Origin of the sequence: Microbacterium sp. 18062, assembly GCF_902706225.1 — a bacterium.
In the GTDB taxonomy this organism is placed as follows: Bacteria; Actinomycetota; Actinomycetes; order Actinomycetales; family Microbacteriaceae; genus Microbacterium.
Map to the genome: position 1 here is coordinate 1 of NZ_CACSKB010000031.1, position 49,980 is coordinate 49,980.

A 49,980-nucleotide genomic window follows, 5' to 3' on the forward strand; every position below is an offset into this window, starting at 1 on the left:
GGTCAGGGGGCGGGGTGCTCGCCGCGGGCGAGGACGGTCAGCAGGCGCACGGCCCGTCGCGTCGTCTCCGCGACGACCTCCTCGGGCGAGCCCTCGAGGCGCAGCAGATGGTCGCCGTGGTCGTCCGCGGTCGCCCACCCGAGGTAGACCGTGCCGGGGGCGTGTCCACCATCCGCATCCGGGCCGCCGACTCCCGAGGTCGAGACCGCGATGTCGGCGCCGAGCAGCTCCCGTACGCCGTCGGCCAGCTGCATCGCGCACTGCGGCGAACACGGATCGACGTCGGGCTCGACCCCGAGCACGCGCTGCTTGGTCGCCACGGTGTAGGCGACGACGCCGCCCGCGAACCACTCCGCGGCGCGTTCCGCGGTTCCCACCGCGCTGCAGACCAGGCCGCTGGTCAGCGACTCCGCGACCGCCACGCGAAGGCCCCGGTGCAGCGCCTGCTGGGCAAGTTCAGCGGCATCGGGCACGATCGTCCTCTCCCTCGGGCCTCCGACGATACCCGGCCGTGTGGCGCTCGGGGAACGCTCCTCACCCGCGAGACTGCGGCGCCCACGTGCAGTCTCGCGGCCTGCGCCGGCCCCCGCGGCCCGCGCCGGCCGATGTCAAGACCATGTCGCAGGACGCAGCCGTCTCCTAACGTCGTCTGACGGAGGACACCATGGCACGAGGGTCACGGACCCGCATCCGGTTCGCGGTCGCCGCCGTGGCCGCCGTGGCGGCGCTGGCGCTCTCGGGGTGCGGGCTGCAGATCCCGGCCGACCCCGACGGCACCCTCGACCGCATCACCGGCGGCGTGCTGCGGGTCGGGGCGTCGCCGGCGGACGAGCTCGTGCGGGTGTCCGAGCGGGACGTGTCCGGTCCGCTGCCCGATCTGATCGAGGGGTTCGCCGACGAGCGCGACGCCCGCGTCGAGTGGACGGTCGGCAGCGAGGAGGACCTGGTCGACGACCTCGTCGCCGGCGCGCTCGACCTCGCCATCGGCGGCATGACGGATGCCACGCCCTGGGTCGACGCGGTGTCGGTGTCACGCGGGTACTCCGGCGTCGAGGGCAGCGGCGGAGCATCCGTCGTCGTGCTGATGCCGATGGGTGAGAACGCGCTGCAGGCCGCGCTGGAGCGGTATCTGGACGCGGAGGTCGGCGGATGAGATCGATGGGACGCACCGATCTGCCGCCCGAGCAGCAGCAGGCGCTGCGCAGTGCGATCGTCTGGGAGTGGGTGACGATCGGCTACACCACCGTCACGATCGCGGTGATCGCGCTCGTCGTCGGTGGCTCGCAGGCGATGAAGACCGCGTGGATCGAGGACATGCTCTCGCTCATCCCGCAGATCGCGTTCCTGCTCGCGCTGCTGGTGATCCGCCGTCCGCCGTCGAAGCGGTTCCCGTACGGCCTCCACCGGGTGATGGGGGTCGGTCATCTCGTCGCCGGCGTCGCCCTGCTCGCAGTGGGCGGCAGCCTCGCGATCGAGTCGATCATGGGGCTCGTGCGGGCGGAGCATCCGGCGATCGGCACGGTGCAGGTCTTCGGTCGGACGGTGTGGCTCGGCTGGTTCATGGTCGCGGTCATGAGCGTCATCGTCATCGGGCCGTTCTTCTACGGGCACGCCAAGGCGAAGCTCGCGCCGAAACTGCACAACAAGGTGCTGTACGCGGATGCGGACATGGCCAAGGCCGACTGGACGACGACCGTCGCCTCGATCGTCGGCGTCCTCGGCGTCGGCATCGGATGGTGGTGGCTCGACGGCGTGGCCGCGCTGTTCATCTCGCTCGGCATCATCTGGGACGGCATCAAGAACGCCCGCGCCGCCGTGCTCGACCTCATCGACCAGCGCGCCCGCACCGAGGACGACGCACGGCCGCATCCGCTCATCGAGCGGATCGTCGAGCACCTGGACGCCCTGCCCTGGGTGCGCGAGTCGGCGGTGCGGATGCGGGACATGGGGCAGGTGTTCCACATCGAGGCGTTCGTCGTGCCGCGACGCCGCAAGGTGTCGCTCGAGGAGGTCGAGCAGACCCGGCGCGTGCTCGCCGACATGGACTGGAAGATGCAGGACGTGCTCGTCATCCCCGTGGCGTCGCTGCCCGACGAGGCGCGGAGCAGCTGATGCGGAAGCCTCCCTCTTCCGGTCCCTGAGCGCGAGGGGCACTGAGCGCGAGGGGCGTGGTGACGAGACGAAGAGCGCGGTGCATACGATCGATGATCATGATCCGCATCGTCACCATCGGGACCAGCGTCATCACCGTCGCCTTCGCCGCCGCCGTCCGCACAGTGGAGGGCATCGAGATCGCCGCGGTGTACTCGCGAGATGCCGAGCGGGCGCGGGCGTTCGCCGAGCAGATCGGGGCGCCCGCATCCGGGGACGGGCTCGACGCGGTCCTTGCCGACCCGAGCATCGATGCGGTCTATGTCGCCTCACCGAACGCCGTGCACGCCGAGCAGGTGCGGCGGGCGCTCGCTGCGGGGAAGCACGTGCTGGTGGAGAAGCCCGCGGTCGGCACGGCCGCGGAGTGGAGTGCCCTCGCGGGCGAGGCCGCGCGCGCCGGACTCGTGCTGCTCGAGGCGATGCGCACCGCCTACGACCCGGGCACCGCTGCCGTGCGCGGGCTGCTGCCCTCGCTCGGTGTGATCCGGCGCGTCTCGTTCCATTACGAGAAGCGGTCGTCGCGCTACTCGGCGGTGCTGGCGGGCGAGCGGGTGAACATCTTCGATCCGGCGATGGGCGGCGGGGCGCTCGCCGACCTCGGCGTCTACGGCATCCATGCCCTCGTCCTGCAGTTCGGTGCGCCGCAGTCGGTGCAGGCCGCATCCGTTCCCCTCGATGCGGGCGTGGACGGTGCGGGGATCGCCCTGCTCGGCTACCCGGGATTCGTCGCCGACATCGCGTACTCGAAGATCACGGACTCCGGCCGGCCGAGCGAGATCCAGGGGGAGGACGCCACGCTTCTGATCGACGAGATCGCGAGTCCCCGTCGCCTCGTGCGGCGCGGCATCGACGGCGCCGTCTCGGAGCGGATCGTCGACGCGCCGCCGCACCCGATGGCCGGCGAGGTGCAGCGCTTCGTGGAGCTCATCCGCACCGGCGCGACGGCGAGCGAGGACATCGAGCGCACGCGGATCACGCTGCAGACGATGGAGGACGTCCGCACGGCGCTCACCCCTCCCCCCTCGCGCGCGAGACTGCAGCGGAGCGCCGAGACAGCGGGGTGACCCCACGGTCTCGGCGCCCACGTGCAGTCTCGCGGCTCCGGCGGGCGGGACGTCAGGCGGCGGGCTTCGCCGGGAACGCCGCGGCGACGCCCGGTCCCGCGATCCGGCCCGCCACCGTGCTGAGCCCCTTCGCGAGCGCCGCGTCGTCGGCGACCGCGCGCTCCCACCCCTTGTCGGCGAGGGCGAGCGCGTAGGGGAGGGTCGCGTTGGTCAGCGCCGGAGTCGAGGTGCCCGCCGCCGCGCCGGGCATGTTCGCGACGCAGTACAGGATGGCGTCGCCGACCCGGTACGTCGGCGCATCGTGGGTGGTCGGCCGCGAGTCCTCGAAGCATCCGCCCTGATCGATCGCGATGTCGACGAGGACGCTGCCGGGCTTCATCCGCAGGACGAGCTCGTGCGAGACGAGCTTCGGCGCCTTCGCGCCGGGGATCAGCACGGCGCCGATGACCAGATCGGCCTCGAGCACCGCGTGATCGATCTCGTAGGCGCTGGACGCGACCGTGCGCACCCGCCCGCTGTACAGGTCGTCGATCGCCCGCAGGCGAGGGAGCGACAGGTCGAGCACCGTGACGTCCGCGCCCAGGCCCACTGCCTGCGCGATCGCGTTGGTGCCGGCGATCCCGCCGCCGATCACCGTCACCTTCGCGGGCCGCACTCCCGGGACACCGGCGAGGAGCACCCCGCGGCCGCCCTGCGAGCCGAGCAGATGGTAGCCGCCGGCGAGCACCGCGAGCCGTCCCGCGACCTCGCTCATCGGCGCGAGCAGCGGCAGCGAACGGTCCGGCAGCTGCACGGTCTCATAGGCGATCGCCGTCGTGCCGGCGGCGAGCAGGGCGTCGACGAGCGGCTCGTCCGCCGCGAGGTGCAGGTAGGTGAACAGCGTCAGATCGTCGCGCAGGTAGCCGTACTCGGCGGCGACCGGCTCCTTGACCTTCAGGACGAGCTCGTTCTCCCACGCGGCGGCGGCGTCGCCGAGAAGAGCGCCGGCCGCGACGAAGTCGGCATCCGGGATGGCGCTGCCCGCGCCCGCTCCCGTCTGCACCGTGACGGTGTGCCCGTGCTTCACCAGCTCGTGCACGCCCGCGGGGGTGACGGCGACGCGGTACTCGTGGTTCTTGACCTCGGCGGGAACACCGATGCGCATGGCTTCTCCTCGTTCGTGTCAGTCGGCGGCGGCTCGAATATAGGAGAAACATTGCATTCTGTCGCGCCCATCCGAATAGTCTTCATCACGTGGACATCTCACGGAAGATTCTGCGCTGATGGCGGCGACCGACCCCGCCGGTGCGCAGAAACGTCAGATCGACGAGACCGACGAGCGCATCCTCTGGGAGCTGCGCCGGGATGCCGACCTGACCAATGCCGCGCTGGCAGCGCGGGTCGGGCTCTCGCCATCGGCCGCGCACGCGCGGGTGCGCGCGCTCCGTGCCGCCGGAGTGCTGGGCGCGTCGCACGCCGACGTGGATCTTGCCGCGCTCGGCCTGCCGCTGCAGGCGATCGTCGGGGTGCGCCTGCGCGCGCAGGCGCGCCCCGCGATCAAGACCTACGCGGCGAAGGTCGCGCAGCTGCCGAACGTGCTGAACATCTACTTCCTCGGCGGTCAGACCGACTTTCTCATCCATGTCGTGACGACGTCGCCCGAGCAGCTGCGGGACTTCGTGGCGACCAGGCTCAGCATGGATCCGGCGGTGGCCTCCACCGAGACGCAGATCGTGTTCGACTGGGTGCGCTCGCCGGGACGCGCCGGCGGTTTCGACGACATGCGCGACTCGATCTCCTGAGCGGCGCCCCGGCCCTCGTACGCACGCGGCGGACACGGGCGGGACCGGCGGGATCAGAGCGCGCGGAGCCTCTCGAGCAGAGGGGCCGCCACCTCGGCGACGAAGCGCTCCTGCTGCGCGTCGCCGATCTGCACGATCGCGACGTCGGTGAACCCGGCGTCGAGGAAAGGGCGCACGCTCTCCGCGAGGGCGTCGAGGTCCGGTCCGCACGCGATGGCGTCGGCGACGTCCTCCGGCCGCACGAACTGCGAGGCCGCGGCGAAGCCGGCCGGGGTCGGTAGGTCGGCGTTGACGCTCCAGCCGCCGCCGAACCAGCGGAACTGGTCGTGGGCGCGGGCGACGGCCGCATCCGGATCGGTATCCCAGCTGATCGGGATCTGCCCGATCTTCCGCGACGCGCCGTCGTGCGCGGCATCCCAGCCGGCGACGAGATCCGCGTCGGGCTCGACGGCGACGAGATGGTCGCCGAGCGGGGCGAAGCGCTCGATCGAGCTGTCGCCCGAGACCGCGATGCCGATCGGCACGCCGCCCTCCTTGCGCCCCGACCCCCAGAGCTCCACCCCGCGAACCCACATGCTTCCGCCGAGCCCACACACTCCCGCCGCAACAAACGTGTGGGCTCGCGCGGAACGAGTGGGTTCGCGGAGTCGGCGGAGCGGGAGCGGGAGCGGGGAAAGGGGGGTAGCGGGGTCAGCGCAGGAGCAGTACCGCATCCCACAGCGCGTCGGCGACCCGGCGTTTGGTGCCGCGCACGGGGGCCGGGGCGTCGTCGTCCGCGGCGAGCAGGAGCAGGCTGTTCTCCTCGACCTCGAAGCCGTGCTGCCAGCCGACCTCGTTCACGGCCAGCAGGTCCACGCCCTTCCGGGCGCGCTTGCGGTGTCCCCGCTCGAGCAGCTCGTCGCCGGTCGCCGTCTCGGCGGCGAAGCCCACGATCGTCTGCCCGGGCCGACGCTCGGCCGCGAGGCCCGCGAGGATGTCCGGGTTCTCCACCAGCGTGAGGGTGAGCGTGCCGTCCGAGCCGTCCTTGCTGAGCTTGCGGTCCGCGACCCGGTCGACCCGGTAGTCCGCGACGGCGGCGGCCATGACGACGATGTCGGCGGTGGCGGCCGCATCCGTCGTCGCAGTCTGCAGCTCGGCGGTCGTGCCGGCGCGAGAGAGGGTGATCCGCGGGTGGGCGGATGCTGCGGCCAGGACATGTGCGTCGACGTGGGCTGCGACGACGTGCACGTCCGCGCCGCGATCGGCGGCGGCGAGGGCGACGGCGACGCCCTGCCGTCCGCTCGAGCGGTTTCCGACGAAGCGCACCGGATCGATGGGCTCCCGGGTGCCGCCGGTGGTGACGACGACCCGGAGTCCGGCGAGATCGCGGACGTCCGCATCGACGAGGCCGAGGGCGAACCGGGCGATCTCCTCCGGTTCGCTCATGCGGCCGGGTCCGCTGTCTCCGCCGGTCAGCTCGCCGTCGGCGGGCCCCACCACGTGGACGCCCCGCTCGCGCAGGGTCGCGAGGTTCGCGACGGTGGCCGGATGCCCCCACATCTCGGTGTGCATCGCGGGCGCCACGACGACGGGCGCCGTGGTGGCGAGCAGGGTGGTGCCCAGCAGATCGTCGGCGAGACCGGCGGCCATGCGCGCGAGGGTGTTCGCCGTCGCCGGGGCGACGACGACGAGGTCGGCGCGCTGGCCGAGCGAGACGTGTCGTACCCGGGCGACGTCGTCGTGCACCGAGGTGGTCACGGGGTTGCGGCTGATGGCCTCCCACGTCGGAAGCCCCACGAACCGCAGTGCATCGTCGGTGGGGATCACGTGCACGTCGTGGCCCGCGCGGATCAGCTCGCGCACGAGCTGTACCGTCTTATACGCGGCGATCCCACCCGTGACTCCGACGACGACGAACACGGCTCGATTCTCGCACGCTCCGCTCACCCCGATCGCCGCACCCGCCCGCTCGGCATCCACCGTCCGCCCGGCCCGCTCGAAGGAGACCTGCTCCGCATGTGCACCGTTGTCGTCCGCGTGCCCGACGACCCGCGGCATCCGACCCGGATGATCGCGGTCCGCGACGAGGATCCTGAGCGTCCGTGGGATCCCCTCGGCACCTGGTGGCCCGAGACCCACCCGGGCCTGGTCGGCGTGCGCGACGCACGGGCGGGCGGCGCGTGGCTGGCGGCCGACCCCGCGGCGTCCCGGCTCGCCGTCCTGCTGAACCGCGAGGACGACGGCACGCTCCCCGACGACGCGGCGCTCTCGCGTGGCACTCTCCCCCTTGCGTCGGCCGCGGGCGAGAGCCTGGATGCGGCGCCCCGCACCCGCGGGTTCAACCTGCTGGAGATCGACGCGAGCGGATCCCGGGTCGTCTCGTGGGACGGCGTCGCGCGCCGCGCGACCGGGCTCGCCCCGGGTACGCACATGATCGCGCACGACGACGTCGACGATCCGCAGACGGCGCGCATCACGGCCTGGCTGCCGGAGTTCGCCGTGGCTGGCACCGGCGCCGCGACCGAGGGTGGATGGTGGCACGAGTGGCTGGCGGTGATCGATCGCAGCGCGGCGCTCGCCGCGACCGACGATCGCGCGATCATCCGCGACCACCGGCACATCGGCATCCCGACGCTGTCGCTGCTCGTCTGCGTCGCGAGCGTCGGGCCGGACGGTGTCGACGTGCGCTGTGCGCCGCTCCCCGCGCCGGGAACCTGGGGGCCGCTCGCGTTCTGAGTGCGATTCCTGCGGGTGGTCGGGCGATTGGGTCGCCAGTCGTCGGATCCGTGCCGCGGATGATGCCTGCCGGGGCCTGATAAGGCGTCGAGCCCGCACTCCATCCGACGACTGAGGGGCGACGAATCCTCCGGAGTATGGACGAGTCCTCCGGAATGAGGACTTTTCCGGAATATGGTGGACAGTCTGAACCACCGGAGGATCACATGGTCATCGTCGGGCTCGTGTTCGCCGGCCTCGCGGCCATCGTGCACGTCTACATCTTCTGGCTGGAGTCGATCGTGTGGACCGGTGCCCGCGCCCGGCGCACCTTCGGCGTGCGCACCGACGAGGAGGCACGGCTCACGCGTGCGCTCGCGTTCAACCAGGGCTTCTACAACCTGTTCCTCGCGATCGCCGTCACGCTCGGCATCGTGCTCGTCGTCCTCGGGTGGACGACCGCCGGTGCGACGCTGGTCTTCATCGGCGCGGGGTCGATGGTGGCGGCCGGCCTCGTGCTGCTGATCTCGAGCCCCTCGAAGGCGCGTGCGGCCCTCGTCCAGCTCGTCCTCCCCCTTGTCGGCGTCGTCGCGCTGGCCCTCGGTCTCGCGCTCTGAGCGCCGCATCCGGATCCCGAAAGGACCCCCATGGCCCCTGCCATCAGCGCCCAGATCCAGCTCGTCCGCCGGCCGAAGGGCTGGCCAGAGCCGGGTGACTTCCGCACGGAGCGCGTCGAGTACGGCGACCTCGAGCCCGGCCAGGTGCGCGTGCGGAACGCGTTCCTCTCGGTCGACCCGTACATGCGCGGCCGGATGAACGATGCGAAGAGCTATGTCGCGCCCTACGCTCTGGGCGAGACGATGACCGGCGGGGCCATCGGCCGCGTCGTCGAGTCCACGAGCCCCGAGATCCCGGTGGGTGCGGTGGTCCTACACGCCTACGGCTGGCGCGACGTCGTGCAGGAGGACGCGGCGGGGTTCCGGGTCGTCCCCGAGCTTCCCGGTCTGCCGCTGTCGCTGTACCTCGGCATGCTCGGGATGACGGCGCTGACCGCCTACGTCGGGCTCGTCGACATCGCCGGGCTCCGCGCTGGCGACACCGTCTTCGTCTCGGGTGCGGCGGGTGCGGTCGGCACGGCCGTCGGGCAGATCGCGAGGCTCCTCGGCGCCGGACGCGTCGTCGGCTCCGCGGGATCCGCGCGCAAGGTGGCGCTGCTCACCGACAAGTACGGCTACGACGCCGCGTTCGACTACACGCAGGGTCCCATCGCCGCGCAGCTGCGCGAGGCGGCTCCGGACGGCATCGACGTCTACTTCGACAACGTCGGCGGCGAGCACCTAGAGGCGGCCATCGGTGCTTTCAACGATCATGGCCGGGCGGCGCTGTGCGGGGCGATCTCGGACTACAACGCGGATGCGGCGCCCACCGGCCCCCGCAACATGTCGAACCTCATCACCCGGTCGCTGACGCTGCGCGGCTTCACGGTCGGTCACCACGCGCACCGTGCGCCGGAGTTCCAGGAGCGGATGACCGGATGGCTCGCGGAGGGCCGCATCGCCTATGACGAGACGATCGTCGACGGGGTGGAGAACAGCGTCGAGGCGTTCCTCGGGATGATGCGCGGCGAGAACGTCGGCAAGATGCTCGTGCGCATCGCCGGCTGACGGCCGGCGGGCGGGTCAGCGGCCTGGGTCGCTGACGTCCGACGAAGGATACGAAATCCCCCCGCCGGGGAGGCTTTCGGGTCAGCTGCTCGGCGCTCCTGCGGGGCACTCCGTGGGGTGGGAAAAGCACGGTCGCTGAGCGAGCGCAGCGAGACGAAGCGTGAGGACTTTCGGGTCAGCTCTCGGCGGTCGGGGCCGAGGCATCCGCCGTGTCGAAGTGCTCGGCGACGAGCATGATGCCGCCCGAGGAGTTCGCCGAGTTCGCGAGCTCCTCGATCCACTCACGGCTCAGCATCGCGGGCTCGGGATCGTCGAAGACGAACCGCAGCGGGATCGAGGGATGCAGCCACAGCGTGCTGCGCCCGTGGGGCTGGCCCTCGGGGTGCCGCCACGAGAGGGTGAAGCTCTCGCCTCGGCGCAGCTTGGTCGCGATCACGACCTTCAGATGCGCGAGCGCGCGATCCTCGATGTGGATCGGTGCGCCGCCCCCGCCGTAGTGGATCGTTCCCATGCGCCCACCCTAGTGGGCGAGCGTGGGCGAGCGTGGGCGAGCGTGGGCGAGCGTGTCCGGAGCAGGCGCGCGCGGGGTGCGTTCGCAGACGTGCGGCGCGGGACGGGTGGGTTCTTCGCTCGCGCGGGTCTGCCCTATGCTCCAACTGTGGGCCGATTCATCTACGACAGCAACGCGAACGCGGTCGACATCGAGGACCGTACGCTCTCGCACCTGCGCATCGTGGTGATGAACAAGCTGCGTCGCGGCGAGCCCTTCATGTTCGACGTCGAGATCGGTGACGGCAGCGGCCGTCGCAGCTTCTGGGTGCACCCTTCGGTGCCGATGCAGTTCCACTTCTACGGAAGCCGCCAGCCCAAGATCAACCGCGCCTGGGTCGAGGAGCTGATGCTCGCCGCATCCGGACCCTCCGGCCTCACGATCGTTCCTGAGCCGCCGGACGAGCCTGCCGAACAGTCCGCCTGACCCGAAAGTCTCCGCGCCCCGGTTCTGTTGAACAGGCGCATTGCCTGGACTTTCCCCACCCCACGGAGTGCCCCGCAGGGGCGCTGAGCAGCTGACCCGAAAGTCCTCACGCTTCGTCTCGCTGCGCTCGCGGCCGCTGAGAGAGGAGCGCTCGCCGGTCAGGCGAGTATGCCCGCCCCCAGGACCTGTCAAGGGGGATGCCCCAGTTCGCCGTACTGCGGCATCGTGGGGTGATCCGCAGGAGGTGTTGCCCGTGTCCACCAGGCCAGACGACCCGATATCCGAAGACCCGCCGCCGGCGCCCCCCACCGCCGAGAGCACCCCCGGGGTCTTCGCGGAGGTCCCCGGCATCGACGTCGTCGACGGTGAACTGGTGCCCCGGGTCCCGTGAGCCGATCGCGCCCGACTCGCCGGTCCCTGAGCGAGGAGCGCAGCGACGAGACGAAGGGTCGCGTGGAGCTCGTCCCGCTCGGCACTTCGTCTCACTGCGCTGGCTCAGCGACCTGCGCCGGCACCGGATGCCGCATCCGCTGATCAGAGGCGCGTCCAGGCCTCCGACAGCACGCCGCGCAGGATCTGCTCGATCTCGTCGAACTCGGGCTGTCCGATCGTGAGCGGCGGGGCCAGCTGGATCACGGGGTCGCCCCGGTCGTCGGCGCGGCAGTAGAGCCCGGCGTCGAAGAGCGCCTTCGACAGGAAGCCGCGCAGGAGTCGCTCGGACTCGTCGTCGTCGAACGTCTCGCGCGTCGCCTTGTCCTTGACGAGCTCGATCCCGAAGAAGTAGCCGGCGCCGCGCACGTCTCCGACGATGGGAAGGTCCTTCAGCTTCTCGAGCGTCGCGCGGAAGCGCGGCGAGTTGTCGCGCACGTGCGCGTTGAGTCCCTCCTCCTCGAAGATGTCGAGGTTCTCAAGAGCCACGGCGGCCGAGACCGGGTGGCCGGCGAACGTGTAGCCGTGGGGGAAGCTCGTCGTGCCGGTCGAGAACGGCTCGTAGACGCGGTCGCTCACGATCGTGCCGCCGGCGGGGGAGTATCCGCTGGTCAGCGCCTTGGCGAACGTGATCATGTCGGGCTGGTAGCCGAACGCGTCGCTCGCGAAGTACTCGCCGATGCGGCCGAAAGCGCAGATCACCTCGTCGCTGACGAGCAGCACGTCGTACGTGTCGCAGATCTCGCGCACGCGCTGGAAGTAGCCGGGCGGGGGCGGGAAGCATCCGCCCGAGTTCTGCACCGGCTCGAGGAACACCGCCGCGACCGTCTCGGGGCCCTCGAAGAGGATCATCTCCTCGATGCGGTTCGCCGCCCACAGGCCGAACTCCTCCTCGGTCCCTCCCGGGAAGCCCATCTCGGTCGCGCGGTAGTAGTTCGTGTTCGGCACGCGGAAGCCGCCCGGCGTCACCGGCTCGAACATCGACTTCATGCCGGGGAGCCCGGTGATCGCGAGGGCGCCCTGCGGGGTGCCGTGGTAGGCGATCGCTCGCGAGATGACCTTGTGCTTCAGCGGCCGGCCGACGAGCTTCCAATAGTGCTTCGCGAGCTTGAACGCGGTCTCGACCGCCTCGCCCCCGCCGGTCGAGAAGAACACGTGGTTCAGGTCACCGGGGGCGAGATCGGCGAGCCGGTCCGCGAGCTCGACCGCCGCCGGATGCGCGTACGACCAGATCGGGAAGAACGCCAGCTGCTCGGCCTGCTTCGCCGCCGCCTGGGCCAGGCGCCGCCGGCCGTGGCCCGCGTTCACGACGAAGAGCCCGGCGAGGCCGTCGATGTAGCGCTTGCCGGCGGCATCCCAGATGTGATGGCCCTCGCCGCGCACGATGATGGGGACGCCCGAGCCCTCGGTCATGACCGACTGCCGGGCGAAGTGCATCCACAGGTGATCGCGGGCCTTGGTCTGCAGGTCGTCCTGGTCGTAGCTCGTGTGCGTGTCGAGGGACATGTCGCGCCTTCCGTTCACAGGCGACGATACTCCGGGACGCGCGCAAAGTGCACTGTCCGGACGGTTTGCGTCCGGGGTCGTGAGACTGCACGGGAGCGCCGAGACCGTGGGGTTTCCCCGCGGTCTCGGCGCGCCGCTGCAGTCTCGCGGTTCTGGCCGCCCGGGTCAGGCGCCGAGCGGATCGGCGAGCAATGGTACGAACGCGAGCTCGGCGGCGCCGATGAGCAGTCGGTCCTCCGCGAGGGACGCGAGACGGATGTCGAGACGCTCGCCGCAGGCGGGCATCGCCTGCGCGCGCACGGCGGCGATCATCTCGGGCAGGGCGCCCGCGGTCAGGGCGGCGAGGAAGCCGCCCAGCACGACCACCGCGGGATCGAGCACGTTGACGGCGTTGGCGAGCGCCGTGGCGAGGATCCGCCGCTGGCGCGCGACCTCGGCGAGGGCGGGGGCATCCGTGGCGTGTTCGATGAGCGCGGCGAGGGCGGTGTCGTCGGGAGCCTGCTCGCCGGAGCGTTCGCCCGCGTCGGATGCCGGCTCGCCGGGGTCGCCCGGACCGGCCGCATCCGCATCCGCACCGGCATCCGCATCCGCACCGGCATCCGCATCTGTGCCCGCACGGGCACCCGCGACGGCGGCGACCAGACGTGCGCGGCTGACCTCGTCCTCGAGGACGCCGCCCGGAACCCGGCGGTCCGCGGCATCCTCGATGCCCGGTCGGTTCTGCCCGAACTCGCCCGCATACCCGCCCGACCCGCCGATCATCGTGCCGTGCGCGATGATGCCGCCGCCGATGCCGCTCGCGCCGCCGTTGAGGTAGACGACGTCTTCGGCGCCACGGGCCGCGCCGAAGAGGTGCTCGGCCCGCGCCCCGAGGCTCGCGTCATTGCCGACCGTGGCGGCGAGGCCCGTCGCCGCATGCACGATCGCGGCCAGGGGCACCTCCCGCCAGTGCAGGTGCGGCGCGTCGCGCACCACGCCGTCCTCGGCGCGGACGAGCCCGGGAACGGCGATCCCGGTGCCGATCACGCGGCGTCCGGCGAGCGGCCCGGCCCGCCACGCCTCGATCCGCTCGGCGAGCACCGCCGCGGCGTGTTCCGGCGTGGGGGCGCTCCGCCACCGGATCCGCTCCCGGACGAGCACCGTCCGGTCGAGCGCGATGGCCGCCACGGTCATCGCATCGACCTCGGGGTTCGCCGCCACCGCGACCGTCTGCGCCGTGATCGCGACGACCGGCGACGGCCGTCCGGCCCGCCGCGCCGCATCCGGAGCGCGCTCCTCGAGGAGTCCGTGCGCGACGAGGCCTGCGACGAGGTCTCCGATCGTCGAGCGGTTCAGGCCGCTCGCCTCGGTGAGGGCCGCTCGGGTGAGCGGGCCGTCGAGGTGGAGAAGCTCGAGCATCGCGGCGAGGTTCTGCCGCCGCATCCGGGTCGCGCTCATCGTCCCAGTGTAGTATGTTGCGAATCACAACATATTACCGGTCACCGCGAAGGGCCGGTCACCGCGAAGGAGCGACATGTCCATCCCCCCGCCCACCCCCGCCGACAAGTTCTCGTTCGGGCTCTGGACCATCGGCTACAACGGGACCGACCCGTTCGGCGGACCCACGCGCCCCCCGCTCGACGTGGTGCACGCCGTCGAGAAGCTCGCCGAGCTCGGCGCCTACGGCCTCACCTTCCACGACGACGACCTGTTCGCCTTCGGATCCACGGATGCCGAGCGCCAGACGCAGATCGACCGGCTCAAGGGTGCCCTCGCCGCCACGGGCGTCGTCGTCCCGATGATCACGACGAACCTCTTCTCCGCCCCGGTCTTCAAGGACGGCGGCTTCACCTCCAACGACCGCCAGGTGCGCCGGTTCGCGTTGCGGAAGGTCCTGCGCAACCTCGATCTCGCCGCGGAGCTGGGCGCCAAGACGTTCGTGATGTGGGGCGGCCGCGAGGGCGCCGAGTACGACGCTGCGAAGGACGTGCGCTCGGCGCTCGAGCGCTACCGCGAGGCCGTGAACCTCCTCGGCGACTACGTGACCGACAAAGGATACGACATCCGGTTCGCGATCGAGCCGAAGCCCAACGAGCCCCGCGGCGACATCCTGCTGCCGACGCTCGGCCACGCGCTCGCGTTCATCGACTCGCTCGAGCGGCCGGAGCTCGTGGGTGTGAACCCCGAGGTGGGTCACGAGCAGATGGCGGGGCTGAACTTCGCCGCCGGCATCGCCCAGGCGCTGTACCACGGCAAGCTCTTCCACATCGACCTCAACGGGCAGCGCGGCATCAAGTACGACCAGGACCTCGTGTTCGGCCACGGCGATCTGCACAACGCCTTCGCGCTCGTCGATCTCCTCGAGAACGGCGGCCCCTCCGGCGGGCCGGCGTACGACGGTCCGCGCCACTTCGACTACAAGCCCTCGCGCACGGAGGACGAGGCCGGGGTCTGGGAGTCCGCCGCGGCGAACATGCGCACGTACCTGCTGCTCAAGGAGCGCGCGGCGGCGTTCCGCGCCGATCCCGAGGTGCAGGAGGCCCTCGCGGTCGCGAGGGTCGCCGAGCTCGCGCAGCCGACGCTCGACGCCGGCGAGTCGTACGACGACCTGCTCGCCGATCGCTCGGCGTACGAGGACTTCGACGCGTCCGCCTACCTCGGCGGCAAGGGCTTCGGCTTCGTGCGCCTTCAGCAGCTCGCGACCGAGCACCTGCTCGGCGCCCGCTGACCGGGTCCGGGTGCGGGATGCTGACGGCGGCGTTGCCGGATGGTGACGGCGCCGCCAGGGCGCCGTCGGTGGCGTCAGGGCGACCGGGCCGGTTGCGCATCGGCGGGACCCGGGGTCGCCCGATCGACGAGACTGTCCCTCCCGCCTGTCCACGCCCGCTTTGCGGTCGCGGAGCCCCGGCGGACGACACGCGGGTCGCCGGCGCAGACGCGGGAACCGAGGGGCGACCCGCGGCCAGAGAGACATGAGGAGGAGCGCATGGCGCTCGTGATGGGGGTCGACTCGTCGACCCAGTCGTGCAAGGTCGTCGTGCTCGACGACGCCGGGAGGATCGTGCGCGAGGGGCGGTCGCCGCATCCGGACGGCACCGAGGTCGATCCGGAGGCATGGTGGATGGCGCTTCGCGCGGCGATCGCCGATGCCGGCGGCCTCGGCGACGTCGATGCGTGGGCGATCGGCGGGCAGCAGCACGGGATGGTCGTGCTCGACGCGGACGGCCGGGTCGTCCGTCCGGCGCTGCTCTGGAACGACACCCGCTCCGGCGGCGCCGCCGCAGACCTGGTCGCCGAGCTCGGGGCGGACGCGCTCGCCGAGCGCACGGGGCTCGTGCCGGTCGCCTCGTTCACGATCACGAAGCTGCGGTGGCTGCGCGACCACGAGCCCGACAACGCCGCGCGCGTGGCGGCGGTCGCCCTGCCGCACGACTGGCTGACCTGGCGGCTGCGCGGGTTCGGACCCGCGGGCGAGTCGGCCCGCGGCCCCGTGCTCGAGGAGCTCGTGACGGACCGCTCGGACGCCTCGGGCACCGGCTACTGGTCACCGGCCAGCGGCGAGTACGACCGCAAGCTGCTGCGCGCGGCGCTCGGACACGACGCGGTGCTGCCGCGGGTGCTCGGACCCGCCGAGAGCGTCGCGGACGCGGACGGCCGCCGCGTCGGACCGGGTGCCGGCGACAACGCGGGCGCGGCCCTCGGCGTGGGGGCGGGGCCCGGCGACGTGATCGTCTCCATCGGCACGAGCGGCACGGTCTTCGCGGTCAGCGAGAAGCGCACCGTGGACCCGACCGGCACGGTCGCCGGGTTCGCCGACGCCGACGGGCACTTCCTCCCGATCGTCGTGACGCTGAACGCCGCGCGCGTGCTCGACGTCGTCGCGCGCCTGCTCGGCACCGACCACGCCGGACTCAGCGATCTCGCGCTCGCTGCCGCATCCGGGGCCGGGGGACTCCGGCTCGAGCCGTACTTCGAGGGCGAGCGCACCCCGAACCTGCCGGACGCCACCGCCTCCCTGTTCGGGATGACGCTCGCCTCGACCACGCGGGAGAACCTCGCGCGCGCGGCCGTCGAGGGGATGCTCGGCGGCCTCGGCGCAGGACTCGCGGCCCTCCGCGATCTCGGCGTGCCCCTCGAGCGCGCGCTGCTCATCGGGGGCGCCGCGCAGTCCGAGGCCGTCCGCCGGATTGCGCCGGAGGTGTTCGGGATGCCGGTGGAGGTCCCGGCTCCGGGCGAGTACGTCGCCCTCGGGGCCGCCCGTCAGGCCGCCCGGGTGCTGCCGGCCTGACGCCCTCTGCCGGCCGGACCGCCCGCATCCCCGCCCCGCTCACCTCGAAGGACGGGGCGCCGCCATCGCTGCAGGACCTCACAGCACTCCCGGAGGGGGTGGCCGTAGCGTCGTACGCATGACGATCCCGCTCGATGAGGCACAGGTCACCGTCTCGGCCGCGCAGCTGCGCGCCGTGCGCGACGAGATGCAGAGGTTCCTGCTCGAGTACCGGTTCGGGATGCAGGAGATCGAGACGAAGATCTCGATCCTGCGCGAAGAGTTCCAGCAGATGCACGACTACAACCCGATCGAGCACGTCTCGAGCCGGGTCAAGTCGCCCGACAGCCTCGTGGAGAAGGTCGGGCGCAAGGGCATCGACCCGGGCTTCTCGTCCATCCGCGCCCACATCACCGACATCGCCGGCGTCCGGGTGACCTGCAGCTTCACCGCCGACGCCTACCGGCTGTTCGATCTGCTCACCCAGCAGGACGACGTCACCGTCCGCGAGGTGAAGGACTACATCGCCACTCCCAAGGCGAACGGCTACAAGAGCCTCCATGCGATCGTCGAGGTGCCCGTCTTCCTCTCCACCGGCCCCGTGCGCGTGCCCGTCGAGGTGCAGTTCCGCACGATCGCGATGGACTTCTGGGCGAGCCTCGAGCACAAGATCTACTACAAGTACGCCCGTCAGGTGCCGAACCGCCTGATCGACGACCTGAAGGAGGCCGCCGACACCGCCGCGGCGCTGGACGAGCGGATGGAGCGTCTGCACCGCGAACTGCACGGCCCCTCCGGGCCGACGCTGCGCATCTGACCTCGACGCGGGTCCGCCCCTCCCCGCACCCGCCCCGACGTGTGGGCTCCGGATACGGGCGCCCGCGGGTCAGGACAGCCTGCTGCGGGGCCCGCGCGATCCGGGCACGGGCAGAATGGACGGCGTGAGCGAGGTCGAAGAGCTGTTCGCCCGCGCCCGCGCGGAACTGGCCGCGGTGCCCACGGAGCCGATCGGGGAGTGGGCCGCGCCGCGCCGCATCCTGGGGCTGACGCGCGCCCCGCGGATCGTCCCGGTCGGAGACGCCTGGCACGTGGGCGTGCTGCTGCTCACCGACGACGCGGTGTTCGCGACCGGCGACATCGTGCGCGCCCGCGAGGAGGAGCGTCGCGGGTTCACCGCCGAGTCGCAGCGCGAACGGGCGGCGACGGCCGCCGCGGCGTTCCGGGGCGGCTTCCCCGAGGGCGCCGCCGTGCACATCGGGTGGACGCGGCTCGATGCCTCCGCTCTCGACCGAGGCGAGGCATCCGGCCCCCTCGCCGTCCGGGACGGCGTTGCGTCCGTGCGCTGGAGCACGGCGGGCGCGTACCAGCCCCTCGCGGACTACCTGCGCGATCGCGTCGCCCTGCTGCGCAGTCCGCCGCCGCGCGCCTGACGCGGGCCGGGCAGGCGAGCACGGCCGCGCGTCAAGCCCCGGGGCGGACGGATGCGGATGCGGAAGGCTCGACGCATGACGGAATCCCCCGCGCCATCCGGCCTGACCGGTTCATCCGTGCGATCCGACCCCGCTAATGTGGGATCGCTTCCGAAGTCAGGGGACGATGTGCAGACGTGGCCGGGTTCGACCTATCCGCTGGGGGCCACGTTCGACGGGAACGGCACCAACTTCGCGCTGTTCAGCGAGGGTGCCGACCGGGTCGAGCTGTGCCTGTTCGACGGCGACGGGAACGAGACGCGGGTCGACCTGATCGACGTCGACGCGTTCGTGTGGCACGCGTACCTGCCGAACATCGCGCCCGGGCAGCGGTACGGCTACCGGGTGCACGGCGAGTACGACCCCGCATCCGGTCAGCGCTTCAACGCGAACAAGCTGCTGCTGGACCCCTACGCGAAGGCCGTCGAGGGCCAGGTCGACTGGGACCAGGCCGTGTTCGGCTACACCTTCGGCGACCCGGACTCGCGTAACGACGAGGACTCCGCGGCGCACATGATGAAGGGGGTCGTCGTGAACCCCTTCTTCGACTGGGGCGGCGACCGTCTGCCGAAGACGCCGTACTCCGAGACCTTCATCTACGAGGCGCACGTCAAGGGGCTCACCGCGCGGCACCCCGACATCCCCGAGGAGATCCGCGGCACCTACAGCGCGATCGCGCACCCCGCGATCATCGAGCACCTGAAGAAGCTGGGCGTCACCGCCATCGAGCTGATGCCCGTGCACCAGTTCGTCGACGACGACACCCTGCAGCAGAAGGGCCTGTCGAACTACTGGGGCTACAACACGATCGCCTTCCTCGCGCCGCAGAACACGTACTCCTCGACCGGTGAGCGGGGCCAGCAGGTGCAGGAGTTCAAGGGGATGGTGCGGGCCCTGCACGCGGCGGGCATCGAGGTCATCCTCGACGTGGTCTACAACCACACCGCCGAGGGCAACCACCTCGGCCCCACCATGTCGATGCGCGGCATCGACAACGCCGCCTACTACCGGCTCGAAGACGACGACAAGCGCTACTACACCGACTACACGGGCACCGGCAACAGCCTGAACGTCGGCAACCCGCACGCGCTGCAGCTGATCATGGACTCGCTGCGCTACTGGGTGCTGGAGATGCACGTCGACGGGTTCCGGTTCGACCTCGCCGCGACCCTCGCCCGCGAGTTCTACGACGTCGACCGGCTGGCCGCGTTCTTCGAGCTCGTGCAGCAGGATCCGGTGGTCTCGCAGGTCAAGCTCATCGCCGAGCCGTGGGACGTCGGCCCCGGCGGCTACCAGGTGGGCAACTTCCCGCCGCAGTGGACGGAGTGGAACGGCAAGTACCGCGACACGGTCCGGGACTTCTGGCGCGGCGAGCCGTCCACCCTCGGCGAGTTCGCGTCACGGCTCACCGGGTCGGCCGACCTGTACGAGCACGACGGCCGCCGGCCCGTGGCATCCATCAATTTCGTCACCGCCCACGACGGCTTCACGCTGCGCGACCTCGTCTCGTACAACGAGAAGCACAACGACGCCAACGGCGAGGACGGCAAGGACGGCGAGTCGCACAACCGCTCGTACAACTTCGGCGTCGAGGGCCCCACCGACGACCCGGCCGTGCTCGAGATGCGCGCGCGTCAGCAGCGCAACTTCATCGCGACGCTGCTGCTCAGCCAGGGCGTGCCCATGCTGCTGCACGGCGACGAGCTCGGGCGCACCCAGCAGGGCAACAACAACGGGTACGCGCAGGACAACGAGCTGACCTGGGTCGACTGGGAGCACGTCGACCAGCCGCTCGTGGAGTTCACCGCGGCGCTCGCCCGCTTGCGCCGCGAGCACCCCACCTTCCGCCGCAGCCGCTTCTTCGACGGGCGCCCGGTGCGGGTCGAGGAGGGACGCGTCCCCGACATCGTGTGGCTGCGGCCGGACGGCTCGGTGATGGAGCCCTCGGACTGGGACTCCGGTTTCGGCCGGGCGATCGGCGTGTTCCTCAACGGACAGGGCATCCGCGAGCGCGACCGACGCGGGGGGACGATCACCGACAAGCACTTCATCGTGCTGTTCAACGCCGGCGATGACGAGGTGGATTTCTCCCTCCCCGACGTGAAGTTCTCGCCGCGCTGGGATGTGCTGGTCGACACCGCCGGGCACCGGGCCAACACCGAGCCGATCGACCCCGGCGGCACGCTCGCGGTCGCGTCGAAGTCGCTCATGGTGCTGTGCGAGCACCATGCGGCCGATGTCGAGGTCGACCACTCGGTCGCGGCGTCGCTCGCGCAGGCGCTCACCGGCACGATCGACGAGGTGACGAGCGCCGCCCCCAAGTCCGAGCTGCCGAAGTAGCCGCGATGCGACCGCTGTCGACATACCGCCTGCAGATCCGGCCGTCGTTCGACCTGGACGCGGCCGCATCCGTCGTTCCGTACCTGCGCGACCTCGGGGTCTCGTGGACATACCTCTCTCCTCTGCTGCGGGCGACGAGCGGGTCCGATCACGGCTACGACGTCGTCGACCCGACGCGCGTCGACCCGGCGCGGGGCGGGGCCGAGGGGCTCGCGGCGTTCTCGGCGGCCGCGCGCGCGTCGGGGCTCGGCGTGCTGGTGGACATCGTGCCGAACCACATGGGCATCTCCGCCCCGCGCGAGAACCCCTGGTGGTGGGACGTCCTGCGCCGCGGACGCGCATCGCCCCACGCGACGGCCTTTGACATCGACGGGGATGCGGGCGAGGGCCGGGTGCTCGTCCCCGTGCTAGGCGCCGCTCTCGACGAGGCGGTCTACGAGCTGTCGGTCGAGCCGACTCCCGCTGCCGACGCCCCCGACGGCCTGCTCCGCTACCACGACCACGTCTTCCCGCTGGCGCCCGGTTCGCTCGACGGCATCACCGACCCCGCTGACCCGGATGCGGTGCGCACGGTGCTCGATCGGCAGCACTACCGCCTCGCGTTCTGGCGCACGGAGGCGACCGAGCTGAACTACCGGCGCTTCTTCGCGGTGACGACGCTCGCCGGAGTACGCGTCGAGGTGCCCGAGGTGTTCGACGCCACGCACGCCGAGATCGTGCGCTGGGTGCGCGAGGGCCTCGTCGACGGGCTGCGGGTCGACCACCCCGACGGCCTGCGCGACCCGGGGGGATACCTCGAGCGTCTCACCGCCGCGACGTTCGCGGCACGGCCCTCGCTCGAGGTCTCGGTGGGCTCGCGTCCCGGCAGGCACGTGATCGGCCGCAGCGTTCCGGAGGCCGCGCCGGTGTGGGTCGAGAAGATCCTCGAGCACGGCGAGAGCCTGGCCGGATGGTGGGCCACCGCGGGCACGACCGGGTACGACGCGCTCGGCGTCGTCGACCGCGTGCTCGTCGACCCCGCCGGCGAGGCGCCGCTCGATGCGCTCGATGCGCGGCTGCGCGCGGAGTCCGGGCTCGACGCCGCCGAGGCGTGGCCCGACCTCATCCACGGCACGAAGCGGATGATCGCGGACACCATCCAGGTCGCCGAGATCCGCCGGCTCGTGCGGGAGCTGCCGCATCCGATCGACCGCGCCGACGACGCCCTCGCCGAGATCCTCGCGAGCTTCCCCGTGTACCGCTCGTACCTTCCGGCCGGGCGGGAGCACCTGGAGGAGGCGCTCGCCGACGCGGCCGTCCGTCGCCCCGATCTCGAGGCGGCGATCTCGGCGCTCGCCCCGGTGCTGGGCGACCCCGAGCTCGACGTCGCCCAGCGCTTCCAGCAGACGACCGGGCCGGTGATGGCCAAGGGCGTCGAGGACACCGCGTTCTACCGGTGCACGCGGCTCGGCTCGCTCACCGAGGTCGGCGGCGATCCGTCGGTGTTCTCGCTCTCCGTCGCCGGGTTCCACGAGGCGCAGCAGGTGCGGCAGGCGGCGTGGCCCGCGGCGATGACCGCCCTGTCGACGCATGACACCAAGCGCGGCGAGGACGTCCGGGCGCGGCTCGACGTGCTGTCCGAGGTGCCGGGGCGGTGGGCCGAGGTGCTCGACGAGCTCCGCGGCATCGCCTCGACCGGGCACGGTCCGTTCGACGCCCTGCTCTGGCAGGCGATCGTGGGCGCCTGGCCCGCGTCATCCGACCGCCTGCACGCCTACGCCGAGAAGGCTGCCCGCGAGGCCGCCGAGCGCACCGGATGGTGGGACCCGGATGCGGCGTTCGAGCGCCGCATGCATGCCCTCGTCGATGCGGCCCGCGGCGCCGCCCGCCCGGTCGTCGAGGGGTTCGTCGCCGAGATCGCGGGGTTCGGCTGGTCGAACGGCCTGTCGGCGAAGCTGCTGCAGCTCGCCGCCCCCGGAGTGCCCGACGTCTACCAGGGCTCGGAGCTGTGGGAGCAGTCGCTCGTCGACCCCGACAACCGCCGCGCCGTCGACTTCGGGCTGCGTGCGCGGATGCTGGCCGACCTCGACGCGGGGTTCGCCCGGGGCGAGCTGCCCGAAGTCGATGCATCCGGGGTCGCGAAGCTGCTCGTCACCTCGCGGGCGCTGCGGCTGCGCCGTGATCGCCCCGACCTCTTCGCGCGGTACCGGCCGATGACCGTCGTGGGCGCGGAGGCCGCTCACGCGATCGCGTTCGACCGGGGCGGAGCGCTCGCGCTCGCGACGCGCCTGCCGACGGGCCTCGCCGCCCGCGGCGGCTGGACCGACACGGCGCTGCTGCTGCCCGCGGGCCGCTGGCGCGACGAGCTCACGGGGCACGAGTTCGACGGCGGCGTGATCCCGCTGTCCGAGCTGCTCGCGACCTACCCGGTCGCCCTGCTGGGCCCCTCCGCGTGAGCCCTCACCGGCATCCTCGGTCTGCCTCGGTCCGCGGGTGATGTCGGTTTGCGTGTGGTCCCGGTCCGCGGGTGGTCCCGGTTTGCGTGTCTCAGCTATGCAGCAGGAAAGGGTCCCGTGGATGAACAACCGAGACACCGAGGAGCAAGCCTGATGTAGGTGTCTCGGTTGTGCAGGGCAGAGGGCGTCTTCTGCTGCACAATCGAGACACGGATCGTGGGTGCCGGGGCGGTACAGGAGCGGGGAGGAACGCATGATCGAGGTGTGGGCGCCGAAGGCGCAGCGGGTGCGGGTGCGGACCTGGCCGACGGCGGATGTGGCGGCGGCCGCGGGAGGCGCGGCGATCTCAGGTGTGGGTGCCGGCCCGAAGCCGTCCGCGACCGACGCGACGGATGTCGAGCTCCTCCCGGCCGGTGGCGGATGGTGGCGCGGCGACGTGACGCTCGCCGACGGCCAGCGGTACGGCTTCGTGCTCGACGGTGACGGCGTGCTCGACGGCGAGGGCGACGGCTCGCAGCTGGGGCGCGACTCCGGCGGATCCCTCCGCCCCGACCCGCGCTCGCGGCGCCAGCCCGACGGGGTGCACGCCGCATCCGCCCATGTCGACCCGGCCGCGCTCGCGGAGATCTGGAGCGATGACGCGTGGACTGGCCGGCAGCTGGCCGGGGGACTGATCTACGAGCTGCACGTCGGCACCTTCACCCCCGAGGGCACCCTCGATGCCGCCGCCGCGAAGCTCGGGCACCTCGTCGACATCGGCGTCACGCACGTCGAGCTGCTGCCGGTCAACGGGTTCAACGGCGTGCACAACTGGGGCTACGACGGGGTGCTCTGGTACACCGTGCACGAGACGTACGGGGGGCCCGAGGCCTACGCCCGCTTCGTCGACGCCGCGCACGCGGCGGGGCTCGCGGTGATCCAGGACGTCGTCTACAACCACCTGGGACCCTCGGGCAACTACCTGCCCGAGTTCGGCCCGTACCTGCGCGAGGGCAGTCGCAACACCTGGGGCGACTCGGTGAACCTCGACGAGCCCGCCGTGCGCTCGTTCATCGTCGACAACGCGCTCATGTGGCTGCGCGACTACCAGGTCGACGGCCTGCGGCTGGATGCCGTGCACGCCCTGCACGACGAGCAGCCGGTGCACATCCTGCGCGAGCTCGCCGAGGCATCCGATGCCCTCTCCGCGCACCTCGGGCGCCCGCTCACGCTCATCGCCGAGTCCGACCTCAACGATCCGACGCTGATCCTGCCGCGCGAGGTGGGCGGATACGGCCTCACGGGCCAGTGGAGCGACGACTGGCACCACGCTGTCCACGTCGCGCTCACCGGTGAGACCGCGGGCTACTACGAGGACTTCGCCGACCCCGGCGCGCTGCCGAAGGTGTGGTCGAGCGGGTTCTTCCACGACGGCACGTACTCGTCGTTCCGGGGGCGCGCGCATGGCCATCCGATCCCCGCCGAGGTGCCGGCCTGGCGGCTCGTCACGTTCGCGCAGGACCACGACCAGATCGGCAACCGCGCCGCCGGCGATCGCCTGACCGCGACCCTCTCGGCCGACCGGCTGGCCGTCGCCGCCGTGCTGACGCTCACCGCGCCGGGCACCCCGATGCTCTTCATGGGCGAGGAGTGGGGTGCGTCGACGCCGTGGCAGTTCTTCACCAGCCACCCCGAGGAGTGGCTGGGCGAGGCGGTGCGGAAGGGCCGCGCCGAGGAGTTCGCGAGGATGGGCTGGGACGAGTCGATCGTGCCGGATCCTCAGGATCCGCAGACGTTCGAGCGGTCGGCGCTCGACTGGAGCGAGGCGGCCGATGGTGCCCACGCCCGCCTGCTTGCGCTCTACCGCGAGCTCGCGCGCCTGCGCCGCGAGCGGCCCGAGCTCACCGACCCGGCGTTCGGCCGGCTCGCCGGCGAGACCGAGAATCCGGATGCGGCGCCCGCCGCGAGGCGCTTCGCGCTGCGCCGGGGCGCGCTGACGGTGCTGGTGAACCTCTCGGCCGAGCCCTGGCTCGTCCCGCTCGACGATGGCGGCGACGAGGTGCTGCTGGCGACGCTCCCGGCGTCGGTGCAGGACGGGGGTGTGCTGGTCGCCCCGGACTCCGCCGCGGTCGTCGGCCCGCCCGCATCCTGAGGCCGGGTACGGCCGAGTACGGCCGGGTGGGCCGCTCGTCGGGCTGCCGATCCGGGGCGGCTGACGTCTCGGCGGGGTCTCGGCCGTGGCAGTGCGGCCTGCTCGGTGTGCAACGTCGGGTATCGCCGGTGACGCGCCGCGGCGGCCGCGATCTCTCCCGCGTGTCGTCCGGAATCCCCGCCGTTGTGTTCCGCGATCGTGAGGAGGGCGAGCTCTGCGCCGTGCCGAACGAACGGCGATGCGGCAGGGATGGAACCACGTCGCCGCTGCCGGACAGTACAGGGCGGGGGCGGTGAGGGAGGGCCGGGTGCGCGGAGCCGAGGAAGCACGATTCGGGTGGTGCGAGTCGGCCGGAGCGCACCCGGCCCGTTCGGTTGTTCGCGATTATGCTGTAGCTGCGCGAGCGGTCGACGTCGGGGGTGAGCTTCGTGACACACGAGGGCGAGCCCACAGACGCAGAACTGCTGTTCCGTGTCACTCGTGGCGACGAGACCGCATACCGCCTGATCTTCCGCCGGCACGAGCGGCCGTGCTACCGGGTGGCGCTGGGGATGACGCGATCGACCTGGGATGCGGAGGAGGTCGTCAGCTCGGCGTTCGCCGAGCTGTGGCGCAAACGGCAGAACGTGCGACTGGTCGATGACTCGGCGCTTCCGTGGCTGCTCACCGTCGTCTCGTATGCGGCAAAGAACCACCTTCGGGGTGCGGGGCGCTATCGGCGCCTGCTCGGCCGCATCCCACGGGAGGACGTCGAGCCCGACCACGCCGACGAAGTCGCGCGGATGGTGGATTCAGCCGCGGTGTCGGCGGAGATCCAGGATGCGCTGAGCAGGCTCAACGCTCGCGATTCGGCTGTCGTGGTGCTGTGTCTGATCGAGCAGCTGTCGACCCGGGATGCGGCGGTGGCGCTGGGAGTTCCGGAGGGAACGGTCAAGTCGCGGCTGTCCCGGGTGAAGGCGAGATTGCGCGGCGATCTGGCGCATGTCGCGCCGGGTGCGAGGGAGGTGACGGAGTGAACGAGCGGATGCCGCACGGCACGGCGATCGAGGACGCCCTGGTGGCGCGGATGCACGCCGACCTCACCCGGCTTCCCTGGTACAAGCGTTGGTACGGCCGGGTCGGCATCGTCGGTGCGGGGGCTCTTGTGGTCGCGGGCGGAGTCGCCGCGACGACGCTGCTGACGGCGGAGCCGGTGACCGACTCGTTCACCGTGCACTGCCTGTCGGAGGCGAGCCTGAACCCCGACGGATCGCTTCCGGGGACGACCGTGGGCCTTGCCTCACCCGACGGAGTGCTGCCGATCGACGACGCGATCGACATGTGCACCCTGGCCTGGGAATCCGGCGCGATGGACCGGACCGACCCGCTCGATCCCTCGCCTGCGCCGGGGGTGGCGCCCGACGACTTCACCCTGTGCATCACCGATCTCGGCGAAGCTGCGGTCGTCCCGGGCGAGGTCGCCTGCTCTTCGCTGCGCCTGCATCCGTTCTCATCCGAGTGAGCCGGACGGCCGGTAGACGACGGACGACGTCTGCGCGGCCATCGTGCCCAGCGAGGAGCAGTACGGGGTGCAGTTGTAGACGGCGCCGCCGTACGAGGTGTTCGCGTAGTCGCTCACCCAGCAGTTGTTGAAGCCCTCGGAGGACCGGATGACGTCGTTCCAGCCCGACGGCATGGAGGGGAAGCCGTAGGTCACGCCGTAGCATCCGCTGCCCGTGCCCCACTGCACGAGAACCGAGCCGGTTCGCCCCGTGCCGGTGTACTGGCGTCCGACGATCACGGTGCTCGCTGCCGTCACGTCTGTGCGCGCCTGGGGGGTGAGCTGCTCGAGGTCGCCGGGGGCGCCCTCCTCGACGAACGTCTCTGCCTCCGTGAGCGTGTCGAAGCACGACACGACGACCGGCACGTCGGGGTCGGGCTCGCCCCGCTGCGGCACCGTGCCCACGGTGCAGGCGCGTTGTTCTGTTCTTGTCTCGTCTGTCTGGGGTGCCGCGGTCGCGGCTGTGGGCGCCGACACGGTGATGAGGGCGATGGCCATGACGAGGCTCGCCGTCGCGAGCAGTCTTCGAGCTTTCATGTCGTGCCCCCAGCATCCGAGTGGTCTTTGTCAGGTGATGTCCGGCACGGGTGGGATGGTTCCCGCCCGTGCCGGGATAGAAGCCCCTGCTGAGTCACTGCATCACTTTTATTGATGCTATGATGCAAGCCACCATGTCTCGTACGACGATCACGCTCACTCCGGATGCCGAGAGTCTCGTGCGCAAGGCGATGCGCGAGCGCGGCCTCACCTTCAAAGAGGCGGTGAACGCCGCGATCATCGAGGGGCTAACGTCGACGGCGCGACGCGAGCGGGTCGAGACGCCGACGTTCGACCTCGGGCGAGCGCGGCTTCCCCTGGAGCGTGCGCTCGCGCTCGCCGGCGAGTTGGAGGACGAGGAGCTGCTCCGCAAGCGAGAGCTCGGCAAGTGAGGCTCGTCGACGCGAACGTGCTGCTGTACGCCGTCGACCAGAACGCTCCGCACCACGACGCGGCCAAAGGGTGGCTCGACAATGCCTTGAACGGCGCGGAGACCGTGCTCCTGCCGTGGATGAGCCTGCTCGCCTTCGTGCGGCTGACCACTCACCCGCGGGTGTTCGACCGCCCCCTCTCCCCGGCTCAGGCACTCGACATCGTCGATGCCTGGCTCGGTTCGCCGAGCGCTGTCGTCCCGGAGCCGGATGCGCGCCATCCGGGTCGTCTGCGTGACCTGCTCGAGGCCGCGGGCGGACACGGGGGCAACCTCGTCAATGACGCCCATCTCGCGGCTCTCGCCCTGCGACACGGTGCGGTCGTGATGACCTTCGACTCCGATTTCGGTCGTTTCCCCGGCGTGCGGTGGGAGCGGCCTGCCGGGGCATAGCCCTGGCCGATGCACACCCGTGGGGATGCACACTGTGCGATGCACAACGGCGGGGATTCCCGGTGACACGCCGCGTCGGCAGCTGGTTCGCCCGCGTGTCGCTCGGAATCTCCGCCGTTGTGCCCCGGAAAGCTGCGATCACACCGGAAGCTCCGCCGTCGGGCCGGGAGAGTCCCCGGTGCGCGCGGGTGACCCTTCGGCCGCGATCCTGCCGGCTGGGTGGGGTTGAAGGCGTCGCTGCCGCGCCGGTGGTGAACGGCGCTACGAGAAGAATCGCAGCGAGGGCGATTGCGGATTTGAGCACGCGTGGTCTGGCAGTCGAGTTGGTTGCAGTGGATATTGAGTTCATCACAGTGGTACGCGCCTTTCTTGGAGGAGGAGCATTTCCGCACCTCGCGGCGCGCGGTCGGCGACGCCCACGGGCTCGACGCGACGCGCCCGCTCGGCCGCCTCGCGCTCGCTGTCGTCTGGGCGGGATTCGGCACCGGCGGACCGCGGCCGTCGGCGCGCGAGGTCTGGGCGGCTGCCGGCGTCGAGCGCTCGGCGCTCGCCTCGACCGCCCTGTGCCTCGGGGTCGCGGGCCGCGTCGATGCCGCGGCGGATGCGACAGCGTCGGCGGCGGCGGCGGCGGCGGCGACGGCGACGGCTGCCGCGCTCGATGCCCTACGACAGGCGCGCGTGCCCGTCGTCCTGACGCTGGAGCAGGTCCGCTCGGGCGGGGTCGGTGCCCTCCCTCCGGATGCGGTCGTCCACGTGTGCGAGAACCCGACGATCGTCGAGGTCGCCGCCGACCGATGGGCACGCGCGACCGGTGGCCGCGACCCCGTTCTGGTGTGCACCTCCGGGCAGCCGTCGTTCGCGGTGGTCGCGCTCTTGGAGCACCTCACGGCCGGTGGCGCCGAGTGTCGCTATCACGGCGACTTCGACTTGGCGGGTCTGCGGATCGCGTCTGCGCTCGCCGCACGCGTGCCCTGGGTGCCCTGGCGCTTCGGCGCCGACGACTATCGTCTCGTCGCCCGTGATGACGACGCCTCGCTGGAGCTGGCGGGCAGGCCTGCGCTGTCACCGTGGGATTCGCGTCTCGCCGCCGCGATGGCCGAGATCGGGCGCGCCGTCGAGGAAGAGGCCGTCGCCGATCTCCTCGTGGCCGACCTGTTGACCGGTTGAGCCCGCAGCCGCGCCGCGGAGGCGGGAGAATCCCCGCCGTCGTCTTCCGAGGATGCCGGAATCCCGGCTGTCGTGCATAGGAGATCCCGCCGATCGTCGGCGCCGTGCTCGGCGATCCGGCATCCGTAATCCGGGTGAAACCTCCTGTCGCTACAGTGATCGCAGCGTTCATGTAAACATGGGCCGCGGCGTTCGCGCCGCGGCGGGAAACCGTGAAGTGGCTGCCTCAACCGAACCGGTCGCCCTTCCGAGGGCGACCACATCCTTCAAGGAGTTGCCATGACATTCCACGTCCCCACCGTCGACATCACGCCCTATGTGAACGACGGCACGGCCGAGGCCCGAGCCGAGGTCGCCCGGCAGATCGACGACGCCTGCCGCACGGTCGGCTTCATCCAGATCACCGGACACGCGATCCCGGATGCGGTCATCGACGGCCTCACCGATGCGATGGACCGCTTCTTCGCCCTCGACCTCGAGGAGAAGAAGACCTACCGCACCCCGCCGCAGATCAATCGCGGCTACAGCCCGCCGAAGTCCGAGTCGCTGAGCCTCTCGCTCGGCGTCGAGCAGGCGAGCCGCATGAACGACTTCTTCGAGGCGTTCAACGTCGGCGCGGGCCAGGCTGACTACCCGGACGCCCCCGGCCTGCCCCAGCCCGACTACGCGGAGAACCTCTGGCCGGCCGTCGAAGGCTTCGAGGCGCAGGTGCAGGCGTATTTCGGCGAGGCGGCACGGGTGGCCCGCACGATGACCCGTATCTTCGCCGACGCGCTCGGGCTCGCCCCGGACTTCTTCGAGAGCCGCACCGACCACTCCCTCGACGTCATGCGCATGAACAACTACGCGCTGCCGCCGGGCACCGACGTCACCCTCGACGGCGACCTCATCGGCATGGGCGAGCACACCGACTACGGCATCGTCACGATCCTCTGGGCCGACCAGGTGCACGGACTGCAGGTGCTCGGCGCCGACGGATCGTGGAACGACGTGCAACCGGCCGACGGCGCGCTCCTCATCAACCTCGGCGACGTCACCGCACGGTGGACGAACGAGCGCTGGATGTCGACGCTCCACCGGGTCAAGCCCCCGGTCATCGACGGCACGATCGAGCGCCGGCGCTCGGCGGCGTTCTTCCACGACGGCAACGTCGACGCGCTCATCGAGACGCTGCCCTCGTGCGTGGATGCGGACCATCCCGACCTCTACGAGCCGATCACGGTGGGCGACCACATCCGCGCGAAGCTCGCCGGCTCGCGCGCCGGCAAGCGCAACGAGCGGGCCGAGCGGGAGTCCGCCCGCGTGCTGGCGAGCCAGCGATGAACGCCGCGACCCTCGGGCGCCGGGCGCCCCCGGCCCGAGCGGTCGCCCGTCACCGTGCCGGACTGTCAACCCCGCCCGGTCGGCGCGGCGGGGTTCGTACCGTGAACGCATGAGCGTCGACGCGTCCCCTCGGGACCTCCTCCGCCAGATCTCGGTCGTCGCGGCGACGTGCTTCATGCTCGTCGCGGCGACGGTCGGTGCCGGACTCTGGGGCGGCACCCCGGTGCAGGAGCTGCAGGACGGGGCGCTGGCGGCTGACGGCTCGTATCTCGCCCCGGCGGGTCCGGCGTTCTCGATCTGGTCCGTGATCTACGCCGGCCTGATCGCCTACGCGGTGTGGCAGGCGTTGCCCGCGCGGCGCAGGGATCCGCGGCAGCGGACGCTCGGATGGGGTATCGCGCTGACCGAGGTGCTGAACGGCCTCTGGCTGGTGGCCGCGCAGTTCACGACTCTTCTGGTCACGGTGCTCGTGATCGCGCTGCTGCTGGCCGTCCTCGGCGTCGTCTTCCGCCGCGTGGTGCGATCGTCGGCGGGCGGATGGCTCGAAGCCTCGCTGGTCGACGGCGTCACGGGCCTGCACCTCGGCTGGGTGACGCTCGCGACCGTCGCGAACGTCTCGGCGTGGTTGACGCAGATCGCCCCCGCGGAGTGGGAGGCGGGGGCCGAGGTCTGGGGCCTCGTGGTGCTGGTCGTCGTCGCGCTCGTCGGGTGCGGCATCGGCTGGATCGGCCGCGGCCGGATCGCGCCGGCGCTCGCCCTCGCCTGGGGGCTGTCATGGCTCGCGGTCGGGCGCATCGGCGGCGAGCCGCCGAGCGTCGTGCTCGGCGTCGCCGCGATCATCGTGGCGGTGCTGATCGTCGCGGTGACGGCGATCAGGCGGCTGCGAACGCGGTAGCGAAGGAGCGCAGCAGCCCCGCGGGTGCGTCAACGGATGCGGTGAGCACCCGCTCCGCGACCAGATCGAACTCGGCCGGGTCGAAGTATCCGGCGTCGCGGTAGATCGTCATCCTGGCAGTGAAGTCCCGCGGCGTCGGCTCGGGATGGAACTGCGTCGCATAGAGGTGTTCCCCCACGCGGTAGGCCTGCACCGGGCAGGCGTCGTTGGTCGCGAGCAGGACGGCGCCGGAGGGGAGGTCCGCGCTGCCCTCCTTGTGCGCGGTGAACGCGTCGAACCGGTCGGGCAGCACCCGGAAGAGCGGATCGGCGCGCCCCTCGGCGGTGAGCGCCACGGTGGCGGGGCCCGTGTCCTCGGGCAGGTCGCGGCTGACCCGGCCGCCCAGCATCCGCGTGACGACGCCGATCCCGTAGCAGGTGAACAGCGCGGCGGTGTGGGATGCGGCGGCCGCGGTGGCGACGCGCTCCAGGTCGGCCTCGAGCCGGCGCTGCACGTCGGACTTGTGCGTCTCGGTGGCGTTGAAGGGGCTTCCGCCGACGATGAACCCGGCGTAGCGGTCGAGGGCGTCGGCGGGCAGAGGAGCCGAGACGAGATCCCACGCGTGCAGTCGCTGCTCGTCGAGGCCGGTCGCGGTGCGGAACGAGGCGTACTCGCCGTCGGCGGCATCGCGTTGCGGGCGCACGCACAGATACAGCAGCGGGCGCGGTTCCATGCCGAAAAGTCTATGCGTCGCGGTCTGCAGAGGCACTCCGTCCCCTCCCGCACCCCGGGCGTCTCGATGGGACGCCGGGCACGGCCGCGGCGCGGGCGTCAGGTGCGGCTGGAGCGCGCCGAACGACCCCGCACGATGCCGACGAACGTCTCGACCAGGGGGGTGGTCCGCTCGGCGACCCAGGCGAGAGCGACGCCCGATGCGGGTCCGTCGCGCAGCGGCCGGTGCTCCACGTCCTTGCGGTGGTGCAGACGCGCGAGCGACATCGGCACGACCACGATGCCGACGCCCGCGGCGACGGTCTCGATCGCGTCCTCGGTGGTGTCGGGCTGCGCGAACCGCGGCGGGACGGTTCCGGGCACGGCGACGTCGAGCACGTCGTCGGCGGGCACGATGAGCACCTCGCCGGCGAGGTCGGCGGGGGACAGCTCGTCGGCGACGGTCAGGTGCGAGTCGCGCGCGCACACCACGACCGGAACCTCTTCGTACAGCGGGATGACGTGCAGGTCCGCGGCGGCCAGCGGCAGGCGCACGATCGCCGCGTCGACGTCTCCCGCGCGGAGCGCCTCGACCTGGGCCGCGACGGTCAGCGCGACGAGCTCGAGCGGATGCCGCGGCATCCGCTCCTGCCAGGTGTCGATCCACTTCCCGGGGGTCGCCCCCGGCACGGCGCCGAGCCGGAACGGTCCGGGCGGCGGGGAGGCCTCGACGGGCTCGCGCGCCGTCGTGGGCTTCGCGGAGCGCGCGGATGTCGCGGCGCGGCCCGCGGGCTTGCCGTCACGGGCGGACGGCTTCGCCGAGCGAGCGGGGCCGCCGCCGGGCCGCCGGCCCGATGCATCCCGGCCCTTGCCGCGCTGTCCGCTCACCCCGCCAGGCTAACCCGCCCGTTCAGGCGGCGAGGCGCAGTCCGCGCCTGTCGGTCGCGACCCGTTCGCCGTCGCCGATGGTCTGGTCGTCGCCGATGAGCGATCCTCCGGCGACGCTCGCGCCCTGTCCGATCTGCGTGCGCACGCCGATCTGCGCGCCGGCGCCCAACTGCGCCTTGGGCCCGATGTGGGCGTGGGGCGCCACGTGGGCCTTCGGCCCGATGACGACATCGCTCTCGATCCACGCGCCGCGGCCCACGAAAGCGCCCGCGGCGATCTGCACGCCCGGTTCGATGTACGCCCCGGCCTCGACGAAGGCCGTCGGATGCACCTTCGCGCCGTTGGCGACGAGGCCACGGCCGTTGACGTGCTTGCGGTACCGCAGCATCTCACCGCGGTCGTTCTCGATGTCGATGTAGTTCTTACCCACGTTCCCCTCCTCCGGCCCCTTGCGGGACCGAGCACTGGAATAACCACGCCGCCGCCGGATCCATTCCCGTGAGTGATTCGTCGCCGGTCGTCGATCGGATTCCGGGCGACCGGTGCGCGCGGGTGAGACCATGGGTGCCGTGATCAGCTCCGAGCAGCACGCGCACACGGCGGCCACCCTCGTGTTCGACAAGAGCACCGCCCACAGCGTTCCCGAGGACGTCCTCGGCATCCTCACGGGCACCTTCGTGGCCTCCCTCGGACTGTACCTGCTGCAGTCGAGCGGCGCGGTGACCGGCGGCACGGCCGGCGTCGCGCTGCTCGTCGACTACGCGACCACCTGGCCCTTCTGGCTCATCTTCGCGGTCGTCAACCTGCCGTTCGCCGCTCTCGCCGTCTGGAAGAAGGGATGGAGCTTCACGGTGCGCACCGCCGTCTCGATCGCGCTCGTCTCGGGTTTCTCGGTCGTGCACCACGCCCTGTTCCGCATCGAGGACCTGCAGCCGGTCTACGGCACCCTCGCGGGCAACCTGCTCGCCGGGGTGGGGCTGCTGATCCTCTTCCGGCACCGCTCGAGCCTCGGCGGGGTCAACGTCATCGCGCTCGTCATCCAGGAGCGCACCGGCTTCCGGGCGGGATGGACCCAGCTGATGGTCGACCTCGTCATCATCCTCTCCGCGCTGCTGGTGATCCCGTGGCCGTCGGTGCTGCTGAGCGCCGGTGGTGCGGTGCTCCTGAACCTCGTGCTCGCCCTGAACCATCGGCCGGGCCGCTACATCGGGCACTGAGCCCCGTCGTCGGAGCCGCCTCCCCTGGCACAGCGACGCGTACCGGGTTCGCGACCCACCCCTGTACGCGTGACCCACCCCCTTCTGCGGGGTGCGTAAGGGGGTGGCTCGGGCGCAAGGGGGTGGTTCGGCGGAGCCTGGGTCGCGCGGAGCCTGGCTCGGGGGCCCGGAAATCTGGGCATGGACTAAACATCTGCTGATGTTAAGGTAAGGGTTACCTATGCTACGGCTGATGAATTCTGTACCGTCGTCGTGGCACTCCCGAGAACCCAGAAAGGCATCACATGCGTGACGACACATCATCGTCCCGCCGTCGCCTCGGTATCGCGATAGCGGCCGTGACGAGCTTCGGCCTCGTCGCGACCCCCGTCGCGGCATTCGCGGACGAGGGCGACGGCGCCTCCAGCTGGAACGCATCGGTCGAGTCTCTCGACACCGGTGTGACCAGCGGATATCAGCTCGCCTACGACCGGACGGGCCAGCAGGTCTACATCGCCGACGCGCAGTGGCGCGTCGAGCAGAAGGTCATCGGCACCCCGGAGAACGAGCCCTTCAGCTGGGAGGGCGTCACCTCGAACTCGCAGACCAGCATGCGCACGACGTTCTCGCCGTACGGCGTGGCCGTCGATCCGGATGTGAACGGCGAGGCCGTCGTCGTCACGACGACGGCGCGGCAGCAGGATGCGGAGTACGGCTTCGGCGGCGGTGTCGTCGTCTACAGCGCGTCGCAGGGTGCGCCGACCGACGCGGACCGGGTGTTCGACTATGCCGATGGCTCTCCGGTGTTCTCGGGGCCGCGTCGCATCGCGGTCAACGACGAGAAGAACCTCGCCTACGTCACGAGCCTCGGTGATTCCCGTGGCGCGTCGACGCGCGAGGGCTACATCACGGTGCTGGATCTCACCAAGCGCGGCACCGAGTCGGTCATCGCGCAGGTGACGGTTCCGGATGCCGCCGGCGCGGTGGGCGTCGCGGTGGACGAGGTGAACGACCTCGTCTATGTCGGCGGCTACGCCGACAACGGCATCGAGACGCTGTACGTGATCGACGGGGAGAAGATCGACGCCAGCGACCCGACCAGCTTCGCGCTGAACGACGGGGCGATCTCGGCGCTGCCGGCGGTCGTGGGCGGGAACGCCCGGCCGACGTACAACGCCGAGCTCGAGAAGGTCTACGTCTCCGCATACGACGACTCGACGATCACGGTCGTCGAGGGCGATGTCGACAGCGACGCCTACGGCGAGATCGTCAAGGTCATCGACGTGACCACCGGGTCGAGCGCGAGCAACACCGGCACGAACGCGGTGGAGGTCGACGCCGAGCGGGGGCTCCTGTACTCGGCGAACCTGGACGCGGGCGTGACCGTGTACGACATCGCGAACGACTACGAGCAGCTGTCGTTCACGGCCGAGGACGGCTCGGTCTACGCCGACGTCCAGACATCGGGACGCGCGGTGAAGCTCGCTGTGAATGAGGCCACCGGGGAGGTCTGGGTCTCCAACTGGGGATCCGCCGGCACCGTCGACGTGATCGACCTGGCGTACGAGACCGCCGGTCCTGCTGAGCCGACGATCCTCTCGGCCGACGCGCCGAACGACGTGAACGACCCCAAGGCCACACTCTTCTACCCGTCCGAGTGGACGGTCGGCGAGCCGCTGGTCATCCGCGGCGAGCGGTGGACGAGCACGAGCGGCGCGGGCGCACGCATCGCCGTCAAGCTCGACGCGAACGGCACCAACCCGAACGTCCTGCCGAGCGAGCCGGAGGACGCACCCGACGGCGTATGGCAGATCATCGATGCGAACGCCGACGGCACCTTCGAGGTCGAGATCTCGCCGTTCCCGACACCCGAGAACTCCTGGACCAGCCCCTCGACGCCCGCGTGGGAGGCGGGGACCACGCACCGCGTGAGCCTCCTCACCGGTTCGCTGGGGCTGGGCACCGAGCGCGAGTCGGTGGCCCGTGGCCTGACCGTGAACGTCGACCTCGTCGCCGCCGAGGAGCCCTCCGAGGAGGGCTTCTGGAGCGCTACCGTGACGTCGAAGGACAGTGGCGTGGCCAACGGCTACGAGCTGGCCGAGGCGGGCGGCAAGGTCTACGTCTCCGACGCTCAGTGGTCGACGGCGACGCGTGACGCCGAGACCGGTGAGACGACGTTCACGCCGGGGACCGGAAAGATCGTGGTCTTCGACACCGCGACCGGCGAGCTCGAGGCGACCCACGACTTCACGGGGCTGCGCCGCAACGACGGCACCGCGCACGGAGTCGTGACGACCGAGCCCTCGGGCAAGATCGTCGCCTACGACGCGACGAGCAAGGAACTGACCGCGACGCACTCCTTCCTCGACCTCAGCCGCAACGACGGCAGCGGCAAGGAGAGCGAGGGCTTCGCCTGGAGCGCGGACTCCCCGAACTCGCAGTCGTCCATGCGGTCCACGTTCTCGCCGTATGGCGTGGCGGTGGATCCGGATGTGAACGGCGAGGCGACGATCGTGACGACGACGGCGCGTCAGCGTGATCCGGAGGCGGCGTTCGGTGGTGGTGTCGTCGTGTACAGCGCGTCGCAGGGCGCGCCGACGGATGCGGATCGCGTGTTCCGGTTCGACGACGGCACGCCGGTGTTCGCGGGGCCGCGTCGTATCGCGGTGAACGATGCGACGAACCAGGCGTTCGTGACGAACCTGGGCAACTCGCGCGGTTCGGGTCCGGACGGCTACATCACCGTGCTGGATCTGACCAAGCGTGGTGCGGATTCCGTCGTGGCGCAGATCACGGTTCCGGATGCTGCGGGCTCGGTGGGTGTCGCGGTGGACGAGGCGAACAACCTCATCTACGTGGGCGGCTACGCGGACGGCGGCGAGGCCGGGCTGGACGTCGAGACGCTGTATGTCATCGACGGCGACGCGATCGACGGCAGCGACCCGCAGGACCACGCGTTGAACGACGGCGCGATCACGGCCCTGGATGCGGTGGTGGGCCCGAACGCGCGTCCGACGTTCAGCGAGGGGTTGAAGCGCGTGTACGTCTCGGCGTACGACGACAGCGTCATCACGGTCGTCGACGCCGATCCGGCCAGTGGCACGTACGGCACGGTGATCGACTCGATCGAGGTGACCACGGGCTCGAGCGGGAGCGCGACCGGCACGAACGCGGTGGAGGTGGATGCGGAGCGCGGCCTGCTGTACTCGGCGAACCTCGATGCAGGCGTGACCGTGTACGACATCGCGAACGGGCACGAGCAGATCGAGTTGACCGCGGAGGACGGGTCGACGTACACCGACATCCCGACCTCGGGTCGTTCGGTCAACTTCGGCGTGAACGAGGCCACCGGCGAGGTCTGGGTCTCCACTTGGGGCTCCACCGGCAAGGTCGACTTCATCACGGTGGCCGAGAGCGCCGCGCCGTCCGTGCTCTCGCAGCCCGAGGACGCCGTCGCGGTGGCCGGCTCGACCGCCGAGTTCGTCGCGACCGCGTCGGGTTCCCCGGCGCCGACCGTGCAGTGGCAGGCCAGCACCGGCGACGCCGACTGGACCGACGTCGCCGGTGCGACCGCGGAGACCCTCGAGATCGAGGCGACGCGCGAGCTGCACGCCAGCCAGTACCGTGCGGTGTTCACGAACGAGCACGGCACGGTGACCTCGGACGCGGCCACCCTCACGGTGGAGTACGCGCCGGTGGTCACCTCCTCGCCGCTCTCGACGAGCGTCGCGGTCGGCTCGGACGCGACCTTCACCGCATCCGCCGAGGGGCGCCCCGCGCCCGCGGTCGTGTGGCAGGTCAAGACGGGCGACGACCACTGGGAGATCGTCGAGGGCGCCACGTCGACGACCCTCACGGTCGCCGAGGTGACTCGTGAGGACCGCGGCAACCAGTACCGCGCCGTGTTCGTCAACGCGATCGGCGAGGCGGCCACGGCTGCCGCGACGCTCGCGGTCGACGTCCCGAAGCCGGGCGAGCCCGCCGACTGGCGCTCGTTCGTCCCGGCGGACACCTTCGCCCTGCTCGAGCAGGACGCGGGCGGTCTCACCGCGGTGCAGAACGGCACGACCGTGACGATCAGCGGGATCGACGTCGCCGACGGCGAGTGGGTGCACGTGTTCGGCTACTCCACGCCGGTGTACCTCGACGCGTTCCTCGTGAACGGAGGCTCGACGACCGTCTCGGTCGCGGGCTTCGGCGAGGGCACGCACCACCTGGCAGTGTACGACGCCTCGAACACCCTGCTCGGGCACGTCCCGTTCGTCATCGCGGCGGACGGCACCGGCACGGTCGTCGAGACGCCGGCGGGCGCCACGGTGCTCGCGAAGACCGGCATGCAGGACGGCGCGATGGCCCCGTACGCCGCGGCCGGTGCGCTGGCGCTGTTGCTCGGACTCGCGCTCGTCGCGATCCGGGTGCGCCGCGCTCGCACGGCCGGGTAGGCGCGAAGCGGTGGGGGCGGGCGGCTTCGGCCGTCCGCCCCCACCGTGTCCGTCGTCACGTCCTCCGGGCACTTGACCGATACAAAAGGTATGCCTAGCCTTATTCACATCTGATGTTGTGCGCGAAGGCATCCCGACTCCTCGCGTTGTGGGGCGATGCACTGATGAACCTGTCCAAGACGCTGCGCGTCGGCGCGATGCTGATCGTCTCTGTCCTGGGCCTCGCCGCCTGCGCGGGGGAGGCCCCGGCACCGACGCGGGACCAGGGCCCCACGCGCACGATCGTCGACGTGGAAGGCACCGAGGTCGAGGTGCCCGACCACCCGCAGCGCGTCGTGACGCTGTCCGAGCCGACGCTCGACGGCGTGCTCGCGCTCGGGGTGACTCCGATCGGCACCGTCACGGGCCGGGGACAGGCGACGGTTCCGAACTACCTCGCCGGCGTCGCCGGCGGGATACCTCTCCTCGGTGGTGTGGCACAGCCCAACTTCGAGGCGATCGGGGCGGCGGATCCCGACCTGATCCTCGTCGACGGCACGAGCGTCAACAACAACCCTCCGGTGATCGAGGCGCTCCGCCAGATCGCGCCGGTGGTCTACACCGGGTACGCCGGCGGGGACTGGCGCACGAACTTCGAACTGGTCGCCGATGCGCTGGGCATGGCCGACGAGGGTGCCGAGGTGCTGGCCGACTACGACGCGCACGTCGCCGAGGCGAAGACGCGCCTCACCGCGTATGCCGACGACACCTTCTCGATCGTGCGCTGGCAGGGCGGCTCGGCCGCCCTCATCCTCAAGGAGCTGCCGCCCGGCCGCGCCCTCACCGATCTCGGGCTGCAGCGGCCGGAGAACCAGGATGTGAACGGTCGCGGACACTCCGAGCCGGTCTCGCTCGAGAACCTGCAGCAGATCGACGCGGACTGGATCTTCTTCGGCACGCTCGGCGGCTCGAGCGTCGACAACCCGAGCGCCGGCGGCGGCACGGACACCTCGGATGCGGAGCTCGCCCTGGCCGATGCGGTCGCCGTGCCCGGCTTCGCCGAGCTGACCGCCTACCGGGCGGACCGCATCATCCTCGTCGACGGGTCCGCGTGGACCTCGACGGGCGGACCGATCCTCATGACCCGCATCGTCGACGACGTGGTGCAGGCCCTCGGATGACCCGGGCACGGTCCTCCGACCGCGTCCCCCACGAACCCCATAGACGCACCACACGCCGACCCGGAGAGCAGACCATGCGAAACCGCTCCACACCCGCCGCCGACCGCATGCGGCGGTGGGCCGCCACCGCGATCGTGGCGGCCCTCGTCGCCGCCGGATCGATCGGCGCCGCCGCCCACGCCGACGACGGGATCGTGACGGAGGAGGCCGCGGTCTCGTCGGCGGCGACCGACGAGGCGACGATCGCACCCGCGGAGGAACCGGCGGAGGACGCCGGGAACGACACGGACGGCGCGACACCCGCCTCCGCAACGGGCGCGGCGTCAGCGTCGGCCTCACCGGAGCCGGTGTCCGCGGAGACGGCTCCGGGAAAGACCCGGACGACACCCGGCGAGTCCGCTCAGGCGCCGACGGACGCGACCATGGTCGGCGAGTCGGATCCCGAGCCGATCGAGCACGTCGGCGTCGAGTACGCGACGGCCGACGGGGCGACCTACTACGTGGCCGAGAGCGTGGAGCCGGGCGCGCCGATCCGGCTCTCCGGCTCTGGCTGGACCACCCTTGCCGGCGATGCCGGGTCGGTCATCGCGGTGCGGCTCTCCGGCGCCGACGGTCTCATCTCGACCAAGCACGAGGTCACCCATCCGGTGACCGGCGCCGTGCAGGCCAACAAGACCATCTACGGCATCGTGCAGGCGAGCGCGGCCGGCGAGTGGGAGCTCGAGATCCCCTTCCCGACGATCGACGACGCCTCGGAGGCATGGGCTCCGGGCGACACGCGCACGATCACGCTGCTGACCGGCTCGCTGCTGACCGGCGACGTCGTGCGCAGCGCTCCCGCCCCCGTCACGGTCGCCGCGTCCGACGCCGAGACGTACACCGTCACCGACGGCGCCGGTCGGGAGATCACCTACACGGTGCCGACGGTCGTCGTCCCGGGCGAGGACATCGTGGTGTCGGGCACGAACTGGCGGGTGCTCGACGGCTCGAAGGGCTCGGTGTTCTCCGTGCTGATCGACGCGACCCGTTCCGGCGACCCGAACACGGTCTACACCACCCGTGACGTGGTGAACCCCGTCACGGGCGAGGTGTCGACCGACAAACGTCTGCACGCGATCGTCGAGGCGGATGCGGACGGCGACTGGCGGGCGACGATCCCCTACCCGACGGCCGAGAACGCACAGCTGTCGGACGGCACGTGGACCGACTGGGCGGCGGGATCCACGCACCAGATCCGATTCCTCTCCGGAACGCTCGAGACGCGCACTCCCGACGTCACCCGCTCGCTGAACGCCGACGTGAGGATCGAAGGAACGCCGCCGGCCGGCCCGAGCGATCCGCCCGCCTGGGCGCACGAGACCGTCTCCTTCACGGATGCGGCGACCGGCGACGTCGCGACCGCGTGGGTGGAGAAGGACATCGACGCGGGCAGCGGGGCCACCATCCGGATCAAGGGCACCGGCTGGACGACCCGTGCCGGCACCGGCGCCTCGACGGTCGCGATCAAGCTGAACCACGGCGACGGCCAGCAGTACACGCGCGAAGGGTCCGGCGTCGTGCAGCATCCGTCCGCCGTCGGCGACGACACCATCTGGACGCTGCTCGCGCCGTCGAACCCCCAGGACCATCCGAACGTCGTCACGATCGACGCCGACGGAGACTTCGAGGTCGAGATCGACGCGCCGGACGGACTCACCGCCGGTCAGTACCTGAGCGTGCTGTTCCAGTCCGGACGCTTCGACCCGGACGACGTCCTCCGCACGGTCACGACCGGATACCTCACCGTCGGGGGCGTCCCGTACGAGGGCGGGGGCGCTGCGGAGGAGGTCACCTGCGTGCCGACCGTCTCGGAGCCGACCGTGACGATCGAGGACCCCCAGGCCGGACTCGGCGGCACCCTGCGGGTCACCGGCGCCGGGTGGTGCCACCCGGACGAGAACCGGGGAGGATCCGCGATCGCGTTCAAGATCGACGAGGGCGCGTACAGCCATCTCACCGCCGATCTGCACCAGAACCAGACGATCTGGGCGGTCGCGACCGCGGAAGCCGCCGACGGGACGTTCGACATCGAGATCCCCCTGCCGGACGGCACCACCTCCGGTGCGAACGGCTCCACGCCGGCGTTCGCGCAGGGCGCGCACACGCTGCGGCTGCTCAGCGGATCGCTGAAATCGGGCGACACCGTGCGCTCGGTGCTCTCCGGGGAGTTCGTGGTCGGCGACTATCGCCCGAACGGCGCCCCCGACCCGCTGGACGCGGCCACGCTGACGTCGGCGAACACGGGCGGGGTCACGATCTCCAAGAGCGACGCGGCGCTGACCGTCGTCGTTCCCGACGCGCAGCAGGGCGACTGGATCTTCCTCACCCCCTACGCGGTCGACGGCTCGCCCCGCTACCCGTGGCGGAGCACTTGGTTCCAGGCCGACGCGTCCGGGGTCGTGGTCGCGCCGCTCGCCGGCGCGACCCTGCCGGTCGGCACCCTCAAGGTCGCCGTGCAGTCGGGCAACCAGGGCGAGCTCGGCGCGCTGCGCGGCTGGGGCCGGCTGACGGTCGAGGCGCCGCCGGCCGCCGACTCCGGCGGCGACGCGGGCGGCACGGCCGTCGTCCCCGCGCCGTCGGCGGACGGCCAGGCCGCGGCGACGCGCCCCGTCTACACCCTCGCCGACCGCTCCGCCGCGCAGGCGCAGGTCCCCGAGCACGTGCCCGACGCGCCGTTCGCGACCGACGAGGGGCTGACGTCCGACAACGCGGGCGACGTCACCGGGTTTCAGGACGGCACCGTCGTCACGATCACGTTGCCTGGCACCCAGCCGGGCGACTGGGTGTACCTCTACGCGTACTCCACCCCGATCCCCGTCGGCTGGATCCAGGTCGACGAGAACAGGCAGGTGCGCGTCGACGTCGCCGCTCTGACGGCGGGCACGCACAAGCTCGCGGTGCTCGACGAGGACGGCGAGCTGATCGGCTGGACGACGGCGACGGTCACGGCGAGCGAGTCGACGGCGGCGGATGCGGACACCGAGGCATCCGCGCAGCCGGGCGCCGCCGACGCGACCACGGCGACCCCGATCTCCGCCACCGGCGGGCTGAGCGCCGCCGACTGGTGGCTGCTCGGCGGCGGCGCGGTGCTCGTGCTCGCCGCCCTCGCGATCGTGCTCGTCGTCCGTCGGCGGCGGACGAGCTCCGCCGCGGGGAGCCGGTCGTGACGCGCCGCGCGGGCACGCCCCGCCGGTCGAGGCTCGCCGCGGCGCTCCTCGCCGCGGGGGTGACGCTCGCCGTGCTGCTCCCGGCGGCGCCGGCCGCCGCCATCCCGCCCGACGGCGCGGGCCCGGACACACCGGGCACGTCCGCATCGGTGTCTCCCCGCACGCTCGAGCCGTGCCAGACGATCGGCTTCACCGTATCGGGCTACCCGGGCGGCGAGACCCTCTACGTCAAGATCGACGACGGCATCGGCTACGGCGGCGAGTCGGTGCAGGGCGGGGGTGTCTGGTACATGCAGGCCATCCCGGCATCCGGCACGGTCAGTGGCTCGTTCGAGCTGCCCTGCGGCATCGCGGCCGGGTCGCACTGGCTGCGATTCCTCGCGAGCGAGGAGATCCGTGACGCCGACGGCGCCTACCAGGGCGTGATCGGCTACACCCGTCGCGGCGGGAGCGACTTCACCGTCGTCGCGGCGAGCGGAGGGGCGAACGCCGACACGGGCACCGACGGATCGAACGGATCGGGTGGGTCGAGCGGACGGGGAGGTGCAGCGCCCGCGGCCGGGACGACGGTGGGATCGGGCTCCGAGCAGGTGAGCGGTCAAGGGGGCGTGCTCTCGATCGACCCGGGCGCCGTCGAGACACCGGAGCCGACGCCCACGCCCACGGCGACGTCCGCACCGTCCCCCACGGCGACCCCGGTCGCGTCCGCGACGTCGGAGGGGACGGCGGCCGGACTGCCCGTGGTCGGGCTGGTCGGCGCCGGCGTGCTCGTGCTCGCGGGCGGCGGCATCGCCGCCTGGCTGCTGCTGCGCAGGCGCGGCGACGCACCCGCGCGATGACGGCGACGGTGCGCGGCGCGGGCCCGTCGCCCGCTCCGGTGCGTCGACGCGCCACCGTGCGCACCCTGGGCGTCCTGGGAGCCCTCGGCGCCCTCGTCCTGCTCGCACTGGTGTCGGTGTCGGTGGGCTCCAACCCGCTCCCGTTCGGCGAGGTGTGGAACCTGCTGCTGCATCCCGACGACGGCTTCGCGTCGATCGTCGTGCACGAGCAGCGCATCCCGCGCACCCTCCTCGTGGTCGTCGTCGGCGCGGCGCTCGGCGTGGCCGGCGCGCTGATGCAGTCGCTCACCCGCAATCCGCTCGCCGACCCCGGGATCCTCGGCGTCAACGCCGGCGCATCGCTCGCCGTCGTCGTGGCCGTCGCGGTGTTCGGCGTCGCGAGCATCTGGTTCTACCTGTGGTTCGCGTTCGCGGGTGCGGCGCTCGCCGCGGTCGCCGTGTATCTTCTCGGCGGTGCGGGGCGGCAGAGTCCCACCCCGGCGCGGCTGGCCCTCGCGGGCGTCGCGATCAGCATGGCGATCTCGGCGCTCGTGCAGACGGTGATCCTCGCCGACCAGAACGCGTTCAACGAGTTCCGGTTCTGGGCGGCGGGATCCGTCGAGGGCCGCGGCTACCCCGTGCTGTTCGCCGTCGCCGGGTTCATCGCCGTCGGCCTCGTGCTCGCGTTGAGCGCGGCGCCGGCGCTGAACGCCCTCGCGCTCGGCGAGGACACCGGCCGCGCCCTCGGGGTGCGGGTGGCCCGTACACGCGCGCTCGTCATGGTCGCGGTGACCCTGCTGGCCGGGGCGGCCACCGCCGCCGTCGGCCCGATCATGTTCATCGGGCTCGGCGTGCCCTACCTCGCGCGGGCGATCTGCGGGCCGGACCAGCGCTGGGTCGTCCCGTACTCGATCGTGGCGGCGCCCGTCGTGCTGCTGGTGGCCGATGTGCTCGCGCGCGTCGTGATCGCCCCCCAGGAGGTGCAGGTCGGGATCATGGCGGCCATCCTCGGCGGCCCGGTCTTCATCGCGATCGTGCGCCGGCGCAGGATCGAGGCACTGTGACCGGCGGACGGACCCGGCGTCATCTGACGCTCCGGATCGGATCGATCACGATCCGATCCGATCGTCGCGGCCTCGCGGTGACGGCGGGCCTCGCCGCCGCCACGCTGATCGCCGCGACGGTCGCGCTCCTGCTCGGCGACTACCCGATGTCGGCCGGCGACGCCCTCGCCGCGCTCGTGGGCGGAGGCCACGACCCGCTCGCCCAGTACTTCGTGCAGGAGCAGCGCGCGCCGCGCATCGTGGCCGCCGCGCTCGTGGGCGCGGCGCTCGGCGTCTCCGGCGCGATCTTCCAGTCGCTTTCGGCCAACCCCCTCGGCAGCCCCGATGTGATCGGCTTCACCGTCGGATCCGCCACCGGAGCGCTGCTGCAGATCGTCGTGTTCGACGGCGGGCCGGCGGCGATCGCCGCCGGAGCGGTGCTCGGCGGATTCGGCACCGCGGCCGTGGTCTACCTGCTCGCCTGGCGCAGCGGGCTCTCCGGTCTCCGGCTCGTCCTCGTGGGCATCGGCGTCGCGGCGGTGCTGCAGGGAGTGAACTCGCTGCTGGTCGTGCGCGCCTCGCTCGCCGCCGCGCAGACCGCGGGGCAGTGGCTGGCCGGATCCTTCAACGCGACGACCTGGTCCGAGACCCTCATCGTGCTCGCCGCGGTCGTCGTCCTGGTGCCGGCCGCCCTGCTGCTCGCCCGGCCGCTGGGCGCGATGGTGATGGGCGACGAGCTCGCCACCGGCCTCGGCATCCGCGTCGAGCGTCGTCGGCTGGAGCTCGTCGCGGTCGGAGTCGCGCTCGTGTCGCTCGCCGTCGCCACCGCGGGGCCCATCGCCTTCGTCGCGCTCGCCGCGCCCCAGCTCGCACGCCGGCTCACCCGCCCGAGCGGGATCGGCATGGGGGTGGCGGCCGTGATGGGAGCGCTGCTGGTGCTCGTCAGCGACGTGGTCGCGCAACGGCTGTTCGCCCCGACCCAGCTGCCGGTGGGCGTCATCACCGGATCGCTCGGCGGGGTCTATCTGATCTGGCTGCTGGCCCGAGAATGGAGACGCACCCCCGCATGACCCCGCCCCCCATCGATCCGCAGAGCGTCGACGCGCGCCTGACCGGACGCGGCCTCACGGTCGGCTACGGCGACCGCACGATCATCGCCGGGCTGGACGTGCGCGTCCCGCCCGGCGAGCTCACCGTCATCGTGGGCCCGAACGCCTGCGGCAAATCCACCCTGCTGCGCGCCCTCGCCCGGATGCTGCCCGCCGGGACGGGCACGGTGGAGCTCGACGGCCGCCGCATCGGCGACTACCCGCCGAAGGAGGTCGCCCGGCGGCTCGGGCTGCTGCCGCAGGCGCCGATCGCCCCGGACGGCATCGTCGTCGAGGACCTCGTCGCCCGCGGCCGCTACCCGCACCAGGGCGTGCTCCGGCAGTGGTCGGACGCCGACGAGCAGGCGGTGCGGTCCGCGATGCTCCGCGCCGGCGTGGCCGAGCTCGCCGACCGGACGGTGGACGAGCTCTCCGGCGGCCAGCGCCAGCGGGTCTGGATCGCCATGGCACTCGCGCAGGAGACCCCCATCCTGCTACTCGACGAGCCCACCACCTATCTCGACATCTCCCACCAGGTGGAGGTGCTGAACCTCGCCCGCGACCTGCAGCGCGGCGGGCAGACGATCGTGATCGTGATGCACGAGCTGGCTCTCGCGTTCCGTTACGCGACGAACCTCATCGTCATGCGCGAGGGCGCGATCGTCGCGCAGGGACACGTGCACGACGTCGTCACGGCAGAGCTGATCGAGCACGTCTACGGACTGCCGTGCCGGATCATCGAGGACCCCGTCTCGCGGCGTCCGCTGGTGATCCCCCTCGAGCGGGACGAGCCGTGAGCGGCGGCTCCGCCCCTCCGAAGATCCCGCGGCCCGAGCGGGCGCCGCGTACGATCAGCCCCCTCGTCGACCGGCTCTGGCGGGAGCTCGCGCGACACGACGAGCTCGGCGCCCGCGCGGAGGACACCGCGCGCGTGGTGGCAGGCTTCTGGTCGTCGCTGGAGCGGACGCCGGTGATCGAGTCGGTCCGCGGTGCGCCGGACGAGCGCATCGTCACCTTCCTGTGGCGCGACGCGGAGGCGGAACAGGTGCTTCTGTTCGTCAACCGGCTGACCGACGAGCGGAACCTCTCGGACAGCCTCATGCGCCGCGTCCCGGGAACCGACGTCTGGCACCTCTCGTACCGGATGCGCGCCGACTGGCGCGCGTCGTACGCCTTCCTCGTGCGCGCCGCGGGGGCACCGGCGCCGTGGACCGACGGCCTCGACCAGGTCTCGGTGCGGGCCGCCCTCGACCGGGGGCTCGTCGATCCCGGGAACCCGATCGTGAGCCCCAACCGTGCGGGCGTCGCGCAGTCGGTCGTGGCGCTGCCCGACGCCCCGGCCGACGCCTGGCTGCGACCGCGCGACGTCGCTCGCGGGCGGGTGGTCGAACGCGCCGGACCCGACGACCGTACGGTGTGGGTGTACGAGCCTCCGGGCGTCCCGCCGCTCCCGCTCCCGATCGTGGTGGCGCTCGACGGGGAGGCCTGGGCCGGCGGCGAGGGGCTCCCCACGACCGTCGACAACCTGCTCGCCGACGGGCGGATGCGGCCGGCCCTGGTCGTCATGCCGGACTCCGGCGGCCGGCAGCGGCGATGGCGGGAGATGGGCGACGGAGGCGCCGCCGTCTCATGGGTGGCCGACGTCCTGCTTCCCTGGGTGCGATCGCGCTATCCGGCGAGCCCGGATGCGGCCGACGTCGTGCTCGCCGGGCAGAGCCTCGGAGCCCTCACTGCCCTGCGGCTCGCGCTCACCCGGCCGGATGCGGTCGGGGCGGCGCTCAGCCAGTCCGCGTCCCTCTGGCAGGACGATCTCACCGCGGCGATGAGCGGCCGCGATCTCACCTGTGTGCGGGCGTATGTCGAGGTCGGTGCGCAGGAATGGGTGCTGCGCGAGCCGAACCGAGCGTTCGCCGCACGGCTGGCCGGCGCCGGCGCGCGGGTGCGGTTCGTCGAGTACAACGGCGGTCACGATCACGCGTGCTGGCGCGTGGGGATCGCCCACGGCCTACAGTCGTTGCTGCCGCCCCGCTGACGCCTACGCCGGCACGACCCGATCGATGTCGACGCGGGCGATCAGATCGCGGTCCACGTGCGCGGCCATCGCGCGGGCGGCGGCGGACGGGTCCTGTTCGGCGATGGCCGCGACGATGCGATCGTGATCGGTCTGGCGGACGTCCTCGTCGGCACCGTAGGCGACCTCGCCGCGGTCGAGAGCGTGGCGGAGCACCGCCATCACACCGGCGTAGACCCCCGGCAGCAGCCTGCTTCCGCTCGCCTCCATGATCAGGAAGTGGAACTGTCCCGGCGTCCGCCCGCGCTCGGGAACAGGCGGATAGTCGACGTCGCGCCGTGCCGAGGCGCTTCTCTCCAGGACCTCGCGCAGGGCGTCGAGCTGCGGCTCGGTGCGGTTCAGCGCCGCGCGGTGGGCGGCCTCGACCTCGAGCGCGCGACGGTAGACCAGCAGATCGGCGGTGTCGTAGTCGCCGAGGTACTCGGTCAGCACCGAGCTCACCGGCGTCCGCGACCGCACGAACGTGCCACGCCCGGGGAGGGTCTCCAGCATCCCCAGGCTCGCGAGCGACCGCACCGCCTCGCGGACGGTTGTCTTGCCCACTTCGAGCATCGTCATGAGCTCCGGCTCGGTGGGGATGCGGGAGTTGATCGGCCACTCGCCGGAAGCGATGTTCCTCCGGAGGAACGCCAGCGTCGTCCGCGCCCGCGCGGACCCCGACGTCTGGTTCATCGTGCCTCGCTTCCGGCCCGCGCATCGGGGCCCCTCGCAGTGTAGACCGGCGATGCTCGGTGTTCTCAGAGCGACGCGGGCTGGCATCGCGGGCACCAGAAGACGTTCCGCTCCGCGGTGGGAGCCGCCCCCAGCGATGTCTCGCGCACGAGCGTGCCGCAGCGCCGGCAGGGCGCGCCCGCCCGCCCGTAGACCCACATCCGTCGTCCGCGGCGGTCTTCGCCGGTGAACGTGCGCGCCGCGCGGTCGCGGTTGGCGCGGATCATCCGCACCCCCGTCTCGACGAGCGCGGCGACGTCGGCGCTCGATGCCGGCGTCGTCGGGGCGAGTCCGCGCACGAACAGCAGCTCGTTCGCGTAGACGTTGCCGAACCCGGCCACGTTCCGCTGGTCGAGGAGGGCGACGTGGACGGGGCGGTCGTCGAGGGCGAGGCGCCGGGCGGCCTCGACCGCGTCCCAGTCCGCGGCGAGCGGATCCGGGCCGAGATGCCCGACGAGATCGTCCTCGCGCTCGGTCGGCACGACGTCGATCATCGCGAGGTCGAAGCCCACCGCATCCGCCGTCGCGACCCCGACGATCGCGCGCACCGTATGGGCGGGCCTGCGCCACCGCGCGCCGGGCGGGTAGACGTGCCACTCGCCCTCCATCTTCAGATGCGAGTGCAGGGTGAGCCCGCCGATCCGCGCGAGCAGATGCTTGCCGCGGGGAATGACCGAGCGCACGGTCTCGCCGCGCAGGTCGACGGTCGCGGCCTGCGGCACGCGCAGATCGAACCGCACGACCTCGTGCCCGGCGAGCGCCGCATGCAGCCGGTGCGCCGCGCGGAAGACCGTGTCGCCCTCAGGCACGCGTGCCGCTCGCGTTCTCGCGTGCCGAGCGTGCGGCGTCGCCCGCCGTCTGCCGTCGCAGCGTCACGCCGCGGGGGGACTCCACGAAGCCGGCGTCGCGCAGGAGCCGTCCGAGGGGGGTCCCGAACACGAACCGTCCGTTGACCTGTTCGACGGTGAGCGTCTCGAGCGCGCGTGCCCGCGCCGTCGTGGCGAGCGACCGCGCCGCTGCGGCGAGCAGCTCCTCGTCGTCCGTGAACGCGAGCGCGGTCTTGCCGCCGCGTTCGAGGTAGAGCACGAGCGTGCCGTCGACCACCACCACGAGCGCGCCCGCCTTGCGTCCGGGGCGATGCCTGCTGCCCTCGAGCGGCGGCCACGCCAGCGCGGCGCCGTAGGGGTTCGCCGGGTCGGTCGCGGCGAGCGTGACGCCCGTGCGCGGGGGCGGGTCGGCGAGGGCCGCGAACTCCCGCAGCCGGTCGATGGTCGACGAGACCGCGAACTGCGCGGCTCCGAGCCGCTCGATCAGGTATCCGCGCCGGCAGTGCCCCGCCTGCTCGAACCCGGAGAGCATGCGGTACGCCTGGGCGAAGCCGCCGGGGAGACCCTCGTTCTGCACCGAGCCGCGCGTCACGACGCCGTACCGGTCGAGCAGGAGCCCCGCCGCCGCCGTCGCCCGCAGGGTCGCATCGGGCTCGGGCGTCGGCGGGG

General features: G+C 71.9%; 45 protein-coding genes and 1 pseudogene. 32 read left to right on the forward strand and 14 right to left on the reverse strand.

Features of this window, described 5'->3' with window-relative positions:
• Positions 1-2: 2 nt before the first annotated feature.
• Positions 3-473 carry a CinA family protein gene (locus tag GVL03_RS12175; protein WP_235038146.1) on the reverse strand — a complete coding sequence of 157 codons (471 nt, stop codon included), beginning with the start codon at positions 471-473 and terminating at the stop codon, positions 3-5.
• A gap of 191 nt (positions 474-664) precedes the next feature.
• Between GVL03_RS12175 and GVL03_RS12180 the strand changes: the two genes are divergently transcribed.
• The 3 genes from GVL03_RS12180 (at position 665) to GVL03_RS12190 (ending at position 3,215) form a co-directional block, all read left to right on the forward strand.
• Positions 665-1,153: a hypothetical protein gene (locus GVL03_RS12180; RefSeq protein ID WP_159501275.1), complete on the forward strand. Its 489-nt coding sequence runs from the start codon at positions 665-667 to the stop codon at positions 1,151-1,153.
• Positions 1,150-2,112, forward strand: a complete 963-nt coding sequence (locus GVL03_RS12185; RefSeq protein WP_159501276.1) for a cation diffusion facilitator family transporter — start codon at positions 1,150-1,152, stop codon at positions 2,110-2,112. Before GVL03_RS12180 ends, GVL03_RS12185 begins: the two co-directional genes overlap by 4 nt.
• Before the next feature lie 98 nt (positions 2,113-2,210).
• The gene (locus tag GVL03_RS12190; protein ID WP_159501277.1) at positions 2,211-3,215 is read left to right on the forward strand and encodes a Gfo/Idh/MocA family protein; all 1,005 of its coding nucleotides are present in this window, start codon (positions 2,211-2,213) and stop codon (positions 3,213-3,215) included.
• 52 nt (positions 3,216-3,267) lie between these two features.
• Here GVL03_RS12190 and ald read toward each other — a convergent pair whose 3' ends face one another.
• Positions 3,268-4,359: an alanine dehydrogenase gene (gene ald, locus GVL03_RS12195; RefSeq protein ID WP_159501278.1), complete on the reverse strand. Its 1,092-nt coding sequence runs from the start codon at positions 4,357-4,359 to the stop codon at positions 3,268-3,270.
• 118 nt (positions 4,360-4,477) lie between these two features.
• On the opposite strand from ald, the gene GVL03_RS12200 reads away from it, so the two are divergent.
• Positions 4,478-4,996 carry an Lrp/AsnC family transcriptional regulator gene (locus GVL03_RS12200; protein ID WP_159501279.1) on the forward strand — a complete coding sequence of 173 codons (519 nt, stop codon included), beginning with the start codon at positions 4,478-4,480 and terminating at the stop codon, positions 4,994-4,996.
• Between the two features lie 53 nt (positions 4,997-5,049).
• Here GVL03_RS12200 and GVL03_RS12205 read toward each other — a convergent pair whose 3' ends face one another.
• Positions 5,050-5,520, reverse strand: coding sequence for a hypothetical protein (locus tag GVL03_RS12205; protein WP_306770335.1), 471 nt, complete (start codon positions 5,518-5,520; stop codon positions 5,050-5,052).
• Between the two features lie 166 nt (positions 5,521-5,686).
• Positions 5,687-6,895, reverse strand: a complete 1,209-nt coding sequence (gene coaBC, locus GVL03_RS12210) for a bifunctional phosphopantothenoylcysteine decarboxylase/phosphopantothenate--cysteine ligase CoaBC (RefSeq protein ID WP_159501316.1) — start codon at positions 6,893-6,895, stop codon at positions 5,687-5,689.
• A 96-nt stretch (positions 6,896-6,991) separates the two neighbouring features.
• Here coaBC and GVL03_RS12215 point away from each other — a divergent pair, with 96 nt between their 5' ends.
• The 3 genes from GVL03_RS12215 to GVL03_RS12225 all read left to right on the forward strand — a co-directional run bounded on the left by GVL03_RS12215 (position 6,992) and on the right by GVL03_RS12225 (position 9,354).
• Positions 6,992-7,711, forward strand: coding sequence for an NRDE family protein (locus tag GVL03_RS12215; RefSeq protein WP_159501280.1), 720 nt, complete (start codon positions 6,992-6,994; stop codon positions 7,709-7,711).
• 206 nt (positions 7,712-7,917) lie between these two features.
• On the forward strand, positions 7,918-8,307 hold the full coding sequence (locus GVL03_RS12220) for a DUF1304 domain-containing protein (RefSeq protein ID WP_159501281.1): 390 nt from the start codon (positions 7,918-7,920) through the stop codon (positions 8,305-8,307).
• A gap of 30 nt (positions 8,308-8,337) precedes the next feature.
• Entirely contained in the window at positions 8,338-9,354 is a 1,017-nt protein-coding gene (locus tag GVL03_RS12225; protein ID WP_159501282.1) for an NADP-dependent oxidoreductase, read from the forward strand.
• 175 nt (positions 9,355-9,529) lie between these two features.
• On the opposite strand, the gene GVL03_RS12230 is transcribed toward GVL03_RS12225, so the two are convergent.
• The gene (locus GVL03_RS12230; protein ID WP_159501283.1) at positions 9,530-9,865 is read right to left on the reverse strand and encodes a hypothetical protein; all 336 of its coding nucleotides are present in this window, start codon (positions 9,863-9,865) and stop codon (positions 9,530-9,532) included.
• Between the two features lie 147 nt (positions 9,866-10,012).
• Here GVL03_RS12230 and GVL03_RS12235 point away from each other — a divergent pair, with 147 nt between their 5' ends.
• Positions 10,013-10,330 (forward strand): ATP-dependent DNA ligase, encoded by a 318-nt coding sequence (locus GVL03_RS12235; protein WP_159501284.1) that lies wholly within the window; start codon positions 10,013-10,015, stop codon positions 10,328-10,330.
• Between the two features lie 253 nt (positions 10,331-10,583).
• Positions 10,584-10,721 (forward strand): hypothetical protein, encoded by a 138-nt coding sequence (locus GVL03_RS12240; RefSeq protein ID WP_159501285.1) that lies wholly within the window; start codon positions 10,584-10,586, stop codon positions 10,719-10,721.
• Between the two features lie 143 nt (positions 10,722-10,864).
• On the opposite strand, the gene GVL03_RS12245 is transcribed toward GVL03_RS12240, so the two are convergent.
• Positions 10,865-12,265: an aspartate aminotransferase family protein gene (locus GVL03_RS12245; protein ID WP_159501286.1), complete on the reverse strand. Its 1,401-nt coding sequence runs from the start codon at positions 12,263-12,265 to the stop codon at positions 10,865-10,867.
• A gap of 165 nt (positions 12,266-12,430) precedes the next feature.
• On the reverse strand, positions 12,431-13,702 hold the full coding sequence (locus tag GVL03_RS12250; protein ID WP_159501287.1) for an ROK family transcriptional regulator: 1,272 nt from the start codon (positions 13,700-13,702) through the stop codon (positions 12,431-12,433).
• Positions 13,703-13,778: 76 nt separating this feature from the next.
• Here GVL03_RS12250 and xylA point away from each other — a divergent pair, with 76 nt between their 5' ends.
• From xylA to GVL03_RS12295, 9 genes are all read left to right on the forward strand, one after another.
• The gene (gene xylA / locus GVL03_RS12255; protein ID WP_200847166.1) at positions 13,779-14,972 is read left to right on the forward strand and encodes a xylose isomerase; all 1,194 of its coding nucleotides are present in this window, start codon (positions 13,779-13,781) and stop codon (positions 14,970-14,972) included.
• Positions 14,973-15,230: 258 nt separating this feature from the next.
• Entirely contained in the window at positions 15,231-16,532 is a 1,302-nt protein-coding gene (xylB, locus tag GVL03_RS12260; protein ID WP_200847167.1) for a xylulokinase, read from the forward strand.
• A 118-nt stretch (positions 16,533-16,650) separates the two neighbouring features.
• Positions 16,651-17,328: a GTP pyrophosphokinase family protein gene (locus GVL03_RS12265; protein WP_159501288.1), complete on the forward strand. Its 678-nt coding sequence runs from the start codon at positions 16,651-16,653 to the stop codon at positions 17,326-17,328.
• Between the two features lie 115 nt (positions 17,329-17,443).
• Positions 17,444-17,941 (forward strand): glutaminase, encoded by a 498-nt coding sequence (locus tag GVL03_RS12270; protein ID WP_200847168.1) that lies wholly within the window; start codon positions 17,444-17,446, stop codon positions 17,939-17,941.
• A 168-nt stretch (positions 17,942-18,109) separates the two neighbouring features.
• Complete coding sequence (glgX, locus tag GVL03_RS12275; protein ID WP_159501290.1) at positions 18,110-20,320, forward strand: glycogen debranching protein GlgX; 2,211 nt, start codon at positions 18,110-18,112, stop codon at positions 20,318-20,320.
• A 5-nt stretch (positions 20,321-20,325) separates the two neighbouring features.
• On the forward strand, positions 20,326-22,755 hold the full coding sequence (gene treY / locus GVL03_RS12280; RefSeq protein ID WP_159501291.1) for a malto-oligosyltrehalose synthase: 2,430 nt from the start codon (positions 20,326-20,328) through the stop codon (positions 22,753-22,755).
• A gap of 253 nt (positions 22,756-23,008) precedes the next feature.
• Entirely contained in the window at positions 23,009-24,886 is a 1,878-nt protein-coding gene (treZ, locus tag GVL03_RS12285) for a malto-oligosyltrehalose trehalohydrolase (protein WP_159501292.1), read from the forward strand.
• Positions 24,887-25,305: 419 nt separating this feature from the next.
• Positions 25,306-25,902: an RNA polymerase sigma factor gene (locus tag GVL03_RS12290; protein WP_159501293.1), complete on the forward strand. Its 597-nt coding sequence runs from the start codon at positions 25,306-25,308 to the stop codon at positions 25,900-25,902.
• Positions 25,899-26,387 (forward strand): hypothetical protein, encoded by a 489-nt coding sequence (locus tag GVL03_RS12295; RefSeq protein WP_159501294.1) that lies wholly within the window; start codon positions 25,899-25,901, stop codon positions 26,385-26,387. The genes GVL03_RS12290 and GVL03_RS12295 overlap by 4 nt, the downstream gene beginning before the upstream one ends.
• Here GVL03_RS12295 and GVL03_RS12300 read toward each other — a convergent pair.
• Positions 26,376-26,963, reverse strand: a complete 588-nt coding sequence (locus GVL03_RS12300) for a hypothetical protein (RefSeq protein WP_159501295.1) — start codon at positions 26,961-26,963, stop codon at positions 26,376-26,378. The genes GVL03_RS12295 and GVL03_RS12300 overlap by 12 nt on opposite strands.
• 134 nt (positions 26,964-27,097) lie before the next feature.
• Here GVL03_RS12300 and GVL03_RS12305 point away from each other — a divergent pair, with 134 nt between their 5' ends.
• The 5 genes from GVL03_RS12305 (at position 27,098) to GVL03_RS12325 (ending at position 31,171) form a co-directional block, all read left to right on the forward strand.
• The gene (locus GVL03_RS12305) at positions 27,098-27,355 is read left to right on the forward strand and encodes an antitoxin (protein ID WP_159501296.1); all 258 of its coding nucleotides are present in this window, start codon (positions 27,098-27,100) and stop codon (positions 27,353-27,355) included.
• Positions 27,352-27,786, forward strand: coding sequence for a type II toxin-antitoxin system VapC family toxin (locus tag GVL03_RS12310; protein WP_159501297.1), 435 nt, complete (start codon positions 27,352-27,354; stop codon positions 27,784-27,786). Before GVL03_RS12305 ends, GVL03_RS12310 begins: the two co-directional genes overlap by 4 nt.
• A gap of 369 nt (positions 27,787-28,155) precedes the next feature.
• Complete coding sequence (locus GVL03_RS12315; RefSeq protein ID WP_159501298.1) at positions 28,156-28,953, forward strand: DUF2399 domain-containing protein; 798 nt, start codon at positions 28,156-28,158, stop codon at positions 28,951-28,953.
• A gap of 279 nt (positions 28,954-29,232) precedes the next feature.
• Positions 29,233-30,276, forward strand: coding sequence for an isopenicillin N synthase family oxygenase (locus tag GVL03_RS12320; RefSeq protein ID WP_159501299.1), 1,044 nt, complete (start codon positions 29,233-29,235; stop codon positions 30,274-30,276).
• Between the two features lie 109 nt (positions 30,277-30,385).
• Positions 30,386-31,171: a tryptophan-rich sensory protein gene (locus tag GVL03_RS12325; RefSeq protein ID WP_159501300.1), complete on the forward strand. Its 786-nt coding sequence runs from the start codon at positions 30,386-30,388 to the stop codon at positions 31,169-31,171.
• On the opposite strand, the gene GVL03_RS12330 is transcribed toward GVL03_RS12325, so the two are convergent.
• From GVL03_RS12330 to GVL03_RS12340, 3 genes are all read right to left on the reverse strand, one after another.
• Positions 31,149-31,883: a glutamine amidotransferase gene (locus tag GVL03_RS12330; RefSeq protein ID WP_159501301.1), complete on the reverse strand. Its 735-nt coding sequence runs from the start codon at positions 31,881-31,883 to the stop codon at positions 31,149-31,151. The genes GVL03_RS12325 and GVL03_RS12330 overlap by 23 nt on opposite strands.
• A gap of 98 nt (positions 31,884-31,981) precedes the next feature.
• Entirely contained in the window at positions 31,982-32,749 is a 768-nt protein-coding gene (locus GVL03_RS12335; RefSeq protein ID WP_159501302.1) for a LysR substrate-binding domain-containing protein, read from the reverse strand.
• A gap of 22 nt (positions 32,750-32,771) precedes the next feature.
• Complete coding sequence (locus GVL03_RS12340; RefSeq protein ID WP_159501303.1) at positions 32,772-33,179, reverse strand: transferase; 408 nt, start codon at positions 33,177-33,179, stop codon at positions 32,772-32,774.
• 130 nt (positions 33,180-33,309) lie between these two features.
• On the opposite strand from GVL03_RS12340, the gene GVL03_RS12345 reads away from it, so the two are divergent.
• The 9 genes from GVL03_RS12345 to GVL03_RS12385 all read left to right on the forward strand — a co-directional run bounded on the left by GVL03_RS12345 (position 33,310) and on the right by GVL03_RS12385 (position 47,734).
• Entirely contained in the window at positions 33,310-33,966 is a 657-nt protein-coding gene (locus GVL03_RS12345) for a YitT family protein (RefSeq protein ID WP_159501304.1), read from the forward strand.
• A gap of 284 nt (positions 33,967-34,250) precedes the next feature.
• Entirely contained in the window at positions 34,251-38,387 is a 4,137-nt protein-coding gene (locus GVL03_RS12350) for an immunoglobulin domain-containing protein (protein ID WP_159501305.1), read from the forward strand.
• 164 nt (positions 38,388-38,551) lie between these two features.
• Positions 38,552-39,547, forward strand: a complete 996-nt coding sequence (locus tag GVL03_RS12355) for an iron-siderophore ABC transporter substrate-binding protein (protein ID WP_159501306.1) — start codon at positions 38,552-38,554, stop codon at positions 39,545-39,547.
• A gap of 74 nt (positions 39,548-39,621) precedes the next feature.
• Entirely contained in the window at positions 39,622-42,753 is a 3,132-nt protein-coding gene (locus tag GVL03_RS12360) for a hypothetical protein (RefSeq protein WP_159501307.1), read from the forward strand.
• Complete coding sequence (locus tag GVL03_RS12365) at positions 42,750-43,592, forward strand: hypothetical protein (RefSeq protein WP_159501308.1); 843 nt, start codon at positions 42,750-42,752, stop codon at positions 43,590-43,592. Before GVL03_RS12360 ends, GVL03_RS12365 begins: the two co-directional genes overlap by 4 nt.
• Positions 43,589-44,635, forward strand: coding sequence for an iron ABC transporter permease (locus GVL03_RS12370; protein WP_159501309.1), 1,047 nt, complete (start codon positions 43,589-43,591; stop codon positions 44,633-44,635). The genes GVL03_RS12365 and GVL03_RS12370 overlap by 4 nt, the downstream gene beginning before the upstream one ends.
• Complete coding sequence (locus tag GVL03_RS12375) at positions 44,632-45,684, forward strand: iron chelate uptake ABC transporter family permease subunit (RefSeq protein ID WP_159501310.1); 1,053 nt, start codon at positions 44,632-44,634, stop codon at positions 45,682-45,684. Before GVL03_RS12370 ends, GVL03_RS12375 begins: the two co-directional genes overlap by 4 nt.
• Complete coding sequence (locus GVL03_RS12380; RefSeq protein WP_159501311.1) at positions 45,681-46,499, forward strand: ABC transporter ATP-binding protein; 819 nt, start codon at positions 45,681-45,683, stop codon at positions 46,497-46,499. The genes GVL03_RS12375 and GVL03_RS12380 overlap by 4 nt, the downstream gene beginning before the upstream one ends.
• Entirely contained in the window at positions 46,496-47,734 is a 1,239-nt protein-coding gene (locus tag GVL03_RS12385; protein WP_159501312.1) for an enterochelin esterase domain-containing protein, read from the forward strand. Before GVL03_RS12380 ends, GVL03_RS12385 begins: the two co-directional genes overlap by 4 nt.
• Before the next feature lie 3 nt (positions 47,735-47,737).
• Here the strand turns inward: GVL03_RS12385 and GVL03_RS12390 are convergent, their stop codons facing one another.
• The 3 genes and pseudogenes from GVL03_RS12390 to GVL03_RS12400 all read right to left on the reverse strand — a co-directional run.
• Entirely contained in the window at positions 47,738-48,445 is a 708-nt protein-coding gene (locus GVL03_RS12390; RefSeq protein ID WP_159501313.1) for a FadR/GntR family transcriptional regulator, read from the reverse strand.
• Positions 48,446-48,510: 65 nt separating this feature from the next.
• A complete protein-coding gene (locus GVL03_RS12395; RefSeq protein ID WP_159501314.1) occupies positions 48,511-49,293 on the reverse strand; it encodes a DNA-formamidopyrimidine glycosylase family protein in 783 nt (260 codons plus the stop codon).
• Positions 49,286-49,980 (reverse strand): annotated as a pseudogene (locus GVL03_RS12400) (ATP-dependent helicase); the annotation flags it as partial. The gene GVL03_RS12395 and the pseudogene GVL03_RS12400, both read right to left, overlap by 8 nt.

Excerpts from the sequence above, each read along its gene's own strand:
- GVL03_RS12180 (WP_159501275.1), top strand. The coding sequence starts at position 665 with ATGGCACGAGGGTCACGGACCCGCATCCGGTTCGCGGTCGCCGCCGTG.
- GVL03_RS12185 (WP_159501276.1), top strand. The coding sequence starts at position 1,150 with ATGAGATCGATGGGACGCACCGATCTGCCGCCCGAGCAGCAGCAGGCG.
- GVL03_RS12190 (WP_159501277.1), top strand. The coding sequence starts at position 2,211 with ATGATCCGCATCGTCACCATCGGGACCAGCGTCATCACCGTCGCCTTC.
- ald (WP_159501278.1), bottom strand. The coding sequence starts at position 4,359 with ATGCGCATCGGTGTTCCCGCCGAGGTCAAGAACCACGAGTACCGCGTC.
- GVL03_RS12200 (WP_159501279.1), top strand. The coding sequence starts at position 4,478 with ATGGCGGCGACCGACCCCGCCGGTGCGCAGAAACGTCAGATCGACGAG.
- GVL03_RS12215 (WP_159501280.1), top strand. The coding sequence starts at position 6,992 with ATGTGCACCGTTGTCGTCCGCGTGCCCGACGACCCGCGGCATCCGACC.
- GVL03_RS12220 (WP_159501281.1), top strand. The coding sequence starts at position 7,918 with ATGGTCATCGTCGGGCTCGTGTTCGCCGGCCTCGCGGCCATCGTGCAC.
- GVL03_RS12225 (WP_159501282.1), top strand. The coding sequence starts at position 8,338 with ATGGCCCCTGCCATCAGCGCCCAGATCCAGCTCGTCCGCCGGCCGAAG.
- GVL03_RS12230 (WP_159501283.1), bottom strand. The coding sequence starts at position 9,865 with ATGGGAACGATCCACTACGGCGGGGGCGGCGCACCGATCCACATCGAG.
- GVL03_RS12245 (WP_159501286.1), bottom strand. The coding sequence starts at position 12,265 with ATGTCCCTCGACACGCACACGAGCTACGACCAGGACGACCTGCAGACC.
- GVL03_RS12250 (WP_159501287.1), bottom strand. The coding sequence starts at position 13,702 with ATGAGCGCGACCCGGATGCGGCGGCAGAACCTCGCCGCGATGCTCGAG.
- xylA (WP_200847166.1), top strand. The coding sequence starts at position 13,779 with ATGTCCATCCCCCCGCCCACCCCCGCCGACAAGTTCTCGTTCGGGCTC.
- xylB (WP_200847167.1), top strand. The coding sequence starts at position 15,231 with ATGGCGCTCGTGATGGGGGTCGACTCGTCGACCCAGTCGTGCAAGGTC.
- GVL03_RS12265 (WP_159501288.1), top strand. The coding sequence starts at position 16,651 with ATGACGATCCCGCTCGATGAGGCACAGGTCACCGTCTCGGCCGCGCAG.
- GVL03_RS12270 (WP_200847168.1), top strand. The coding sequence starts at position 17,444 with ATGGACGGCGTGAGCGAGGTCGAAGAGCTGTTCGCCCGCGCCCGCGCG.
- treY (WP_159501291.1), top strand. The coding sequence starts at position 20,326 with ATGCGACCGCTGTCGACATACCGCCTGCAGATCCGGCCGTCGTTCGAC.
- treZ (WP_159501292.1), top strand. The coding sequence starts at position 23,009 with ATGATCGAGGTGTGGGCGCCGAAGGCGCAGCGGGTGCGGGTGCGGACC.
- GVL03_RS12300 (WP_159501295.1), bottom strand. The coding sequence starts at position 26,963 with ATGAAAGCTCGAAGACTGCTCGCGACGGCGAGCCTCGTCATGGCCATC.
- GVL03_RS12305 (WP_159501296.1), top strand. The coding sequence starts at position 27,098 with ATGTCTCGTACGACGATCACGCTCACTCCGGATGCCGAGAGTCTCGTG.
- GVL03_RS12320 (WP_159501299.1), top strand. The coding sequence starts at position 29,233 with ATGACATTCCACGTCCCCACCGTCGACATCACGCCCTATGTGAACGAC.
- GVL03_RS12325 (WP_159501300.1), top strand. The coding sequence starts at position 30,386 with ATGAGCGTCGACGCGTCCCCTCGGGACCTCCTCCGCCAGATCTCGGTC.
- GVL03_RS12330 (WP_159501301.1), bottom strand. The coding sequence starts at position 31,883 with ATGGAACCGCGCCCGCTGCTGTATCTGTGCGTGCGCCCGCAACGCGAT.
- GVL03_RS12345 (WP_159501304.1), top strand. The coding sequence starts at position 33,310 with ATGGGTGCCGTGATCAGCTCCGAGCAGCACGCGCACACGGCGGCCACC.
- GVL03_RS12350 (WP_159501305.1), top strand. The coding sequence starts at position 34,251 with ATGCGTGACGACACATCATCGTCCCGCCGTCGCCTCGGTATCGCGATA.
- GVL03_RS12355 (WP_159501306.1), top strand. The coding sequence starts at position 38,552 with ATGAACCTGTCCAAGACGCTGCGCGTCGGCGCGATGCTGATCGTCTCT.
- GVL03_RS12360 (WP_159501307.1), top strand. The coding sequence starts at position 39,622 with ATGCGAAACCGCTCCACACCCGCCGCCGACCGCATGCGGCGGTGGGCC.
- GVL03_RS12370 (WP_159501309.1), top strand. The coding sequence starts at position 43,589 with ATGACGGCGACGGTGCGCGGCGCGGGCCCGTCGCCCGCTCCGGTGCGT.
- GVL03_RS12380 (WP_159501311.1), top strand. The coding sequence starts at position 45,681 with ATGACCCCGCCCCCCATCGATCCGCAGAGCGTCGACGCGCGCCTGACC.
- GVL03_RS12390 (WP_159501313.1), bottom strand. The coding sequence starts at position 48,445 with ATGAACCAGACGTCGGGGTCCGCGCGGGCGCGGACGACGCTGGCGTTC.